The 57,671-nt window shown below is 43.3% G+C and carries 50 protein-coding genes, 4 tRNA genes and 1 pseudogene (2 of these 55 cut by a window edge); 26 read left to right on the top strand and 29 right to left on the bottom strand.

Annotation, left to right across the window (positions count from 1 at the left end):
- Together MD535_RS06020 and MD535_RS06025 are read left to right on the top strand one after the other, a co-directional pair.
- Nucleotides 1–1,537 carry the 3' portion of a VolA/Pla-1 family phospholipase gene (locus tag MD535_RS06020; protein ID WP_265673977.1) on the top strand. It extends 914 nt beyond the left edge of the window, so the window shows 1,537 of its 2,451 coding nt (coding positions 915–2,451); the start codon falls outside the window, past its left edge; it ends in the stop codon at nucleotides 1,535–1,537.
- Nucleotides 1,538–1,718: 181 nt separating this feature from the next.
- Complete coding sequence (locus tag MD535_RS06025) at nucleotides 1,719–2,285, top strand: alkylphosphonate utilization protein (RefSeq protein ID WP_265673978.1); 567 nt, start codon at nucleotides 1,719–1,721, stop codon at nucleotides 2,283–2,285.
- An 89-nt stretch (nucleotides 2,286–2,374) separates the two neighbouring features.
- Here the strand turns inward: MD535_RS06025 and MD535_RS06030 are convergent, their stop codons facing one another.
- The gene (locus MD535_RS06030; RefSeq protein WP_265673979.1) at nucleotides 2,375–3,298 is read right to left on the bottom strand and encodes an endonuclease/exonuclease/phosphatase family protein; all 924 of its coding nucleotides are present in this window, start codon (nucleotides 3,296–3,298) and stop codon (nucleotides 2,375–2,377) included.
- Between the two features lie 604 nt (nucleotides 3,299–3,902).
- Here MD535_RS06030 and MD535_RS06035 point away from each other — a divergent pair.
- Together MD535_RS06035 and MD535_RS06040 are read left to right on the top strand one after the other, a co-directional pair.
- A complete protein-coding gene (locus MD535_RS06035) occupies nucleotides 3,903–5,174 on the top strand; it encodes an aromatic amino acid transport family protein (RefSeq protein WP_265673980.1) in 1,272 nt (423 codons plus the stop codon).
- Between the two features lie 154 nt (nucleotides 5,175–5,328).
- Nucleotides 5,329–6,756 carry a methyl-accepting chemotaxis protein gene (locus MD535_RS06040; protein WP_265673981.1) on the top strand — a complete coding sequence of 476 codons (1,428 nt, stop codon included), beginning with the start codon at nucleotides 5,329–5,331 and terminating at the stop codon, nucleotides 6,754–6,756.
- Nucleotides 6,757–6,872: 116 nt separating this feature from the next.
- Here the strand turns inward: MD535_RS06040 and MD535_RS06045 are convergent, their stop codons facing one another.
- Entirely contained in the window at nucleotides 6,873–7,220 is a 348-nt protein-coding gene (locus tag MD535_RS06045) for a DUF3024 domain-containing protein (RefSeq protein ID WP_265673982.1), read from the bottom strand.
- 182 nt (nucleotides 7,221–7,402) lie between these two features.
- Between MD535_RS06045 and MD535_RS06050 the strand changes: the two genes are divergently transcribed.
- Nucleotides 7,403–8,218: a phosphate ABC transporter substrate-binding protein gene (locus tag MD535_RS06050; protein WP_265673983.1), complete on the top strand. Its 816-nt coding sequence runs from the start codon at nucleotides 7,403–7,405 to the stop codon at nucleotides 8,216–8,218.
- Nucleotides 8,219–8,367: 149 nt separating this feature from the next.
- Nucleotides 8,368–8,688, top strand: coding sequence for a heavy metal-binding domain-containing protein (locus MD535_RS06055; protein ID WP_265673984.1), 321 nt, complete (start codon nucleotides 8,368–8,370; stop codon nucleotides 8,686–8,688).
- 157 nt (nucleotides 8,689–8,845) lie between these two features.
- Here the strand turns inward: MD535_RS06055 and pulA are convergent, their stop codons facing one another.
- From pulA to MD535_RS06070, 3 genes are all read right to left on the bottom strand, one after another.
- The gene (gene pulA / locus MD535_RS06060) at nucleotides 8,846–12,499 is read right to left on the bottom strand and encodes a pullulanase-type alpha-1,6-glucosidase (protein WP_265673985.1); all 3,654 of its coding nucleotides are present in this window, start codon (nucleotides 12,497–12,499) and stop codon (nucleotides 8,846–8,848) included.
- Nucleotides 12,500–13,033: 534 nt separating this feature from the next.
- Nucleotides 13,034–13,107 (bottom strand) — tRNA-Cys (locus tag MD535_RS06065).
- Between the two features lie 69 nt (nucleotides 13,108–13,176).
- Nucleotides 13,177–13,263: transfer RNA gene (locus MD535_RS06070), tRNA-Leu, on the bottom strand.
- A 103-nt stretch (nucleotides 13,264–13,366) separates the two neighbouring features.
- Here MD535_RS06070 and MD535_RS06075 point away from each other — a divergent pair.
- The 5 genes from MD535_RS06075 to MD535_RS06095 all read left to right on the top strand — a co-directional run bounded on the left by MD535_RS06075 (nucleotide 13,367) and on the right by MD535_RS06095 (nucleotide 20,433).
- A complete protein-coding gene (locus MD535_RS06075; RefSeq protein ID WP_265673986.1) occupies nucleotides 13,367–13,540 on the top strand; it encodes a hypothetical protein in 174 nt (57 codons plus the stop codon).
- Nucleotides 13,541–13,858: 318 nt separating this feature from the next.
- Nucleotides 13,859–15,256 carry an aminotransferase class V-fold PLP-dependent enzyme gene (locus MD535_RS06080; RefSeq protein ID WP_265673987.1) on the top strand — a complete coding sequence of 466 codons (1,398 nt, stop codon included), beginning with the start codon at nucleotides 13,859–13,861 and terminating at the stop codon, nucleotides 15,254–15,256.
- Between the two features lie 90 nt (nucleotides 15,257–15,346).
- Nucleotides 15,347–16,282 (top strand): transporter substrate-binding domain-containing protein, encoded by a 936-nt coding sequence (locus tag MD535_RS06085; RefSeq protein WP_265673988.1) that lies wholly within the window; start codon nucleotides 15,347–15,349, stop codon nucleotides 16,280–16,282.
- Nucleotides 16,270–18,609, top strand: a complete 2,340-nt coding sequence (locus MD535_RS06090) for a putative bifunctional diguanylate cyclase/phosphodiesterase (RefSeq protein WP_390902900.1) — start codon at nucleotides 16,270–16,272, stop codon at nucleotides 18,607–18,609. Before MD535_RS06085 ends, MD535_RS06090 begins: the two co-directional genes overlap by 13 nt.
- Before the next feature lie 450 nt (nucleotides 18,610–19,059).
- The gene (locus tag MD535_RS06095) at nucleotides 19,060–20,433 is read left to right on the top strand and encodes an MATE family efflux transporter (protein WP_265673990.1); all 1,374 of its coding nucleotides are present in this window, start codon (nucleotides 19,060–19,062) and stop codon (nucleotides 20,431–20,433) included.
- Between the two features lie 202 nt (nucleotides 20,434–20,635).
- On the opposite strand, the gene MD535_RS06100 is transcribed toward MD535_RS06095, so the two are convergent.
- The 8 genes from MD535_RS06100 to MD535_RS06135 all read right to left on the bottom strand — a co-directional run bounded on the left by MD535_RS06100 (nucleotide 20,636) and on the right by MD535_RS06135 (nucleotide 26,599).
- A complete protein-coding gene (locus tag MD535_RS06100) occupies nucleotides 20,636–21,547 on the bottom strand; it encodes a galactosyltransferase-related protein (RefSeq protein ID WP_265673991.1) in 912 nt (303 codons plus the stop codon).
- A 17-nt stretch (nucleotides 21,548–21,564) separates the two neighbouring features.
- A complete protein-coding gene (locus MD535_RS06105; RefSeq protein ID WP_265673992.1) occupies nucleotides 21,565–22,767 on the bottom strand; it encodes a type III PLP-dependent enzyme in 1,203 nt (400 codons plus the stop codon).
- 23 nt (nucleotides 22,768–22,790) lie between these two features.
- Nucleotides 22,791–24,092 carry a DUF6271 family protein gene (locus tag MD535_RS06110; RefSeq protein WP_265673993.1) on the bottom strand — a complete coding sequence of 434 codons (1,302 nt, stop codon included), beginning with the start codon at nucleotides 24,090–24,092 and terminating at the stop codon, nucleotides 22,791–22,793.
- Nucleotides 24,093–24,557: 465 nt separating this feature from the next.
- A tRNA-Cys gene (locus tag MD535_RS06115) sits at nucleotides 24,558–24,631 on the bottom strand.
- A 67-nt stretch (nucleotides 24,632–24,698) separates the two neighbouring features.
- Nucleotides 24,699–24,785 (bottom strand) — tRNA-Leu (locus MD535_RS06120).
- A 306-nt stretch (nucleotides 24,786–25,091) separates the two neighbouring features.
- On the bottom strand, nucleotides 25,092–25,661 hold the full coding sequence (locus tag MD535_RS06125; protein WP_265673994.1) for a YceI family protein: 570 nt from the start codon (nucleotides 25,659–25,661) through the stop codon (nucleotides 25,092–25,094).
- The gene (locus tag MD535_RS06130) at nucleotides 25,658–26,200 is read right to left on the bottom strand and encodes a cytochrome b (RefSeq protein ID WP_265673995.1); all 543 of its coding nucleotides are present in this window, start codon (nucleotides 26,198–26,200) and stop codon (nucleotides 25,658–25,660) included. Before MD535_RS06130 ends, MD535_RS06125 begins: the two co-directional genes overlap by 4 nt.
- Before the next feature lie 165 nt (nucleotides 26,201–26,365).
- Nucleotides 26,366–26,599, bottom strand: a complete 234-nt coding sequence (locus MD535_RS06135; RefSeq protein WP_265673996.1) for a DUF2164 domain-containing protein — start codon at nucleotides 26,597–26,599, stop codon at nucleotides 26,366–26,368.
- Between the two features lie 203 nt (nucleotides 26,600–26,802).
- On the opposite strand from MD535_RS06135, the gene MD535_RS06140 reads away from it, so the two are divergent.
- The 4 genes from MD535_RS06140 to MD535_RS06155 all read left to right on the top strand — a co-directional run bounded on the left by MD535_RS06140 (nucleotide 26,803) and on the right by MD535_RS06155 (nucleotide 30,146).
- Complete coding sequence (locus MD535_RS06140) at nucleotides 26,803–27,447, top strand: helix-turn-helix domain-containing protein (protein ID WP_265673997.1); 645 nt, start codon at nucleotides 26,803–26,805, stop codon at nucleotides 27,445–27,447.
- Between the two features lie 48 nt (nucleotides 27,448–27,495).
- Nucleotides 27,496–28,128, top strand: coding sequence for a hypothetical protein (locus tag MD535_RS06145; protein WP_265673998.1), 633 nt, complete (start codon nucleotides 27,496–27,498; stop codon nucleotides 28,126–28,128).
- A gap of 127 nt (nucleotides 28,129–28,255) precedes the next feature.
- Nucleotides 28,256–29,044, top strand: a complete 789-nt coding sequence (locus tag MD535_RS06150) for a lipase family protein (protein WP_265673999.1) — start codon at nucleotides 28,256–28,258, stop codon at nucleotides 29,042–29,044.
- 310 nt (nucleotides 29,045–29,354) lie between these two features.
- Complete coding sequence (locus tag MD535_RS06155) at nucleotides 29,355–30,146, top strand: EAL domain-containing protein (protein ID WP_265674000.1); 792 nt, start codon at nucleotides 29,355–29,357, stop codon at nucleotides 30,144–30,146.
- Between the two features lie 19 nt (nucleotides 30,147–30,165).
- Here the strand turns inward: MD535_RS06155 and MD535_RS06160 are convergent, their stop codons facing one another.
- The gene (locus MD535_RS06160) at nucleotides 30,166–30,945 is read right to left on the bottom strand and encodes a hypothetical protein (protein ID WP_265674001.1); all 780 of its coding nucleotides are present in this window, start codon (nucleotides 30,943–30,945) and stop codon (nucleotides 30,166–30,168) included.
- Nucleotides 30,946–31,225: 280 nt separating this feature from the next.
- Here MD535_RS06160 and MD535_RS06165 point away from each other — a divergent pair, with 280 nt between their 5' ends.
- The gene (locus tag MD535_RS06165) at nucleotides 31,226–31,951 is read left to right on the top strand and encodes an AzlC family ABC transporter permease (RefSeq protein WP_265674002.1); all 726 of its coding nucleotides are present in this window, start codon (nucleotides 31,226–31,228) and stop codon (nucleotides 31,949–31,951) included.
- Nucleotides 31,948–32,262: an AzlD domain-containing protein gene (locus MD535_RS06170; RefSeq protein ID WP_265674003.1), complete on the top strand. Its 315-nt coding sequence runs from the start codon at nucleotides 31,948–31,950 to the stop codon at nucleotides 32,260–32,262. Before MD535_RS06165 ends, MD535_RS06170 begins: the two co-directional genes overlap by 4 nt.
- A 23-nt stretch (nucleotides 32,263–32,285) precedes the next feature.
- On the opposite strand, the gene MD535_RS06175 is transcribed toward MD535_RS06170, so the two are convergent.
- From MD535_RS06175 to MD535_RS06190, 4 genes are all read right to left on the bottom strand, one after another.
- Nucleotides 32,286–32,690, bottom strand: a complete 405-nt coding sequence (locus MD535_RS06175) for a nitrous oxide-stimulated promoter family protein (protein ID WP_390902899.1) — start codon at nucleotides 32,688–32,690, stop codon at nucleotides 32,286–32,288.
- On the bottom strand, nucleotides 32,690–33,166 hold the full coding sequence (locus tag MD535_RS06180; RefSeq protein WP_265674004.1) for a LabA-like NYN domain-containing protein: 477 nt from the start codon (nucleotides 33,164–33,166) through the stop codon (nucleotides 32,690–32,692). Before MD535_RS06180 ends, MD535_RS06175 begins: the two co-directional genes overlap by 1 nt.
- A gap of 169 nt (nucleotides 33,167–33,335) precedes the next feature.
- On the bottom strand, nucleotides 33,336–33,992 hold the full coding sequence (locus tag MD535_RS06185) for a potassium channel family protein (protein WP_265674005.1): 657 nt from the start codon (nucleotides 33,990–33,992) through the stop codon (nucleotides 33,336–33,338).
- 16 nt (nucleotides 33,993–34,008) lie between these two features.
- Complete coding sequence (locus tag MD535_RS06190; protein ID WP_265674006.1) at nucleotides 34,009–34,527, bottom strand: NUDIX hydrolase; 519 nt, start codon at nucleotides 34,525–34,527, stop codon at nucleotides 34,009–34,011.
- A gap of 184 nt (nucleotides 34,528–34,711) precedes the next feature.
- On the opposite strand from MD535_RS06190, the gene MD535_RS06195 reads away from it, so the two are divergent.
- On the top strand, nucleotides 34,712–36,250 hold the full coding sequence (locus MD535_RS06195) for a DUF3943 domain-containing protein (protein WP_265674007.1): 1,539 nt from the start codon (nucleotides 34,712–34,714) through the stop codon (nucleotides 36,248–36,250).
- Between the two features lie 229 nt (nucleotides 36,251–36,479).
- Nucleotides 36,480–36,737 (top strand): putative hemolysin, encoded by a 258-nt coding sequence (locus MD535_RS06200; protein WP_265674008.1) that lies wholly within the window; start codon nucleotides 36,480–36,482, stop codon nucleotides 36,735–36,737.
- 110 nt (nucleotides 36,738–36,847) lie between these two features.
- On the opposite strand, the gene MD535_RS06205 is transcribed toward MD535_RS06200, so the two are convergent.
- Together MD535_RS06205 and MD535_RS06210 are read right to left on the bottom strand one after the other, a co-directional pair.
- The gene (locus MD535_RS06205; protein ID WP_265674009.1) at nucleotides 36,848–37,231 is read right to left on the bottom strand and encodes a nuclear transport factor 2 family protein; all 384 of its coding nucleotides are present in this window, start codon (nucleotides 37,229–37,231) and stop codon (nucleotides 36,848–36,850) included.
- 127 nt (nucleotides 37,232–37,358) lie between these two features.
- On the bottom strand, nucleotides 37,359–38,069 hold the full coding sequence (locus MD535_RS06210; protein WP_265674010.1) for a pseudouridine synthase: 711 nt from the start codon (nucleotides 38,067–38,069) through the stop codon (nucleotides 37,359–37,361).
- Between the two features lie 213 nt (nucleotides 38,070–38,282).
- Between MD535_RS06210 and MD535_RS06215 the strand changes: the two genes are divergently transcribed.
- Nucleotides 38,283–39,518: a leucine-rich repeat-containing protein kinase family protein gene (locus MD535_RS06215; RefSeq protein WP_265674011.1), complete on the top strand. Its 1,236-nt coding sequence runs from the start codon at nucleotides 38,283–38,285 to the stop codon at nucleotides 39,516–39,518.
- A gap of 136 nt (nucleotides 39,519–39,654) precedes the next feature.
- On the opposite strand, the gene MD535_RS06220 is transcribed toward MD535_RS06215, so the two are convergent.
- Nucleotides 39,655–39,936 (bottom strand): hypothetical protein, encoded by a 282-nt coding sequence (locus MD535_RS06220; RefSeq protein ID WP_265674012.1) that lies wholly within the window; start codon nucleotides 39,934–39,936, stop codon nucleotides 39,655–39,657.
- Nucleotides 39,937–40,088: 152 nt separating this feature from the next.
- Here MD535_RS06220 and MD535_RS06225 point away from each other — a divergent pair, with 152 nt between their 5' ends.
- Entirely contained in the window at nucleotides 40,089–40,796 is a 708-nt protein-coding gene (locus MD535_RS06225) for a tRNA (adenine(22)-N(1))-methyltransferase (RefSeq protein ID WP_265674013.1), read from the top strand.
- 538 nt (nucleotides 40,797–41,334) lie between these two features.
- Here the strand turns inward: MD535_RS06225 and MD535_RS06230 are convergent.
- On the bottom strand, nucleotides 41,335–43,032 hold the full coding sequence (locus tag MD535_RS06230; RefSeq protein ID WP_265674014.1) for a bifunctional metallophosphatase/5'-nucleotidase: 1,698 nt from the start codon (nucleotides 43,030–43,032) through the stop codon (nucleotides 41,335–41,337).
- 253 nt (nucleotides 43,033–43,285) lie between these two features.
- Between MD535_RS06230 and MD535_RS06235 the strand changes: the two genes are divergently transcribed.
- Nucleotides 43,286–44,917 carry an ATP-dependent endonuclease gene (locus tag MD535_RS06235; RefSeq protein WP_265674015.1) on the top strand — a complete coding sequence of 544 codons (1,632 nt, stop codon included), beginning with the start codon at nucleotides 43,286–43,288 and terminating at the stop codon, nucleotides 44,915–44,917.
- A gap of 208 nt (nucleotides 44,918–45,125) precedes the next feature.
- Here MD535_RS06235 and MD535_RS06240 read toward each other — a convergent pair whose 3' ends face one another.
- Together MD535_RS06240 and MD535_RS06245 are read right to left on the bottom strand one after the other, a co-directional pair.
- Complete coding sequence (locus tag MD535_RS06240; protein ID WP_265674016.1) at nucleotides 45,126–45,602, bottom strand: DUF1097 domain-containing protein; 477 nt, start codon at nucleotides 45,600–45,602, stop codon at nucleotides 45,126–45,128.
- Between the two features lie 128 nt (nucleotides 45,603–45,730).
- Nucleotides 45,731–46,636, bottom strand: coding sequence for a LysR substrate-binding domain-containing protein (locus tag MD535_RS06245; protein ID WP_265674017.1), 906 nt, complete (start codon nucleotides 46,634–46,636; stop codon nucleotides 45,731–45,733).
- 387 nt (nucleotides 46,637–47,023) lie between these two features.
- On the opposite strand from MD535_RS06245, the gene focA reads away from it, so the two are divergent.
- Nucleotides 47,024–48,472 (top strand): formate transporter FocA, encoded by a 1,449-nt coding sequence (focA, locus tag MD535_RS06250; RefSeq protein WP_265674018.1) that lies wholly within the window; start codon nucleotides 47,024–47,026, stop codon nucleotides 48,470–48,472.
- A gap of 893 nt (nucleotides 48,473–49,365) precedes the next feature.
- Nucleotides 49,366–49,935, top strand: a pseudogene (locus MD535_RS06255) (CBS domain-containing protein); the annotation flags it as partial.
- Nucleotides 49,936–50,031: 96 nt separating this feature from the next.
- Here the strand turns inward: MD535_RS06255 and MD535_RS06260 are convergent.
- Nucleotides 50,032–52,053: an alkyl/aryl-sulfatase gene (locus MD535_RS06260; protein WP_265674019.1), complete on the bottom strand. Its 2,022-nt coding sequence runs from the start codon at nucleotides 52,051–52,053 to the stop codon at nucleotides 50,032–50,034.
- A 117-nt stretch (nucleotides 52,054–52,170) separates the two neighbouring features.
- On the opposite strand from MD535_RS06260, the gene MD535_RS06265 reads away from it, so the two are divergent.
- On the top strand, nucleotides 52,171–53,091 hold the full coding sequence (locus MD535_RS06265) for a LysR family transcriptional regulator (RefSeq protein WP_265674020.1): 921 nt from the start codon (nucleotides 52,171–52,173) through the stop codon (nucleotides 53,089–53,091).
- Nucleotides 53,092–53,208: 117 nt separating this feature from the next.
- On the opposite strand, the gene hflX is transcribed toward MD535_RS06265, so the two are convergent.
- Together hflX and MD535_RS06275 are read right to left on the bottom strand one after the other, a co-directional pair.
- Nucleotides 53,209–54,546, bottom strand: a complete 1,338-nt coding sequence (hflX, locus tag MD535_RS06270; RefSeq protein ID WP_265674021.1) for a GTPase HflX — start codon at nucleotides 54,544–54,546, stop codon at nucleotides 53,209–53,211.
- Nucleotides 54,547–54,710: 164 nt separating this feature from the next.
- Complete coding sequence (locus MD535_RS06275) at nucleotides 54,711–55,010, bottom strand: hypothetical protein (RefSeq protein ID WP_265674022.1); 300 nt, start codon at nucleotides 55,008–55,010, stop codon at nucleotides 54,711–54,713.
- A gap of 349 nt (nucleotides 55,011–55,359) precedes the next feature.
- On the opposite strand from MD535_RS06275, the gene MD535_RS06280 reads away from it, so the two are divergent.
- The gene (locus MD535_RS06280) at nucleotides 55,360–55,890 is read left to right on the top strand and encodes a DUF4823 domain-containing protein (RefSeq protein ID WP_265674023.1); all 531 of its coding nucleotides are present in this window, start codon (nucleotides 55,360–55,362) and stop codon (nucleotides 55,888–55,890) included.
- Nucleotides 55,891–56,032: 142 nt separating this feature from the next.
- Here the strand turns inward: MD535_RS06280 and MD535_RS06285 are convergent, their stop codons facing one another.
- Together MD535_RS06285 and MD535_RS06290 are read right to left on the bottom strand one after the other, a co-directional pair.
- Nucleotides 56,033–57,079, bottom strand: a complete 1,047-nt coding sequence (locus tag MD535_RS06285; protein WP_265674024.1) for a GMP reductase — start codon at nucleotides 57,077–57,079, stop codon at nucleotides 56,033–56,035.
- Between the two features lie 501 nt (nucleotides 57,080–57,580).
- A protein-coding gene (locus tag MD535_RS06290; protein ID WP_265674025.1) for an NAD(P)H-hydrate dehydratase crosses the window boundary here: on the bottom strand, nucleotides 57,581–57,671 show its final stretch. It continues 1,523 nt past the right edge of the window; 91 of the gene's 1,614 nt are visible here — the last part of the coding sequence; its start codon lies off the right edge, out of view; the stop codon is at nucleotides 57,581–57,583.

Consider the following 57,671-nt stretch of genomic DNA (forward strand, 5'->3'; position numbering starts at 1 on the left):
CACCTACTTAGGGCTTTCTAACGATACACGAAATGCTGTGATCGCCAATTACAATAGCGTCGCTGCAGGTACAGTATCGGTGACAAAAGGGACGATTACACTGCCCTATTATTTGGAAACGGGTGACAGCTGGAATACCCAACCATTTGAATCTGGCACGGATAGCCTCGCGATCACTAAAAGTATAATTAGTGATAGTGCTGAACAAGCGAATTTTGCCGCGCAACTTCAAGCGAACAATATTAACCCAAGCACATTTTTAACTGACCCAGAATCACTGTTAGCCGACTTAATGGGGCTATCTTTCACTAAACTCGATGGCAGTGTATTTGATTCAGAACGTATCGTGACACGATACTCACCAGTACCCGCCGTCAAATCACTACAAGACGTCAATTTTTTGCTTTACACCCCCACCAGCGCAACGATATCTGGCATTGTGGTGTATCAACACGGAATCACATCAGCGAAAGAGAACTCTTATTTATTTGCGACCAATCTAGTAAAAGCCGGTCAAGCCGTCATCGCCATTGATGCGCCTCTTCACGGAGATAGGCGTTTACCCAACGGCGCATCCGCGCAACGCGATGTCACTGATTACATGAATTTAACGGTACTACCCGTGGCGCGTGATAATATTCGTCAATCCATGTTGGATATCATGACGCTTAGAATGGCATTATCGACCAATCAAGCCATGTTGCGTTTTATCGATACCCCACTCGCCGCGCTACCTTCAACAATCACAACCCCTCCAACCTTCATTGGACACTCATTAGGGGGAGTATTGGGCGTACCTGCTATCACTCAAGCCAACGCGCCACTAAATGCGTCTGTTGATCCACTGTTCAGGTTTAATCGTGCTGCGTTTGTTAACTCAGGTGGGCAGATCGCCAATCTTTTGCTAGGCTCCGATTCTTTCGGCCCACTGGTCACTCATAATATCGCCTTGTCTGCTGGCATCGGCTACGACACGTTCGTCAATTCACGCGCATGCGATCAATTTGCCGCCGATCCTGATACCTATTTTGACTCATGTCTAAGCGCATTTAAGCTTATTTCACCTATAGAAAATACCGCAAAAATATTAACCACGAATACCGAGTTCAGTTACGCGGTTCAAACCGTGTTGGATACAGCTGATCCATACACACATGCTTCTACGTTAAAGGCGATTGCAACGCCAGTATATATGGCTCAGGTTAAAGGCGACGGAACCGTGCCTAACAACGTACCAGGGTATATTGATCAAGGCCAAGGCGTCAGTAAATATGTCCAACAGTCCATTTTCGCCGGCACCGAACCATTAGCCGCTAAATTGGGTTTAACGGTGGTCAGTAGTAGTCAAGGCGGGTCTGCCGAAACGACGCCGTTTGTGCGCTTTAGCGCCCTTGGGCAACACAGTAGTTATATTTCGGTTCAAGATACCAGAGCCTATTCCGATTTAGCTCATCATCAGGAGATGCAAAGCGAAGTGAGCTCTTTCATTGCAACGGGCACAGCGCTCATTTCTAATTCTGCCTCTGTTTTAGAATAACGTTGATGTAGCGCTGAAAGCAAAGCACGGCACCCTGCCGTGCTTTTCCGTTTCTATGTCACACTTTTCGCTAAAACCATGTATAATGCGCGGCTATCAATCCGGTGATACTAAAATTAAGTACCACAGAATAACCATCGGACGAGGCTTTCGCCCGATCTCACCAAAATAAGGGTTAAGTATGTCTACTGAAGCAACGATGCTAGAGCGCTGTGGAAACAAATGTGAACTTTGTGCGGCGGAAACGTCACTCTCTCCGTTTGTTGTCGCACCTCATTCGCACGTGACCGTTGATCACGCAATCATGCTTTGTGAAACATGTTCAAGCCAAATTGAAAATCCAGAGTCAATGGACGTTAACCACTGGCGCTGCCTAAATGACAGCATGTGGAGCCAAGTTGCTCCTGTTCAAGTTGTGGCATTTCGTCAACTGCATCGCCTTTCAGCTGAAGGCTGGGCGCAAGATCTTCTCGACATGATGTACATGGAAGAAGAAACAAAAACATGGGCTGAAACGGGCCTAGAAAACGATGGTCTAAAACACGTTGACTGCCACGGTGCACCATTACAAAAAGGTGACACGGTCACAATTATCAAAGATCTTCCAGTTAAGGGGTCTTCAATGGTGGTTAAAATTGGCACCATGGTACGAAACATCGGCCTTGCACAAGACGATCCAGAACTGTTCTCAGGCAAAGTTGAAGGTCAATCTATGTGGCTACGTTGTGAATATTGCCGTAAGAAGTAGTGTGTAAAAGTAGTTCGCAGATTAACACTGTCAAAAGCGCCTTAGGGCGCTTTTTCGTTTCTAACCCAACTCCCGTAATATCCATCGCATTATAAATTCAAGTAAGTACGAATTGCGAGATGATCAGATCCAGCTACGTGTGTAAGCGCCTCTCGCTGACAAATTAACAGCTCTTGATCCTCAGCCCTCACCCAGAGATGATCAATGGCAATAATAGGTTGAAATGGAACAAGCCAACGCTCAAGAAAAGAAGGCCAACTGACCACTGGTTCAGTCTGAAATTCTGGCATTAATGCAGTAAATCGAGCCGTTGTGCTCGCTAAATTGAAGTCCCCCACCACAAGTGTGGTATCCAAAGGCGAACGTTCCGCTTCACGCATCACATCTTGTAGTACCTCATTTCGTTCTACCCATAGTTGTTCCGTTCTTGGGGACGGCGGATGGGCTGTAATTAAGTACACATCTTTATCTGTAGTTGCGCGCCAAATTACTTTCAGGATTTTATGTCCAGAGCGTGATGCTATTGAGTTCATTCCATATAGTGGTTGTTGACTCAATATCATTTGACCACTCGGATACCCAACACGACGCTGTCCACCAAATTGATAAGGGTACAGTTCGGTGAGGCCTTTCAACTGCTCACCATGGCTGGGAGACACTTCTTGAAGAATAAGAATTTCGGGTCTATTTGTACGAACGTACTGAATAAAGGAATCCAGTTGAGGATTGCCATAATACACATTGTATTGCACCACCGACACCTTATTTCCCTCGCAAGTTTGCCCCCCATTAAAGACAATAGGACTAAGAGGAAGCAACCAACTCACCGCCAATAGCAGGCTCGTGCTGGCAAGGGTACGCCTCTTTCTTACAAACAACATCAATGCAATACAGAGATAAAACACTGGCAGTATTACGATAAAGGATGCGGCGTTCTCTAACATCCAACTATTCGGCAAATAGTAGGCACAAATACCAATTATGGTCGGTATCGCTACATAAACGATCCACATAATCCCTCATCCTCCATTATCGTATCAGATAATTTCAGTCTAGGTGTGGATAAGCAAGAGTGTTAACGAGGTTCGGCTAGACAGGGCAATAATAGCGAAGGATAGAGGATTTGTTTAAATAATGAGACGCTTAAGGCACCGCAACAGTGCCTCTATTTCAAGATAGACTTTCTTCTGGTTGGTCATTTTCTTGGTAGTCCGATAGGATGATCCCTACTTCCATTGCATCCATCCACTCTAATGCATCTTCGTGCGTTGCTGTTTCCATAATATCTTCCTTTTTTGCCCGACATTAACGGCGGTCACCGTGTGGGCACTCATCATTGAGTTGTAACTAACTTATATGACGTTCCAATTAAACCCAAGCCTTAATACACAATATTTGACACATCTCATTGTTAAACGATTGCTTCGCCTACTTATTGACCAATAAAGCCAGCCTGTAAATATATGTATACATGTAGTGATAAATAATCTTACATTTCGCTTGTTTTGACATTTAATTGTCTACATAATCACTACTCATCCAGATAAAAGCGCTCTAAACCTAGCAGACAACTAGTCGGTATCACTTTAGAAAGCCATAACGTAAAGAAATATTTACATGAAATCAAAAGTTATTGGAAGCACACTCATTATTGCGGGAACGACTATCGGTGCAGGTATGCTAGCCTTGCCTATCGCGTCTGCTGGTATTGGATTCGGCACCTCATTAATCATTATGATGGGCCTTTGGGCACTGATGGCGTATACCGCGCTGCTAATGGTTGAGCTTCACCAGCATGCCGATCATTCCGCAACGTTGCATACGCTCGCAAAACAAATTTTAGGTAAAAAAGGTCAATACATTGCGAGCATCGCTATGCTGGTGTTATTTTACGCCTTATGTGCTGCTTACATTGCCGGTGGCGGTGGTCAGTTTCGTGAACGTGTGGAAATGGTCTTAGGGGTTGAGCTGTCGAGCACCGTCGCGACGCTTATCTTTACTTTCCTCGTTGCGTTAACTGTTGCGCTGGGAACACACGCTGTCGACAAACTCAATCGAGTTCTGTTCACCATCAAGCTTCTCGCAATGGGTGGCGTGCTTTTTCTTCTGGCACCGAGTGTCACTCACTCATACCTGCTGAGCATGCCAGTACAGCAAGGGTTAATCCTTGCTGCAATCCCTGTTATCTTCACCTCATTTGGCTTCCACGGCAGTATCCCGGCGATAGTCAACTACCTTAAAGGTGATACTCGCTCACTGCGCAAAGCGGTCATGATTGGCTCAAGCCTTCCACTCGTCATTTATATCTTTTGGCAAGTTGTCACGCTTGGTGTCGTCAGTCAAAGCAACTTATTGGACAACACAGGTCTTAGCAACCTTATCGCATCCTTAGCCCAAACTGTACATATTGATAAGCTAGCAACCGTCATTGGTGTGTTTGCCGATCTTGCCTTGATGACGTCTTTCTTAGGGGTGAGTTTAGGGTTGTTTGAATATCTTCGTGACCTCGGTAGCCGCTACAATACATCAGTAAACACCACGAAAAACACGATAAATAGTAATAATGGTGAGGACCAGGACGTAGGGACACTTACTACCAAGCAACGTATTATCGCCGCGCTGGTTACTTTTATTCCGCCGCTTTGCTTTGCCCTTTTCTATCCACAGGGCTTTATCATGGCACTTGGCTACGCGGCTATCGCACTCGCTACCCTAGCGATCTTTTTACCAGTAGCAATGATAAAGAAAGTACGCAAAACGTCGGTAGACAACGACCAAGCTTATGTTGTTGCTGGTGGGCAAGTGGCGCTAAACCTATCTTTTGCGGCTGGGCTAATCATCGTCGTATCACAGGTATTAATTTCGATGAATGTCCTGCCTAGCTTGTAAATATCGACACTAGTCACATTAACAATGTAAAAGCTCTCAAGAAATTACATCTTCGCCGATATCAAAGATAGCATGTAGAACAGGAGGCCTTCATTCGAAGGCCTCCTGTTCATTTGTCTATTCAAACAAATTATAAGAAAGCAGCGGAGTCTCTATGAGAGAAGTTCAATTTAGAAAAATCGACTCAATATTTATTAAAATGTCGATAAGCGATAAGGTTTGGGTACTTTTTGCCCTCTTTTTACTTGCCCTATCCTTTACTGCGATAAATCGCTACCAAGATGCCATCATTCACGCGGAGCAGCTAGCGATCACGGCAGCGGAGTCACGCTTACAAGGTTACCTTGAAACAACGTCAAGTCCTGAGGAGCTTCGCGCTCTAGGTGTAACGTCGGCATCAGCCCAAGCGAGCTCCATCAATAACGGAACCGTACAGGCCGTTGCACAAGCAAATAATGGCAAACAGTACGGCTTACATCACTCTGCATCTATCAGCATCGAAACAGCCAAATCTAATGCGCTAACCTCTCTTGCTCTGACTTCTCTTTGGGTACTACCATTTGGTATTTTTGCGTATTGGCTAAGCACCTTCTTAGGTGGTGCACTGTGGACACTTTACGCCACCACCAAGAAAATTGCTGATGGCGATCTCACTTCAAGGTTGAACTTTGTTGCGGGTCGAGACGAGTTTGGCACAATTGGTGTCGCACTTGATGACGCCATGGACACGCTAACCGAACTTGTTGTCACCGTAAAGTCTTCTGCCACCAGCCTAGAACAAACTTCAACGCAATTTCATTCCGAGATCGCTCGTAGCAACAGCCAAATAAGCAGCCAGTATTCCTCGCTTGATTCTGTTGCGACCGCGATGGAAGAAATGACAGCATCTTCACAAGAAGTCTCTACTATCTCTCAGCAGTCTAACCGACAAGCGGAAGATGACGCAAAGCAAGTAGAACTAAGCGACCAAAGGGTTCAACAAGCAATTGGTGATATCAATCAACTGTCTAATTTCATCCAAGAAGCTTCTCACTCGGTTTCTGCTCTCACAGAAAATACCACGCAGATTAATGAAGTGATTACCACAATTAATGCCATCTCCGAACAAACCAATTTATTGGCACTCAACGCCGCTATCGAAGCTGCCCGAGCTGGAGAGCAAGGTCGTGGGTTTGCGGTTGTCGCCGATGAAGTGCGTACTCTCGCCAGTCGAACTCAAGCCGCGACCGTTGAAATACAAGCCATGATTGAAAAACTACAATCTGAGAGCCACAATATCGCCTCGATTACTCAACAAACCGTTGAACAAGCTCAATCAAGCAGCGCGCTAATTTCTGATATTGGTCATGATATCAATTCAATTTCTGATTCAGCCCAAGCGGTAATGGATATGAGCACCCAAATTTCCACCTCAGCGACGGAGCAAAGCTCCGTCGCATCAAGTATTGCAAGTGAACTCAGTGACATCCGCTCACAGTCAGGGACAATTAGAGAAATTGCACAGCGAAGTGAAGCCTCTATTGCGACGCTTTCGGAAGCCACACGCTCACTCAGCGAAGTTCTTATCAGATACCGTACTTAGTCGTTTTTTTGGCGACGCTGGATCAAAAAGGAGAGCACCTGCTCTCCTTTTCTATTTTTAGTTCTATTTTTAGTTCTGTTTCTGTTTCTGGCATTTTTTAACATGCTACTAAAAAATCACCAAAAGTAAGCTTTGGGATCTTTTTCAATTTCTCGCATAATCGCCGTAAGGTCATGGCTTTGAGATAAAAATGGATACGGAACCCATTGTGATTCGTCGTCTTCGGAAGGAATCGATAGATGCCACGTCTTATCCAGACTATCAAATTCAACTTTCGCAACTGGATTGGTATAATCAGAAAACGTTGAATCGAGCAAATAATGGGCATTAGAAAACAACACACCGTCAGGAATCGTTTCAAATAACGACTTGCCCAGCTCAACCGGGATACTTTTATTTCGGTTCATGCATACCATTTCAGCACAGCGTTCCAGCCGACATTGGGACATTTGAATTAGTGTCATACACGCTCACCCTTCTATCTCACTGTTAGTTAATATAACTGTTTTTCCGAGATTTTGTTACAAGCCCAATCTCGATGTCGCTAAATATAATGACCGAATGCTGAGTTCTTTACCTCAATCACAAAAGTGTCATACAAACGACATATGATGTGTCGAATCGTTACTTTATATGGAGTTATTCTATGCTACGCGTCGCTATGGCCGCCCTTATTTCAATTTCAGCCACTTCCTTTTCTTATGCTGAAGAAGTGAATATTTCCGGTTCTACCTCTGTCGCCCGAGTAATGGATGTGCTGGCTGAACAATACAATACCTCTCATAAAAACACGTTTATTGCCGTTCAAGGTATTGGCTCAACAGCAGGCATCACGCTCGTTGAAAAAGGCGTCGCCGACATTGGTATGAGCAGTCGCTACTTAACCGAGCGAGAAAGCAGTGAAGCATTAGACGTCTTCCCTATTGCTTATGATGGTTTAGCCATTGTGGTTAATATCACCAACCCGGTACCTAACCTTTCTCGTGAGCAAGTTTTTGATATCTATAAAGGCAAAATCACCAATTGGAAACAAGTTGGTGGTGAAGACAAAGCGATTGCTGTCGTCACTCGCGAAGCCTCTTCAGGGACTCGTTACAGTTTTGAAAGCCTGTTGGGCTTAACTCGAATTGTGAACGATAGATTGGTCTCTGATATCAATCCAACGAATTTAGTTGTGAACAGTAACAGCATGGTAAAAACCATCGTGAATCATAATCCGCATGCTATTGGCTTTGTTTCTGAAGGATCTGTCGACCGTTCCATCAAAGCGATTCAATTTGAGGGTGTCGAAGCGTCAACTGAAAATATCGCCCAAGGAAAGTACAAATTAGCGCGTCCATTCTTGTTACTACATAAAAAAGATGACATTGATGACGATGCGGATAAGTTCATTAAATATGTACTTTCAGATAACGGGCAGGCATTAATTGCGGAATACGGCTACACCCCTATCAAAAAGTAATCTCAGTCACTTGTGTATTCACGATAAAAGGAGAGCAACGCTCTCCTTTTTTATTGCTTCTAAAATAGGCAAAGTTAGTCATTTCACATCTCTACCTGACCTGCTATGTTGTAATTTGGTTTGCTATTACTCAACTCAGGAGAGTGTTTATGATTACTACAACGACTCAAAGCATTGAAGGCAAAAGAATTGTCGCCTATAAAGGCGTAATTGCAGGTGAAGCAATTTTAGGCGCAAATGTTTTTAAAGATATGTTTGCCGGCTTACGCGATATTGTTGGGGGTCGTTCGGGAACTTACGAAAGAGAATTACAGCGCGCTCGTGAAATCGCTTTGAAAGAACTGCAAGAGAAAGCTCATGATCTCGGTGCGAATGCGGTTGTTGGCGTGGATTTAGATTATGAAGTGCTGGGTTCTGGTAATGGTATGTTGATGGTCTCCGCAAGCGGCACCGCCGTCGTTATAGACTAGCCATAGACCAGTTATCAACTAATTACCGCCAGTTACTCATCCCCCGTCACTTTAGAAAATAGGCAGCAAAATCGTAATTTTGCTGCCTAAATAAGCGATAAACTATGAGTTATGAGCTATGAGCTATGAGCTATGAGCTATTCGAACTCTGTCAGTACTACTGCTTCGTCACGCTCACTGTCGGTTTTGCAATCTTGTCATCTTGCAGATAACGCGCATCAAACACAAAGTTATACTTACCCGCTTCTGCGACCGTAAGCTTACAATTCTCACCGTCACCCAGACTTAGAGAACCTTCACCTAGCGTCGCGGTACCACAACCGACATTCGGTGCACTCCAACTCGAATCCGCAAATTTAAATTCATGTGTCCCCGTTTCTAACGTTGCTGATAGCTGATACAAGCCATTGCCGACAAATCTCATCGCCCAGTCACTATTATCAGCCCAGCTATTCATACTCCCTTTAACGTACACAATGGTATCGCCAAATGGAGGAATCGAATCCACGTCTTTATCTGACATATCTACGGGCAGGCCTGCACCTTGAGCGCCCGATTGTGGTTGAACAAACACCGCCGTTGTTAATGCGGGTACCGAGAAGGTTCCATCACTAAACGAAGCCGATTGCACCGTCGCGTCCGCCGATGTTTTCTGTACGCTATGTAGTTCAAAACCTGTGACGCCCGATATGACCGCATCTTGCTGAGTGGATGTCGAGTTAATCACAACCACAATCGCGTCATAATTGTTATCGAGATCTACCCCTGCCGTTGTTCCATCATCAATGGTCATCACAATCAAACCTTGGGTTTGGTCCTTGCCCACATTTCGGAAATCGACACGGTTCATCACCTCTTCCGCGCTGTTTAACCTAAACAATGGACTCTCGCTGCGGATGGTTAATAATTCCAAAAACTGCGCTTTCGTCAAGGCGATATCGCTTTGATCAGGCTCTGCGGTCGTGTCAGCTATGATGGTTTTAATTAACCCCCAGTTTGCCCCGTCTTTATCTTCTCTTGGTAAACCCACATTCCAGTTGTTGTCAGAGCCGTCAAAACGAACTCGGTTATACCAATCACCTGAGTCATAAGAATCTCGCTGCATAGACTTAGAACGCAGTAATTCCGAACCCATATGGATGAATGGAATCCCTTGCCCTAACATAACCGTAGACAGAGAAACACTTTGCATGCGCGCTCTGTCGGCAGACGATGTGCCTGTCGCAATCTTATACGCGTTATTGTCCCACAGTGTTTGGTTATCGTGTTTTGACACATAAGAAATGTTTTCTGATGGGAACTTAGTATAACCAGCTGGTGCGCCGTTATAGTCCACATCTTTGCCTTTTTTAGTGCTCCCTGTGTAATCAATAAGAACGTAATCAGCTAGGTTTCCAGCCATACCTAAACGCACAATATCTTGGTTATGAAGCATAGCCTTGGTAGTTTCTGGCGAGCTTGTCACTTCTTCGTTGATATACGCCGCATTACCAAATCCTTGGTTGAAACGAAGAGGATGCTTGCCCTCAGTGTTTTGTCCGCCGTCAAACGGACTCCCGCCTCGAACTGCGTCGCGCAGTCTATCTGAGAAAGTACCGATCTGAGTACCCGCCATGTTTAACTGATTCGCTTGATCAAAACGTGCATTATTGGATACTTCACCAAAATCCCAACCTTCACCATAGAACAGTGTATTAGGGTCAATTTCACGTACGTCTTTCAGCGCTTGGATCATTACCGAAGCAGGTTGATGTCCCATCAAGTCAAAACGGAAACCATCTACTTTGTAGTCATCTGCCCAAACCTTTAGCGAATCCACCATCAACTTACCCATCATTAGGTTTTCTGTTGCCGTGTTATCACAACAGGTTGACGTTTCAACACCACCAGTATTCACATTGAGTCGGTGGTAATACCCCGGGACAATTTTATCCAGAACAGACTTTTCATTCACTCCTGAAGCGTTGGTATGGTTGTACACCACATCCATGACCAGCTTTAGTCCCATGTCGTGTGAGGCTTTCACCATTTCACGGAACTCTTTGATACGAGCCGCGCCTTTCGCATCCGTGGCATAGCTTCCTTCCGGTACCGTGTAATGATAAGGGTCGTAACCCCAGTTAAAGCTGTCGAGCATACGTAGATCATTCATCAATGCTTGCGCACTGTCTGTCGCCGGATCATAGCTTTCTAACAAATCTTCTATAACCTGGGAGGAATCCCCACTCGCACACACCGAAGCCGAAGGTGAAGCCGCGCACAAATCGCCGATGGTGTCGGTAATATCCACGGTTTTTTCTTCATCAATTGTCGCAATATCAAAAGCAGGAAGAATATGAAGTGTAGTTAAGCCTGCATCTTTAAGCGCTTGCAAATGGGTAACCGATTCACGAGTTGGCTCAGTTAATGCCATGTATTTTCCGTTCAGCGCCGCTGTGCCTAATGTGTCACTAAAACTGAAGTCCCTAATATGGGATTCATACAGAACATGATCTTCATCGTTCTTTACAGTCGGTCTTACATGTTCGGCACTACCCCAACCCTCTGGCATCAATGCAGGATCGTCTAAGTTAACGACATGAGAATAGCGAGAGTTAACTGAAAGGCTAACAGAGTATGGGTCGGTAACTAAACGCTCTTCAATGACTTTCGTCGTAGGATGATACACTTTGACATTGTAGCGATAGAACTTACCCACCGCGCCACTAACCACATCCGTAGACCAAACACCGGTATCGCTATTTTCAGTCATCGCAACGGTTTGCTCTAACTGTTTGTCAACGTCGTAGATTTCCAATTGAACACGCTGAGCCGTTGGTGCCCAAAGCTTAAAGTTCGCATCGTTACCTGTCACGATTGCACCCAGAGTTTCATTGATAGCATTGCCGGTATTTTCATCTACAAACACGGCGTCGAGCACGCCTGGCTTTTGTACCTCTGTCGCCGCCATCACTTCATCATTACTGTTGTAAGCCACTACGACAATTTGCGATTTTAAAATGGTTCGCAGTAGCTCGTCAGTCGTATTTAATGCGACTGACTTTACACTTCCTAGGTGTCTAAATCGTTTTTTTAACGCTTCCGACAAATCGCCTTGCACCGTCATGTCAACGGCAGTGCCACCTACTATGTTCCTGTCTTTATCCATCGTGATGGCGGCTGTTTCACTGTAAAACAATTTCACTTTCTGAGCACTGGCCGCCGCTTCCCACGCAAGCGTGTCCGCATCTAGCCAGTGCGCTTTTTGCCCATCGATAACAACGGGACGATCGGCAATAGGTTTGTAGTACAACTCACTGCTACCATGGAAGCCAAATAGACCCTTGCTTTCATCAAGATTATTAAGCAGCACTTTTGAGTTTGCACTACCAAAGGCTTTTTCATCACCTTTGTGCAAAATGAAGTTCATACAGTTGTGAGGATCAGATGCATCCGGATTAACATTCAATACATAGTACGCACCGTAAGTATCACTGACACCATCGGCTAGCTTAGGTGCCCCCCAAGCAGTCCCTCCATCGGCGATCCCCATTGCTTGTAGATCGGTACTGGTACAACCCTCACCGTTCCATAAATGTAAGCCCCAGCCGTCATAAGGTGACCCGGAAGCTGCAGCAATATCTTGTTTATAATAAACCACGACTTCGTTATCACCCGCTTGATAAAGGCCACTAATATTGCTGCCATTATTTCCGCCTGAGTTACCACCTGCGTTATCACCGCTGTCATTACACCCTGCGATTACGGCGACGGAAAGTATTGGAACTAAACTTTTGGCAATCATCGATAATTTGAATTTTTTATTGTCCACTTGGCAAACCTATTTGTTATTGATTATTTAAATTGATGTGCAGTACAGCCTCTATGTTAAATAACAGTGGCAACAACAAAATGAGAGGAAGGTTTGTTAACTTTTTGTATCTGAGAAAATTACCGCCGTCTTGGACAACTCTCACACTCTAAAAGCCTAAATAGATAGTTTAATGAGATCTCTGACACAGAGTTTTGGCCGTAAACCTTGGGGCGTAGTCAGCAAGGATGAGTCTCTTAGGCGTAGATTTCAGCCTTCAATGAGAGAGTTAGCTCACCTTTGGTGAGGCACTTTATTATTATCTAAAATTAAGATCCTAGCGTCAATGTGACCCACCTAAACAGGTGGCGCAATAACAAGAGTGATTGTTATAAATGAAATAATTGCGTCTAAAACTATGCACACTTAACGTAAAACTAAGCACTTAATGTAAGACTATAGGTAGAAATGAACGTGCCTGTGTAGCGTCTGAAGAAGGTTATCAGGGTTACGAATGTCGCGGAAGCTTAGCTTGAATAGGGAAGCATTAAGAAATGGAGGCGCCTCCCGGAGTCGAACCGAGGTCCACGGATTTGCAATCCGCTGCATAGCCACTCTGCCAAGGCGCCTTTTTATGTCGTATTTCTAAGTTCATTATGTAGTGAGAGCTAACGGTTGTTAATCACACAATAATGAGATGGTGCCCCGGGCCGGACTTGAACCGGCACAACGCGAACGTCGAGGGATTTTAAATCCCTTGTGTCTACCAATTCCACCACCAGGGCATACATATAATGCTTGGAAACACCATCGCTCCCGCATTGAAATGCGGCAACGTTGAGCACTATATTCGAATGAGAATTATCGTCAAGCAAAAATGTTAACTTTATGGATTACCTGACGAAAACTCCAGCAAGCTGGATGAATCCTCTTCATATTCAAAAAGAAAGAGATAAATCAATGCCTTTAAAGTCAGATATTAATCCAACCGCAATACCAACAAACAACCCTCTTTATAATTCTAATTCAGGGCAATCACCAGCACCGACTTTCACTCCCTAAGATCGCTTACCGTGCAACCAATGTAGATTAAGGTTTTCAAAATCCTAATCTATTACTCTGTGGAGGCCATCAACTAAGATAATGACAAAATTGAGGATAGTGACAATCGCGTTCAACGTGTACCTCTGCGCTAGTTCGCGAAATAGAACGCTATCATGTTGATTTTTAGAAAGCTTTTAACTTGTTTTGGAGTCAAGATCACCTTTGGCTAATTTATTTTTGGCCCTGTAGATACTAAGCTTTTGAAACAGTGAACTTTAATTAACATAACTGTAAATAAGCATTATCAACCTCACTCAATCATAAAGGACTGTGCAAATGAGCAAAGTGAACAAGGAAGTAGAATCACTTAATCGACGTAATTTCATGAAAGGTAGTGCGGGCGTAGCCATTGCTGGAGTTAGTAGCACCCTGTTTAGTTCAGTGTCGAACGCCGACGAGCTCGACTCCCAGTGGAACTCTCATCGCCACTCAACAGGCAAAGCATTTTGGACCAATATTAAATCCCAATTTATTCTCGACAATTCAACAACGTACATGAACATCGGCACTACAGGGTCTATGCCTAAACAAGTGTTAAAACACTATAACAACAACAACAAAACCGTTGCAAAATACCCTTGGGATATGGACGGAAAATTTGGTTCATGGCCCTATGTCTCAGACATGGTGTCGGATATTGCTGCAGGGTTTGGTGCAGACCCAAGTGAGATCATCTTAAGCCGAAACACGACCGATGGAATGTGCTCGATAATCAACGGTCTTAACCTGCAATCTGGTGATGTGATTCTTACTACACATCACGAACACATCGCTGCAATGTCACCACTGAATATGGTAAAACAAAGGTATGGCGTTGAAATCATCGAGATTCAGTTGCCAATTTATACGGGCAACGAGCCTGTCACAGAACAAGATTATGTAGAAGCGTTCCGCGAAGCGATTGAACAATACTCTAATATTAAGCTTATTACTTTCTCGCACATCACCTATAAAACGGGCACGCGCCTACCAGCGAAAGAAATTTGTCAGTTGGCGACACAAAGTCAGATACCTACCCTTGTTGATGGCGCGCATACAATAGGCATGCTCGACCTCGATTTCCATGATCTTGATTGTGATTTCTACGCAGGTTCTGGGCATAAATGGCAATGTGGCCCCGGGGCCACTGGTATTCTTTACGTCCGTGACAACATGAACCGAATCAAAGAATGGGCTAATGGAGAAAAGCCTTACTGGGCAATAAACTCGTCATTGGGCCATTTAGATTATTTGGGTATTCACTATCAACTCCAATATGTTGGCAATGATAATTACCCAGCAAAACAAGCTTTGGCTGACAGTTGTAAAATGTGGGACGATATCGGCCGCGCTCGTATTGAAAAAAGAGTGCTGGGACTTGGCTCACTGTGCAAAGAGCTTTTACAAAAGACTCTGCCAAATGTCTATATTTTTTCTCCCAACGTAACCGGCCTGACCAGCGGCCTCACTACATTTAACCCGTTTGAACTTAGTGTGCCCGAAAGCGTACTGACAGAGTTCAGGGATCGTTTACGAAAACAATATGGGTACATAATCCGTACAACAAGTTTTAAATTGGAAATCGGGGGGCCCGATACTTATTCATTAAGGATCTCTACTCACCTATTCCATGATGAAAACGATGTAATTGGTCTGATCAATGCTATTCAAGAGCTGTATTACGACATGGCATAGCTACGATATGGCCTAGTTACGATATGGCCTAGTTACCATACGCCCAATATTATATTGGGCGATTATCACCTGAGCTTTAAGAGGTTTACTATGAAAGTTACTCTATCGTATAGTCAAATATCGGCGGCTTTTGCCACGGTTGCTCTGACCTTTTTTAGTTCAGCACTCTTAGCTGATGATTTGGAAGAAATACAAAAACGTGGTGTTTTACGACACCTTGGGGTCTCATACGCCAACTTTGTTTCCTACATTGACCAAAATGACTTTCAATATTTAACCGGATTAGATGTCGAAATTGTACAAGGGTTCGCGGAGTCAATCGGAGTGGAGTATCAATATGTACCAGCACAATGGAATAATGTGTTCGGCAAACTAATAGGGCAAGATGCTCAATTTACCAACAATGCACTAACGCTAGGAAAACAAGTTCCAATTGAAGGCGACTTAATTGCCAACGGCGTGACAATCTTAGAATGGCGAACACAGATTGCTGACTTTTCCACAGATTACTTTCCATCAGCAGTATGGTTGATAGCAAAAACAGAATCCGACTTGAAACCCATTCAACCATCAGGTTCGAGCGCCAAAGACATCGTACAAGTTAAACAACTGATGCGGGGTAAAGATGTACTTGCAATGGAACATTCTTGTCTCGACCCCAATTTGTATCAACTTTATGATACAGGTGCCAATATCATTCTTCCGGAACAACAAAGAAAGCTCAGTGAAATGGTCCCTGCTGTACTAAACAGTAACGCAGAAAGTACATTACTCGATGTACCAGATACGCTAATTGCACTAGAAAAATGGCCTGGTGAAATTAAGGTTATTGGACCAGTGTCAGAAGAACAACGGATGGCTGCCGTTTTTCGCAAAGACTCTCCGAATCTCAGAATTGAATTTAATAAATACTTATCTAAAATTAAAAAAGATGGAAGCTACAATAAACTTGTCGAAAAATACTATCCATCCGTGTTCTATTTTTATGAAGGTTATTTTACAGAAGGTAGTAAATCAAAACTATGACTATAAATGTAAAAGCCAATCGATTGATATTATTAGCCTCTCTATTGCTGGCAGCTTACTTAATGTTAATTCTTGGCGTTACTAACTTAGGTCAGACTCGTTTAGAACAATCTCAACACCGCGAACTTGAGTTAAAAGTGGGAAATTACGCCAGTACTTTAGAGTATTTCTTTTACGTCACCAATGAAGATATGGATACGCTGGTCGAAGACAGAGTAATGCATGCCTTCTTCGCAAACTTAGCATCAGGGATGTCCATGCAGTATGGCTTAGGGTCGAGTATCCTAAGGCTAAAGAACAAACTTGTTGCAACGCAAAAAAACAAAACCATCAATCAAAAGAACATATATGACCGTTTTGCTCTTGTTGGGCTTGATGGTTCTATCATTGCCGATACCTACCCAAAATCAAAACTGCTATTTAATATTGCTCGCCTTAAGAACAACAAGTCAAGTGATGTGATAATTCGAACAGTCAATCGACTGGGTAACAATGAAGTTCAGCTTGTTAAAATGGTGACTCAATCTGGGCTTCCAACAGCCTACTTAGTCGCAATTCTCAACAAAGACGTTATTTTTGAACAGTTGACGGCTCAAGAAAGTAAGGACAGTCAAAGTAGGATTGAACTGGTTTCCGAAAATGGCCACTCTTTTGTATGGGACTCATTATCAGGAAAAAATCCAACATCTGAGCCTAATAGCAATGCGACGATTAACTTTTCTATTCCTATCAAAAATACGCCTTTCGTTTTAAATAATTGGTTTGAATCTGTCAACGGAAAAAGCATATTAACCTCTAGCTGGTTTATTATTAGCCTATCCTTCCTAGCGCTACCTGTTATGTTTGGTTTATTTTATATTTTTATAATTAATAACGCTAATATCATTTTAAGAACAAAAGTGACTGAATCAAAAAAACAGCACGCTATATTATCGGTAAAAAATCATCAACTCTTAGACGAGATAGAAAAACGGAAAATATCAGAAGAAAAGCTCTCCTATCAAGCCACTCACGATGCCCTAACCGGTTTGCCCAACCGCAGTTATGGTAACCAACAACTAGAAAGTGAGATAGAAAAGGCTGGCGTAAACAACTCAAGCTTACTGGTAATGTTTATCGATCTCGACAACTTCAAACAGATAAATGATACCTTGGGTCACTTAGCCGGTGATGAAGTGCTCAAGCAAAGCACTTCCCGCTTAATGGATTCTGTTGGCAGCTCAGAGCTATTGTCTCGTTTAGGTGGTGACGAATTTTTACTCATTGTCCCTAACCTCAATAACCAAGTATTGGCCAAAGACTATGCAACCCAAGTATTGGCCCTTTTCAATCAGCCATTCAACTGGAATAACCAAGATTTTTTCGTTTCCATCAGTATTGGAATGTCTGTTTACCCGCAAGATGGTCAAAATACAGAACAACTCCTCGCTAATGCTGATATGGCCATGTATAGCGTTAAACAAGATGGTAGAAATGCTTTTAGCTTTTATAGTTCAGATATGAGCAGTAATGTGCAACGGAGTTTAAGCTTAGACGGACGACTGCGCTATGCGATAGCCAACAACGAACTGGAAATTTATTATCAACCGATCCTAAATTTACGCACTAATGAAATCATTGGCGCAGAAGCGCTTATGCGTTGGAATGACAAGAAATTTGGTATGGTGCCGCCCGACGAATTTATACCTTTATCAGAGAAAAATGGCCTAATCCATCAAATTGGTGAGTTCGCTATCATGACGGCTTGTCAACAAGCAGCGCTTTGGCAAGCCATCGCTCCAATACACATGTCTATTAACTTTTCCAGTGTCCAATTTCGATTTTGCGATAAGTTGTTTACGCAAGTTCGCTATGGATTGATGAAATCGGGGTTGCCCGCAGATCGACTCGATATAGAAATCACCGAAAGCCTACTTTTCAACCACAACGAAGAAGTCATCAGCCTGCTGAATAAATTACAATCCATGGGCGTGAAATTAACCATCGATGACTTTGGCACCGGTTATTCAGCGTTAAGCTATCTTCAAAAATTTCCGTTTGATCAACTAAAAATTGATCGTTCATTTTTGAAAAATATCCGTAAAAATAAATCTGACCGCGAGCTTGTCAACGCGGTGATCGCCATGGCAAAAGCGCTAAACTTAAAAGTAATCGCAGAAGGTATTGAAAATCAATGGCATGTTGATTATCTCAATTCCATTGATTGTGAGTATGGTCAAGGGTTTCATTATAGTAAGCCAGTACCTGCTAAAGAGTTTGAGCGCCTACTTAGAGACAATGCCAACAAAGCATATAGAGAACCTCTCAAGCTTAACATCGTGGAATAGAGGGGAATCATTGGCCACCAGCCAAACTTTAGGCCAGTCAGACTGAACTCGAACCACACGAGCATCAAGGTGAGTTACTGCTATCACCTTTAGTTGATTACCTAATTACTATGCCACTACAAATAATTCCCTCCGACTCGCATTTTTTACTCAGTATCGTACTTAGCAAGCTGAGCTTGCGTAATAATATGGAAAACTTATCGATATACTCGTCTCAGCCCCCTTAAAAAATCTCCCTCGAACAGTACAAAAGTTCAAGTTTGCTAGGCAAATAATCATATTGAGTAAGCGACGTTTAGAATGAACTAGCGTTATTTTAGGGTGCGGTTACAGGTGAGTAAATGATTCGAGATTGTATCTTAGTCGTTTGAATACCAGTCACGCTAGGCAAACTTATTATGCTGCTGGGAATGATGGATTCATGCACACAAAACTTAAAGGGACATTAAGATGATAGCCATGTGGCGAACCGCAGATAGTAATTTTTGGCGTAAAGTATGCAGTATCGCTATTCCTGTTGCTACTCAGTCCATCCTATACTCCTTACTATCCTTAGTGGATGCGCTTATGGTGGCTCCTTTAGGTGATAGTGCCGTCGCTTCTGTAGGGCTAGGCGGTCGAATTGTGTTTTTCAACTTACTTGCCATTTATGGGTCGTGTGCAGGCGTGACTGTATTAGCAGCACAATACTTTGGCGCCAATGATATTTTAGGTGTGAAACGTTCTTTAGGACAATCGATAATTATGTCCGCTATCGTTTCATTACCTTTTGCTTTGCTATATACAGTCGCACCTAGCTGGGTCATTGGTCTAGCGAGTAACGATGTTGAATTTAATCAAATGGCGACGGACTATTTGCTATTTACTGGTTGGACTATCTTGCTCACGGCAATTGTTGTTCCTTTAGAGTCCATGTTTAGGGCGGTTGGCGAAGCTACTGTGCCCACGTACATCAGCATATTTGCCAGTCTATTAAATGTTGGGTTGAATGCACTATTAATCTTCGGACTATACGGGTTTCCTGAAATGGGGGTTGTTGGGGCTGCAATAGGTACTGCAATATCACGAGTAGTGCAAATGCTGATCTTAGGTTGGTACTTATATAGTCGCCGGCGCCAATATTGTCCGAATAAACACGATGTAAAGAGCGGTCTTACTCTAAAAGCTCGCCAACTCTATCTCAAAATTGCGTTTCCGGCATTGCTACAAAACGGCGGCTGGGCGGCGGGTATTTTAACTTATAGTATACTCATGGGGCACATTAGCGTGGGCGCGCTGGCTGTAGTGAGTATGCTAAGCCCCGTGGAAGCCGTGATACTCTCCCTCTTCTACGGAATAAGTGTCGCAGCATCGACTCTCATTGGCCAGGAGCTGGGAGCGGAACGGTATCAACGCGCATGGTATGTCGCTTGGCGACTGATTATCGTTGCGGTTATCTTAGCTTTCTTTATTGGCCCGCTGACTTACCTGTTAAGGGATGATATTCAGCAAGTCTTGAATTACATGAATACGCCACAACTGGATGTCGCGATTCAGATATTACTAATTATGGCCTTCGCTGTTCCATTGCGGGCTCTTAACATGCTTGGACTGTCGGGGGCATTGCGTAGTGGCGGGGACATGAAGTACGCACTCTTTATCGAGTTATTTGGCCTTTGGGGTATCGGTATTCCAGTTGCAGTATTCACGATTTTTGTTCTTGGGTGGCCGCTAAATTGGGTAATGGTCGCGATCCTACTAGAAGAAGTCGTCAAAGGATGCTTAGTTGTACACCGAATCTTTGCTAAACGTTGGCTAACCAACTTAGTTAATGAACCAGCTTAGTTAATGAACCAGCTTAGTTAATGAACCGGCTTAATTAATGAGCTAGCTTCAACGTAAACGTAAGGTTGATATCGGCGTCAGATACTAACAATAAGTGAGAGTTACTGTCGATAAGTGCCACTTCTACGTGAAATGGCACTGGCGCTCTCTAAAAAGCAGGGAAGCTTTTCTAACAATACTCACTGTTATACCCTTAGTTTGGCTAACTTAACTGTATTGTTGGATAATAGACAACCTTCCCATCTTCAATTAAGTCATCTAAATTGACTCTTTCATGTCGGATAATTAACTCTTTAGAAAGATCATGACGAATAGGATTTGATAATAGTTCGTTCACAGGGAACTTAACGAGTGCCTCCTTGCTTTTCATACAATAGTCTATTAATTGAGTATCGGTATAGCGAATTATCCGGTCCATAGCTTCACAATTAGCTAAATACTCAGGGTTCTCTGCAACCGTCTCGTAAGTTGTACGCTTATGGTAAAGGTGATAAACGGGATTTTTGAACGTTTTAAACTTCAAGAAGCGTTCAATTTTGTAAGCAAAAACGTCATCTTCTCCTCCCCACCCCCAGAACTCTTCAGGCCAGCCGCCAATTTGAACAAAGTTTGATTTTCGAATCAGTACCATACCGCCACTAAAATTAAGAAAATCTCTACACTCAGATTTATCTTTTTCAGCAATGGGATAATTTAACTTCATGTCGGGTGAGTTATGAATCATCTCACTTAAATCTGCAGGAAGATCAATAACGACATTAAAGGGATTCACTGCCTCAAATTCCTGTTGGCAACTGATGATACATCGGTTTAAATCTTCTGGGTCAATAATAATATCAGAGTCAAGAAATATAAGCACATCATGGCATGCTAGAATAGCGGCTTGATTCATGATTTTACTTTTATTAAATGGCTCAAGTTCATTTCCTACATAAATTTGGTTAATGGTTCCTGGTTTGAGTGAAAACTCGGTCTTAGAGCCATGTTCAGCCAGTATTATTTCACAATTTGGATAATTGGTAATTACCCATTTCAACGTAGAAAAACAGTTTTTTTCTCTTTCACTACTTGCGTTCCTAAATGGAATAATAAAAGACACCACACTTTCATTCATTTATTTACCCTCTATTTTCAACTCAAAGCAGGTTGTTCAATTAAGTTTGCTTGCATCGAACCATGCTCACTCCCGTTTTGCAAACTGTGCTTTAACGGAGAAAAACCATTAAAACCGACAGTAGCAAAACTCGCAGAATATGCGCCACATGAGAGTATTAATACAGGGTCCCCAGATTGTAGATCTTCAGGAACGAGAATTTGACTAGTCTCATCATTAATCACATCATACGAGTCACACGTTGGCCCAGCAACAATTGCCGGTACTAGCTTACTGTCCTTACGCTTGGGGAAGCGCATTTTATATCTGATTTTGTCAGTTTCAAATAAACCATTAAATACTCCACAAGACAGATATAACCACCTCTCTCTAGTACCACATGGTTGAATCCGCTCAGATAAACGCACCACATGCGCACGAATCATACCACTATCAGCAACAATATAGCGGCCCGGCTCAGCGATAAAACGTAAGGAGTACCCTATATCTTTTTGCAGCCGCGACATATTTTCACGAATTGTGCTAAATATTTTTTCTTCTGGTGGAGATAATTTATTTCCCTGCTTATCTAAATAGCCACTGCAAGGGAATCCGCCCCCTAAATTAATATACTCTAACTGTATTCCTTTAGATTTTAGGTTAAGCAAAACCTCTCTCCAGAGAGTAAATAACTGTTCCCATGCTGCAACTTCCATTTGTTGCGAACCAACATGTGCAGAAAGCCCCGCGGGCTTCAAACCGCTTCTCTTTGCTTCTATTAAAACTTGAACCGCTTCCTTTCCTGAGCAACCAAATTTTCGACTTAACTCCCACAATGCGCCTTTGCCTTCATTAGCAATACGACAGCAAATTCGGCTGCCACTCGCGAGACGTGCTATCGCTTGAACATCGCCTATGTTATCGGTCACAAAATCACGAATATTTAAATAATAGGCATGACTAATATCTTTGTCCGACTTAATGGTATTGCCATAGTGGATTTTACTAACATCGCATCCAGATTTAATTGCTTGTAAAATTTCATTCACTCCTGCAGCATCAAAACCAGAGCCTTTTTCAACAAGCGACCTCAATACGCCATCAACCGGGCATGCTTTGATAGCGAATCGTATATCTACACCAGGTAGTGCATGCGATAACCTATCATATTGACGCTCTATTCCTGCCAAATCGAACGTAATGGCATCGAAATTATCATCATTATCTTCTTGATACTTCATCGTAATTTATCTTCCGCTGATAATTAAATGCTAACTTGCTTCTTACTTGAATTTATTAGTGAAGACCAAACCCCCGTTAAAAATATAAAGTCCTCCATATCAGATTTGGCTTCGGACAATAACTCACTGAATCGATCACTAATTATACGTGAGAGTTTTTCATAACGACCGCCGAGTTTAGCATATTCTTTAATAATTATATTCAGCGTCTTTTTAGCTGTTTCCTGATCGAGTTTTAGACTTTCTTCTATCACCCCCAAAACAACTTCCGAATTAACTTGGTAATCATGGTCTAGTAGCTCTAATCCAAGTTCATCTAATCTGGAAAAAATAAAACCGAAATAATTAAGAGATACATAATACTTAACCAACCTAATTTGATAATCGAAGAAACCATCATCTGTTTTTCTTTCTGGGGTATGGTAGTTATCTATATGTCTATTGTGCTCTACACCTGGAAGTTTTGAGCTATTAATCATATGTATAAGAAAGTAGTCAGAAGCGATGGTAGACTTCGCCGGAGGAAGCGGTATTTTTTGGTGCACTTTATAGAAACTGACATTGCACATATCGACCGCATAGGGATCAACAGAGCATAGGATCGACTTATCACCGTTAAATCGTTCTATTCCATTACCTTTAAATGACTTCTCTACAAATTCTTTCCTCTGGGCCTCAGAGTAGCAGTCTGGAACATCAAGGCTAACAATTGTCTCATAAACGTCTGAGTTTATGCTTTGCATCTCTTGAACATCTACAGACATAGCGCCAATAAAGGCGCCTCCGACCAACGAAACAGGCATCTGCTCTTGCTCAGGTAACAAGGTCACATAATCAACCTTTCCAGATACATCATGAGCATTTTGAGATAGAGAGCGAAGCTCCTGGTAGATAGGAAAAATATATTCACCGTTGACTCTCTGTAATCGACTATCAGAATCTCTTCGGTGAATACTGTCACAACCAAAAGCGGTACTGATTAAAAAACCTCTATTCGTGCACGCCCCATAAGAACAGCCTTCAGGCAGCATTATCGCTAACAACCTCGCCATCACGTCATGCTGTTTTGCATCATATATAACATTGCGGATAAAACTTTTCTGTCTCTTATCATCAAAATATGAAACTGATACTTTATTTACTTGGTCATACTGCTTAACAGCTTCAAGGTTTGATTTATATTCATCCCCGCTTGAAGTATCCAAAATTAAAACATGAACAAGCACATCAAAATTATCAACCGCATATTTAGCTTCTTTGATCATCAAGCCAATCGCGTTGGCGCATTCTCGGTTGGTGGGTAAAAAAAGACAAATTTTCTTCACTAAAGCTCCTTATTATGCGAAGCCGCTGAACTAAAAATGTCATGCCTCACCGATTTGTACACATAGACTGAATTGCGCTAAGTTTCTATTGCATATGCATACTCTTCCAGTTGCATGGCAGAAGTTTGCGAGCAGTACAACAAAAGAAACTAAGCCAACAAAATAGTGGACATTGCCAAGTGTGATTGGGACAACGTGATACTGAAGTCTCTATTTAAACGCGGAGTGAGTATGTTGAATACGCGCTCACTGACAAGTTGAACCTGAGTCGAGATTGGAGATGGGTATTCGTACGTGAAGACAGCAATAGCATACTGCTATAAAAGCGCTGCATGTTCTTAGAATAGGAAAGCCCTCGCCAGCATGTACTGGCGAGGGCTTCAAATTTCAGGCATAAAAAAACCAGCCTGAGCTGGTGACTTTATCTCTCATCATCAAGCTATCATGCAATTTGATGATGAATATTGGAGGCGCCTCCCGGAGTCGAACCGAGGTCCACGGATTTGCAATCCGCTGCATAGCCACTCTGCCAAGGCGCCTTTATCTGGTACTGGTATCTGTAAATTCACTGGCAACTACGCTTAGTTACGTAACTGATCATTGAGATGGTGCCCCGGGCCGGACTTGAACCGGCACAACGCGAACGTCGAGGGATTTTAAATCCCTTGTGTCTACCAATTCCACCACCAGGGCACATGCAAACACCATCATCCTCTCGCTTCACCGTGAGGACGAGACGTACTTTACCCCAAATAGAATTTTGGTCAACCGTAAATTCTTACTTTATGAATCATATGGTTAAATTCCCAACTATCTGCACAAAGCCCCACCAAAATGCCGGTACTAACTGCACCGTCGTTGCTTTTATAAATGACGAGTTTTTTATTTTCGATGACTCCCAGACAGGATTAACCAAAATGTTAATCCTGAGCCATAAAAAAACCCTGATCATCTAAATCAGGGTTTACCTCTAAGAAGTTGCTAACTACAGATTCACGCTTATTTTTGCACACCTTCAATGTGCAGTTCCATATCTACGTAGCTTGATGCGCCCATGACAGGAATCTTAAAGTCCACTAACTCCAAACGAGTAGTTCCATAAAAACCAGCGCGCTCACCGCCCCACGGGTCTTGGCCAGCGCCAATAAACTCAGCGTTGATGGTAATCGGCTGGGTCACACCATGAAGGGTAAGATCCCCTGTAATGTCTAACTTGCCATCACCATTGTCTTTCACACCTGTACTTTTAAACACTGCCTCACCGTACTTACCTGCATCGATAAAATCAGAACTACGAATGTGCTTATCACGTTCGGCATGATTCGAGTCCAGACTTGTTGTGTCGACGGTGACTTCCACCGAAGAGGCAGCAACGTTTGCAGGATCATAGCTAAACTGACCAGAGAAGTCGTTAAAACGACCTTGAATAAAGCTGTAACCTAAATGGCTCACCTTAAAGTTCACTGAGGCGTGGGCGCCTTTAGTATCAATAGCGTAATCAGCGGCATTTGCACCTAGTGGCAACATCATTGCCACTGCCATTCCTGTAGCGATTAGTGTCTTTTTCATTTCGAAACTCCTAACATTTTTCGAAGAGTATTATCTTTATTGATAAAGTGATGCTTTAAGGCGGCTAACGCATGCCCTGCAGCGGCTAAAATAACAAACCAAGCGGCATAGAAATGAACCTCCCCTGCAATATCAGACTGATTTGCAAAGAGTTCACCTAATGCTGGAACTGTAAACCATTCAAAAACGTCTATACCTCGACCATCTGACGTTGATATCAAGTAACCACTGGTGAAAATGACCAGTAACGCAATGTACATCATCAGATGTCCTACTTTAGCCCCCATTTTTTCAAAGGCAGAACCTTCTATATCAGGACTAGGCGTTACATGCTTCCAAATTAATCTAACTATAGTAATCACAGCCAAGAGTATGCCCACTGATTTATGCCAATGCGGCGCTGTTTTATACCACTCGCTATAATACGTAAGATCAACCATCCAAAGTCCGACTGCAAACATACCAATGATCACCAAAGCGGATAACCAATGCAGTGCTCTTGAGACAGCGTTGTAATTTTGAACCGTGGTTGTTGCCATTTTCCTTTCCATTTATTGATACCAATTATCATTCGTCATATTAACGACTATTTAACGCTTGAGATACAGTATTTACTTAAATTGACATTACGACGATAGGGAAGGCTTGATAAAGTCATTCAATTTTTTCGAACTAACTCAACCACAACAATTTGCGACCCTACGCTAGTCCAACGGCATCTCTATTTCATACAGTTCATCCCCAATATCAAGCACTCTGCGTTCGAGTACCGCTTTGGCATCCTCTAATCCCTTGTTGTAAAAGGCTGGACCCAATTTTTTGATGAGAAAGTCCAATAAAAACTCGGCATCAAATTGCCCTAAATCTTGCTCCAATTCTTCAGAAAAGTACTGTTGCAATTGAATAATAATGTCATTTCGTTGCTTTGAATCAAACATCGCGCCCTTCCTTCATACTCAACGTGTATCACATAATGTTACATTTTATCTTCTATGGCGCATAGGGTTTTAAATCATTCAAGTTTTAACACACCATCCATACGCGTTATTCCAACCACCTCTCATTATTTCGATTATTTATGAATCTCTGTTTCATTTTTGAAACTAAACCACTATGCTGAGTGCAAATATACGGAGGAACCATGAACACAGGGTATCAAGAACGCATCACTCAATTATTGAAAGAACACGGAGTGACTAACCACGAACTGGCCGAAGCAATTGGAAAAGGTAAGGCAACCATTGGTCGCTATCTGACAAAAGGCGCGACAAGAACCTACCCTTCAATAGAAGATCTTGCCCTCATTGCTCAGTATTTTAAAGTTCAACCTCATTGGTTATGCTTCGGTATTGGTGATAAGCATACCCACGCGCAAACATTAACAAACGCGGTAAACGTCGGTGCATCTACTGTCAGTGTTTATACAAGAACCGAAGTCCCACGCCTGCTAAGCGGTGAGCAAGCTGACTCTGTGAGCTCCATTCCTGTTCCTAGCAAACATAACAACTGCTTCGGCGTGTTATACCCTGTGTCAGGGGCGCTATCATACAAATGGGACTGCGTAGCGCTTGTTGAACAAGGCCAAGAATGGGTAAATGATGATATTGTCCTAGCTCGCTTACCAGGTAATGATTACCCAGAATTTTTCACATTAGTCAAAATCGGTGCAGTCATTCATGTTTGGTATGGTGATGACACATCGAAAAATGCCATTCATCAAGTAATGGATGACGAGATTGATGTTATTGGTGTGGTGCGCTGGGGCACATGGTCCAAGCGTGGCTAATTAAAAAATGCTGCATTTACCAAATGCAGCTAGGTTAAGGAATAGACCGTGCTTCTTGATGTTGTTGTTCACAGCTTAAATCAATTTGAAGGTGACTGTTTAACGCTATGTGCTCATCACTACCCTGCTGTTCACAATAAGGGAATGACTGAGCACCACTTGGCTCTCGCATTTGTCAAACGATTAGTAGCAAATCAAACTGGCGCAAGTCAGCACTGCGAATATGCGCCGATTGAATTAAATAAACGTTCAGAAGCCCCCCAACATTATCGTGTGTCTTCCTCTCAAGGTACCGTTTGGGTGATCACGCATCACTTTGTTAACGCAAGTCCTTCGAGCCGAGAGCGTTTGCTTGAAAAGATTCAAGAATGGCAATCAGAATATCGATTTGCCATCCAACCCCATGATTTATTGGTGCTCATCGCCGACCACTGGATGAATCGTAATATCTTTAGCAGAGAGATTATCCACTGGTGGACGCATCAATTGCCAGAAGACCGTGACTTATACGCTCAACAAGGTGTCAAACTAGCCGAAAGCCCCAGCTATTTACGCCAACGTTTGCTGGCTCGCAACCAATTAACACCACGTTATATTTTATATTCCCACCCCATTAAGCGAGCCAAATACGGGGATTCACTTAAAAAGTACGTCCAACTTTACGCTATTGTTCAAAGCTAATACATGAATGGTAATCAATGAAGCGTTAAATGCTTCGTGTCGGTTTCTGTCATTAAAGGTTCACGCGAATTTTGCATAGTAAGGGATATGTTTACGTTAGCTGTATGAGTTCTGGCCTCGCCTATTCATGAAAAGTCTTAAACGATATCAATATGAACGTTACGCTGTGCTCTGTAACCTTGCTTATCCTCGCATATTTAAACAAACACGCTATGGGTTTGACCCGAACGGTCAGAGAACAATCGCTAACCGTTCGGGTAAAACCGTCGTTAGAGTTTTATGGAACAAACATCAAGAAGAAGCCATCATCGTTATCAAGGGATCTCATAGCGTCAGCGATTGGCTACTTAATTTTGCGCTATGGCAACGCTCATGCCAAGCATTCGGTCTCGATTACTCCATCCATGCTGGGTTTCATTTTATACTCAATCAAGAAAGCCAGCCGAGTCACAAGTTAGATACTCTCGGTTTATCACTGTTTGAACGTACCATGGTGATCGCCAGTGGACTCATTGAGAATGGCAAAAGAATTACGATTACTGGGCACTCATCAGGGGGAGCAATTGGCTGTGTGATAGCCGATGCATTAGAACAGAAGCACCCTAAATCCATTAAGCGAATCGTCACCTTCGGGCAGCCCGCTATCGGTGGGTGGCGCTTTAAAAAGCACTTTAATCTGGCTCATAAGACCTATCGAATCTGTTGTGACTTGGACATCGTCACTTTCCTCCCACCGCTACCGTTTGCTTATTGGCATGTTGGCAAAATGTTATGGCTCTATAATGGTCGTATTTTCGAGAATACCCCTTCAGTCGTGCGATTCAGTCGTTCCGTTGTTTCTTGGCTCATCCGACCTTTTTCATATCACTTAATGAGTAAATATATTCGCAATAAAGATTATTTCGATGAGAGATAAATGAGAGGTGTGTCGATATTTTAACTAAATATCAACTAATTTTCTTTCTGATTAAAAATCAACCAATAGCTTTGCATGTTATTGAGCTTCGTCAACTTTTGAATAAATATCGCTATTTATGAATTTGGTTATTTTGAAAACAATGAATTATATCACTAAAATTTCAAGGTTCATCAGCTGAGTACACTATCTTCTCAACGATAACATTGGACAATTAACCCAATTAGGCACCTTTCATAATCATGGTGAATTTGACTTATTTTTCACCCGTGACATTATTATATGAATATCTCGAATAAATGTTATCTTCATGCTACTCACAGACAAGCACCAATTTACACAACGAATTAAGATCGACCATACTGGAAGCTATGTCGCAAAATATAAAGACCTTATATTAAAAAGTGTTTTTCAGCCGATCTTCTGTCGTGCTGGTACGATTATTGGTATGGAAGCGCTAGTTCGACTTTATGACCAAGATAACAAACCTATTCCACCTAATCTTTTTTTCCAAAATGAAAGTATTCCTCTCTCTGACCAACTGAACGTTGACCGATTAAGTCGCGTAATTCACATTCGAAATTTCAGTATGTCTGAGTATCGAGAAAGGCTACTATTTCTGAACTTCCTACCGATTTCCAGTGAACGGTTAGCCGCAGAAGGACTTCAATCATCCTTATTGATGTCACGCTTAAAAGCACTTCAGATAGACTGCAAACGTGTCGTAGTAGAATTGGTTGAGCTAACCGCGTTTAGCCCAAGAACATTGGCTTCGGCAGCAAAACACTTAAGTGATGCGGATTTTCTTATAGCGATTGATGACTTCGGCTGTAAGGAGTCAAACCCAGAAAGAGTGGCATCCATTCGCCCCAATATTCTGAAATTTGATCGCCAACTATTGTTGGATTACATCGCTGGAAAGAAATCCCCACTTGTTGATGGCATCGCACTGGCTAAAGCAAATGGTGCAAAAACCGTGATAGAAGGAATAGAAACCGACGAACAACTGGCAATAATGAGATCGTTAGGCTTTGATTTCTATCAAGGCTTCCACTTAGCCGTCCCCATGGCACTTGAACCAAGACTCAAGCAAGTCGTCTAGTGCTTCCCCTTAACGGAATTTAAAAACGCTTACCAAGCATAAAAGTTACGCCTTCACGCGTTTTGCCACTTTGCGCCATTAAAGACGCTTCCCAATTTTCAGCAAAAGCCTTTTGCAGCCCCACCATTGTAGACCAACGACTCGAAGATTGTGTCGCACTAAACTTAATATCGCCAAGCTTGCCTTTTAACTGGCGTTGATAATCCTGATACTGACCTCCAATCACAATTCGCCAACCACTATCTCCAATATTAAGACCAACTAAAGGGGTAATGACCAGTGCGTCCAAACTGACACCCACACCAGAAACTGACGTTGATACGTACTGTGCGTCGATGGTTCCAAAAAAGTTCTTATGCCCATACGCAAGGGTAGTTCCGACAGCAGTGACGGTAGACGTTGTCGCCATGCCATTCACCTCCAAGCGAGCCAAATTGCCATTGGCAAAATCATTGACCCCAATTGAAATATTCGAAGACGTCACTGCTTTGCCTACCATGGCATTAAAGCCCCAAAATGGCAGTACCCATACGTCACCTCGAACCGCTACAATGCTGGTGGTATTAGTGGTTGAGCTTCCACCGCTTGGTAAAAGGTCGTCGACAGGCTCTCCATCAACTTTAAAGTCACCTAAATTCATCAGGTCTTCTTGCTGGTGAGTAAACAGTGAGATGCCGATCGGTTTAGGCAGCGTAATTCCCATATCACGCACTCGATCACCAAAGAATGGTAAGGTTCGACCATAATCCTCGTCTTTTGTTGGCAGTATATCTTTTGCCCAACACATTGATGTGGTCAACGTAAATACTAATACCAAATAAACCCGTATGTTAATTACCGAGTTCAATATTACTGGATTCAATAAACGATTAAGTAATGAAAAGTCACGTCGTATATTCAAGCGAAAAAGCCTAACTAAAATTGGGTTGGTGATTCTAGCAAGGTTATGAAAACAAAAATAATTCACATTTAGTATGCGTACACACTTGAAGATACACAACGCCGATGCAATATACTCCTTATCAGCAGTGAAGCACTCGCCAGTAGTAACTGGCCAAACACAACTAAGCAAGGAATGCATGCCAAACCATACCATTAAGAAAAAATGTCTAAATGACGCCCCCGCGACTAGGTTGCCTTTATTTCTCAAAGGGTCTCTTTCTATGATGCCTTTAAGTCTCGCTGTCGTTCCTTGGGGATTCTTAGCGGGCTCCTTTGCCATTGAGTCCGGATTAACCTTCTTTGAAGGTCAAGCCATGAGTGCCATTTTATTTGCCGGTGCCGCGCAATTGGTTGCCATGGGGATGATCAAGTCTGGCGCGACTCTGCTGACGATGATGGTCACTATTTTCTTTATTACTTCTCGACATTTTCTTTACGGCCTATCTATGAGGGAGTCGATCTCCCCACTGCCGCTGAGGTGGCGCCTTGGACTCGGTTTTCTCTTAACCGACGAGTTGTTTGCGCTCTGCGGGCGTCAATCGCCGCAGCAATTTAACCGTTGGTATGCGCTCGGCGCAGGCCTGTCCTTTTATTTGATTTGGAATATCGCCACATTGATCGGTCTTATAGTTGGTAGCCAAATTCCAGACTTACAGCAATATGGATTGGAATTTGCTGTCGCTGCAACGTTCATTGCCATCGTCATTCCAACAATAAAATCGTTAGCAACGTTACTCGCTATCTGTTCCGCCCTCGTGACCTCCGTAATATTGGCGACTATGAACGTCGAAATGGGGTTGGTCATTGCCAGCATCGTTGGGATGAGTGTTGGCTATATAGCGGAAGGGAGAATCAAGTCATGACTTTTGCGGTAATTTTAATTCTCACTTCCATTGTTTTCGCGAGCCGCTATCTATTTCTGGAGCCTAAACTGCCGCTTAGAATCAGTGCCAGCGCAAAACGCTTTCTAAGTTACGCCAGTCCAGCCGTACTTACGGCTATTTGGGGGCCCATCGTGTTTCTTCCACATGGCGAGCTAAACTGGAGTGACAACTTGCCTTACTGTTTAGGCGCTATTTTTGCCATCATCTGCGCTAAAATTACCAACAATGTCTTGTTAACCACTATCGTCAGTATCGCGTTCTTTATATTATTAAAGCTCACCGTATTTTAAGCGGTGGGCCTTGATAGAAAAGATTACTCACCACGATTTTTTCGCTGCGAGCGATTAGATAGACCCGCTCCTGGTTTGGCAGGGACTGCCCTTCTCTCGTGTAAGAGGTGGCGAATAGATAAAATAGGATGAGGAAATAACATCCTTGGGCCAGCATAACGCATCACGGCTTGCATCTGTTCTTTAGGTTGCGGTTTATAGCAATGAATGGGACATTTATTACAGGTGGGCTTCTTCTGTCCATACGGGCATCGATCTAAGCGCATTTCGGCGTAGTCAATTAGCTCACGGCAAGACTTGCACAGGCTTTTACCTTGATGATCGTCTTGATGATGATCACGACAATATATCGCGACCATCGCTTGTACCGTTTTGAACTCTGTTGCCAACTCCCCAGATAACAAGCTTAATTCAAGTTTCATCGTCATTAGTAAATCAACAATGTATCATCAATGGGTTGATAGTCGTCAGCAACGTCAATCAAATTATTAGCGGTTAATGCACGTGCACTGATAACGGTCACTTTCTTACCAAAGCGTTGTTGGATACGCTCCACAAGAATTTGAAAGTCTCCATCTCCGGACAATAAGACAATCCGGTCCACATCGGCGGCCAACTCAATCGCATCTAACGCGATACCAACATCCCAATCCCCTTTTGCGCTGCCATCTGAGCGCTGAATAAAAGGCTTAAGATGGACCTTGAAGCCAATGCCTCGCAAAATATGATGGAATTGTCTTTGCTTAGGATCGGTTGAGGAAATGGCGTACGCATTCGCCGATGTAATTTGATACTGTTCTGAAAGCTGGCGCCATAACGCATTGTAGTCAAAGCGACTTTTAAAAGCTTGGCGGGTGGTGTAGTAAATATTTTGAACGTCAACAAGGACTGCGATGGTTTCCATAACTTCGACCTAAGCGGATTTTTTCACATCATAACAGATCTCTCTTGCTCGTGGATGCCTTCAGTACTGGCATATCGTCATACCATCAAAAAAGCCTCCAATTGTCATCATAAATTGGAGGCTTACTCTGTATAAAAGTTAACGAACACTAGGTTAAATCAATAACAGATTACTCATTTTTCTGTGCCAGGTGGCTGCTCACTAGGCTCGCAACCATGATCGCAAGATAAAAGCTGCCTGTGATTGACTCCAAAAAGACGAAAAATTTAGGAATCGCGAGCGTTGGAGAAATGTCACCATAACCGACTGTTGTGAGCGTAATAAAGCTAAAGTAAATCACTTCAAACAAATTATCCAACCATGGTTTATGACTTATCCCATTGAAAGGGTCAACAAATAACTCAAGTTGAATCAGGTAGATAAACGTAAAACTTAATCCAAATAGCAAGTAAACACAAATCGAGCCCACTATTTGATTCAACGTGACTTTTTTCGCCATCACCACCTGCTTTAGCGCTGAATACGTTTGTGCGAGTACAAAACACAGCATTGCTGACATCGTCACTAAAGACAGATCTTTGTTTTCAAATAAAGTAATCGTTCCCGAGGTCACAATGACCACCAGCATAACGGCATACCAAGAGCGATAGAACGTCTGCTTACGATGCACACCAACAATCGACGTCGACATGCAAAGTACAAGTAGCGCCAATACATACGACTGCGCATCGTCTTTAAATTGATGGACAACGGCACTCAGGAAAAATAGAACCAATAGCGAGCCCAGCAAAAAGAAAAAGTTATCGTCTTTCGTCACTAGTTTCAAAACCGTCTCTCCTCAATTACAGCATTTCTTTGGCGATTAAATGCAGCAGGTATGTTTCTCTTTCGATACTCATACCTTTTTTATCACTTTCAGCAATGGTCTTCTCATTGAAGGCTATCGCTTCATGTATATTGATCCAAACTGGCTTCATACCATTTTTGATTTCATAATCCTCGTAAGCGGTTTTACCCAGCTGTCGGTCAACCTTACAAGAATAACAGTAAGACACCATATGAACGACATCCGCATCCTGTTTATGCCAAGGGCGAAATTCTTCATAAATACCAAACGGCTTAATACCATGAATATTCTTAGCACCCGTTTCTTCTTCTAGCTCTCTGACCATACCTGCAATGACATCTTCCCCCTCATCTAACCCACCACCCGGTAGAGAGTAGTCATGATAACGCTCGGTATACAGTAATAGAATCTGTTCGCCATCTATCGCTATCGCTCGGGTCGCCTTTCGGTGGTAAATTTTTTTGTCGTCCAAATGATCAATATCTGGATGAATCGCGGTAGTAATCTTTCTCATGTTTTGCTCGACAACGTGGTAATACTGCGAGAAGTCTATCACATAAATGAACATTTACACTTTGACACAGTTTTATTGTTATTTCAGAAGGGACTATCATAAATGAACGCTGTATTATTACTCCCTCGCTTAAAGGGATGTTAAGCAACTAAACACTACACTGTGAGCTAAGTCCCTTTATATTATGAATGTTTATCCATTGCCAATCTCCACTTCCCCTAGAGCGACAACACCCAAGTCCGGAGTGAGACTATCAGTCATCGCTCTAACACTCATGGGCGTATTTGCCCCTTTGGCAAATGCAACTGAGCAAATCGACGTCAATACTGACACGTCTGCGCTCACTCAAGAAGACTTGCTAAAACAAGCTGTGGCGGCTGAAGAGCCCTTGAGCCACCAAGCACTGACCGCACAACAATATCGAACTTGGAATGAACTCGGCTATCGCTCTATTTCCACCAATAGTAGTTTTGAAGAGTTGCGTCAAAACGAAACCACTGTTGAGCAAGTCAGTTTTTATGACTCACCTTATCAAGTCTCTCTATTTAACCCTCAAAATGGTGAAGATAGCGAGCGCCTTTGGTCGCAAACTAAGTCTATCTTTGCTTATGGTGTGGGTGTTGCGGGTGTGTTGGCACTTATGCCTGAATCCATTACAAACTGGGAAAAAGACGACGTTCAACTCATGAACAAGTGGTGGGACAACGTACAATCTGGTCCGGTATGGGATCGAGATGACCACGTCATCAACTATATTGGACATCCTTATTTTGGTGGCGTCTATTACCAAGCGGCGCGAAAATCAGGCTATCGCCAATGGGATGCCTTTATGTATTCCACGTTAATGTCGACATTTTACTGGGAATACGGCATAGAAGCCTTTGCAGAAGTCCCCTCCATTCAAGATCTTGTCGTCACCCCTACTCTTGGTTGGGTATACGGTGAATGGGCATTTAACAAAGAAAAAGAGATTCGCCTCGGCGGCGGAACAGTTTGGGGATCCGACGCACTCGGCTCGACAGCACTGTTCTTCTTAGACCCTGTCGACAGCCTTGGTCGCGGCGTCAACAACGTTGCGGGCAGAGAAATAGTAAAAGCCGGTACTGGCTTTGTCGGTGCGCATTCCAATGTCCTTAGAAATGGCGAAGTGGAAACCAAATATCAAGTTCAAGTACAATATGCCTTTGGCGCCGGTGAGACCGATGACAGCTTGAAACGTCGTCAGAAGAAAAACTACCATCAATACACGGATGATCCAGTCACATATGGTATCGTCGGTCTCAGCGCTGGGTTTGCTTACCCTCAGTTAGACAAAGAACGTAACCTCAAAAACGACTTTGCCCCAGCATTTACACTGGGACTTTATTTCACAGAGCAGTTCTCGACGCGTCTTGGCTATATGCAAGGCAACTACGAGTCAACCGTGAGCAACCAAAAGCATGTTTATGAAAACTACAGTTTAGATTTTCAATACTATTTACTCCCTGGTAGCCCTGTTAAGCCATACCTCAATGCGGGGGTTGGTGAAGCAATGCTTGATAAAGATCGGGATACTAAGAAATTACAGTGGAATATTGGTACGGGCGTGCATTACTCAATCAATGCCAATTGGTCACTGCAAGCCGACTGGAAATACGCCTACCACCGCAATTCCGGTGCGCGAGATCATATAATGGGCTCACGCTTGATTTACCGCTTTGGTGAAGGCAATAAATACATCTAATCAACCACGATGCCTTGGTATCGTGGTGAAGGCCACAATACCAAGGACGATAGTGCGTCGTTCGACTTAAAGATGGACGTCAACATACAAATTTGTAGGAATTGTAGACACAAACACAATATCTCAACTATTTGTCGATTAAATGTAAATATTTTGACCGAATCAAAACACTTTTTCTCTGAGATCTCCTACACTTAACCAAAAGCCAGATTTCCAACTAGGAGAAAGAATGAAAACAGCAAAATGGATGATTGGTGCGATTGCAGTAGGTATTATGGCAGGTTGTGCAAGTGAACCTGACGAATATGATGTCGATGAAATCACAACCATTAGCGACCCAGCTTATGTTTATTGTGTTGAGCAAGGCAATAAATTGGCACGTGTAACAGAAAATGGTAAGCGTGTACCTTACTGTGTTATTTCAGACGAAGAAAAATACACCGTTTGGGACTATTACGAAAATAGAAATAAAAAAGAAGAAAACTAATACCTATATAAAGGGCGCTCGACAGCAGTGCCCTTTATTTAACCACTTTCATTTAAACACCTTAATTTTACCACTTTAGTATCCGTACCTACGCTTCTACATAAATGTCATTAGAACATTGAATGATCATTTAATGAACGATCTGGCACCTGCTGAATCACATCCCAGTGCTCGACGATTTTTCCATCATTATCGAACCGAAAAAAATCCATGGTGACGTACTCGTCGCCATCGGGCCACTGTTGGTGAGTATGCAATGCAACTAAATTTCCTTCACCAATCACACGCAAAAACTCGATATTCTTTTGAGGATATTCCGTCGCCATTTGTTGAAAGTAATCTATAAACCCTAGCTTGCCATCCATGACAACGGGGTTGTGCTGTATGTATTCATCACCAACATACAGCTCTACTGCTTTTTCCGGGCAGCCTAAGTACGCCATTTTGTAGAACTCGACAGCATGCTTTTTATTTTGCTCAACTTGACTGTTCATCGTCAACCTCCCACTCCGTATTTACGCTAAACCGTAGGCGTTGTTCGCAGGAAATACCAGTTCTCGTCCCACTGTAATTGGCAGGCCTTAGGTTCCCAAACCCAAACTGTAAATAATTAATAAGGTATTATTCACCCTCTTGGCGGTCTCTATCAAAGAAGCTTTCTACTTCTAACTGCGTTAAATAGCGCCATTCCCCAGGCTCAACGTCCAGCTGTATATCACCAATCCGTTCACGATGGAGTTTCACGACTTTATTGCCAATGCTTGCAAACATACGTTTCACTTGATGAAACTTGCCTTCAGTGATGGTTAAGCGTACATCCTTAGGGGTAATAATGGTTAAAATGGCTGGCTTAGTCAGTTGGCCTTCTCCTTGCAACTGAACCCCATCTTTAAACTTACCAACGGCACTGGTATCAATAGGTTTTGATAAACTGACTCGATAGACTTTGCTACATTGTTTCGAAGGCGTAATGATATTGAAAGACCAACGCCCATCATCGGTAATGAGTACCAATCCCGTCGTGTCAGCATCTAAGCGCCCCGCGATATGGAGTTCATCACGATGCTGGATATCAATACTGTTAAATAATGAGGGGTATACTTCATCGATATTTGAGCAAATCGTCCCTGCCTTCTTATTCAGTAGAAGATAACGAAACGGACGACACGATAGCTTCACTCCGTTCAATGTCACTTGGTTATTTTCATGTACCTGAGTACGTTCACTTGTCATCGTTTGTCCATTAACGCACACCTCGCCGCGTTCAATCACGGAGCAGGCTTGCGCTCGTGTTAGTTCGGTGCTTTTACAGACAAATCGATCTAAGCGCATTTCATGATTCTCCTAATAGTCTTCGCCGCCATTATGCGCACTCAGCAATATTTAGCAATGCTAAGCATTGCTTAGCAAGTCCACTGATACCGGAAAAATCGACAACTTTGAAAACGTATTGCGACTTTAATTGCGCCTAGCTCTACACAACCTACGAGTATTTCGCGTAAACTAGCCACGTTTAAAATCACTACCTAGTATGGACAAATCATTTTGCAGACGCTTTCACAGCTCCAATCCGGCGAACTTTTTGGCACAACTCATCTCAAATTATCCGAATCACTGACCACTTTCCCATTAGAGATTTTATCGCTTGCCGATAGCTTAGAAGTTCTCGATTTGTCGAATAACTTACTCACATCACTACCTGATGAATTAGAAACATTCAGCAAACTCAAAATCGTGTTTGCCTCAAACAATCTATTTGATACCTTACCTTCCGTGTTAGGTCGCTGCCCTAACTTAGAAATGGTCGGCTTTAAAGCCAATAACATCAAGCATGTCCCAGCAGAGTCATTACCAAAACGTTTACGTTGGCTTATCTTAACGGATAACCAGATTTCATTGTTGCCCGATTCGTTAGGCGAACGACCTCGATTGCAAAAGTTAGCCCTAGCTGGAAATCGCTTAACGGCACTACCAAGCACGATCGAGAACCTGCATAACCTTGAGCTGGTGCGGATTTCCGCTAACCAATTAACGGAATGTCCAGACTCATTACTATCATTACCTAAGCTGGCATGGCTTGCCTTTGCTGGCAATCCATTTTGTCAATCCGACATTAACATCCAATCTGTTCCTAAAATCAAAGCCACAAGTTTTACTTTGCAGGAAACATTGGGGCAAGGTGCATCGGGTGTGATTTCTAAAGCGATATGGAACCAAGCGCAAGCAACGCTACCGCAAGAAATCGCGGTCAAGGTGTTTAAAGGCCAAGTGACGAGCGATGGTTACCCAGAAGATGAATTGCAAGCTTGCTTAAAAGTCGGTAATCACCCCAACCTCGTTCAATCTTTAGCGCAAGTGCATGAGGAAAACTACTTAGCTTTGATCATGAACTTAATCCCAGCTCACTATAAAAACTTAGGCTTGCCCCCTTGTTTAGACAGCTGCACACGAGATACTTTTGAGCCAGACTTTACCTTGCCCATTGAAAAGATTGAAAAAATTGTTACACAGATGGAAGACGTATTTGAGCATTTACACTCAAATCAAGTGTGTCATGGCGATCTGTATGCACACAACACGCTTGTTGATGAAGCGGGTAATATTATATTTGGTGATTTTGGTGCCGCCACCATGTATCACATGCTATCAAGCCAGCAACAAAACAAAGTAAAAGCCATAGAGCAGCGCGCGCTGAAACACTTCATCGATGACCTGCTAAATATTTGTGCAAAGCAGGATGTTAACACCAAGCAATACAAGGTGTTGCGCGAAAAAACATAACCGCCTTTTCTCAATATCAGGCTGCGATGATTTCCGCATATGCGAATCGTTATTTCCCTATTAGGTGTAGCATATCTAGTGCCCAGCCTAATGGGTGAAGTAACGTGAAGACTCCGCCAAACTCGGTAATCGGCGATTAAATTAACGACACGCCTTCCACTTCAATGACTGAACTGGCATTGGCACGCTCAATAATCTTAACTAACGCTGACTGAATCACTTCATCATTTCGTGCATCGGTCGTACTCGCAAACAACTCCTCTTGGGTTTGAGCGCCTTCAGCCAATACAAACTGAACCACGACCTCAGATGCCCTCTCTGCTGTTTCACCACGATATTCCAATGTGATTTGTGGGTAGCCTTTAAATCCCTTTTTCACTTGTTTAGCAATGCGCTTTTTTGCTTTATCTACGTTCATATCATTCCTTGTTCTCGTCGTAAGTTCTAGTAACGCGAAATTGCCCTAGCTAAAAACGATATAACCAGACTACTTCGCTAACGCTAAGAAAACCATTACAATGCGCGCAATTTCCTAAAATAGTTAACGGTCTAAACGTATAGGTACTTTCCTTGAAGTTAAGCAACAGACTCTCGCAAATCGATCACATGATCGCTTCAAACTACACCCATATTTGGGATTGCTGCTGTGATCACGGATTCCTAGGTGCCGCACTACTAGATCGTAATGCCGCGAAGCATATCCATTTTGTTGATATTGTACCTAAACTAATGACGGCACTTGAAGATAAGCTCGAACAGTTTTATGCAACGTGTCCGGCTACGTATTACGTCCATTGTATCGACGTCGCCACGCTGCCGTTATCCGAGTACAAAGGCAAGCATTTAGTTGTCATTGCTGGCGTAGGGGGAGATTTAATGATGAAATTTGTCAGCGGCCTTTGCCAACGCTATCCACAGTTAGACATCGATTTTCTATTGTGTCCTGTTCACCATCAGTATGCGCTTCGCCAAACCTTGATAAAAAATAATTTGCGTCTTCTTCGTGAGTCATTGGTTGAGGACAACCGTCGCTTTTACGAAGTCATGCTGGTGACAACCAATCCCGAACAAGGCGATATCATTAGTTCCGTTGGCAAGGAATTCTGGCAAACCACCAGCTCGGAGCAAACTGAAACAGCCACCAATTATCTCGACAACACTCTGCGTCACTATGAACGTATTCAACGTGGTGGTAGATCCGACGTCACCAATATCTTGCAAGATTACCGGCAAATTTCTGTTTGTGATAAGCAGGGAGCGCTCAAAGCAAACCGTTAGCTAGCGCAGGACCAAGCACCAAAAGTGTTAAGTGCACCGCACATCTTTAGGTAACCGTATGACATATCAATATTCAAAGCAAATGTGGTGCTTATTGGCTTGACTGAACGAGCGGTATTTCTTAACTTGGTAGCGAACGCCTTTGCTTGCGCGTCTGGAATGGCCGAGAGGAAGTTGTACTCGGCCACTTTCTTTCTTGTATCGAGCCTTTCTCTTTCTCTTTCTCTTTCTCTCAAAACATTGAACAATGTGAACCTAACGGTCTCTACATATGAAAAAAGCCGATGTCTCCATCAGCTTTTTATCATTAATTTTAGATTATGCCGCCACTTGGCATAAAGTACAGCATCACTAGCCATACCCCAATCCAGCTCGCCACAACGGCTACATCAAACCAATCTTTATTCCACATATCGCCTCCAAAGAGCGCGGTAAGCATCGCTGACTAAACAACATCAATGTCAGGTAAGCGACAACAGTATTCACCTAAAACACTGCAATAAAGATACCAATTTAGCGTTTGATAACCTTTTTCAGACTAAAGCTTTTGATATTGACACGCGGAAATTAACCTTTCCGGTTTATCTTTCAATAGCTTAATAAAACAGTCAGACATAGACCAATTCGTTACGATCCCCTCACCTTGCATATTCAAGATGGCGTCATAGCCTTCTTTGCCTTTCATGGTATATGCGCTTGAGGTGCCAGTATATAGTCGGGTAGCATCAAGTGGCCTTCCTGCAATAAAGACATCGCTTACCCTCTCACCCATAGGCGCATCTTTGTCATAATGAAACTCAAGTTGATAAGTGTAAGGATAACTGCCCGATCCGGTTCCAACCACACCGTTATCAGTGGCGTTATTAATCGCCCCCTCAATGATAAGAGGGATATAACAACCTTGTATGCCATAGACCCCGATAGGAACGGCAAACGGCAGCAGCTTTCCGGCAATATCGGCGACCGAAATATCCCCTGCATTTAGAGAATTTCTCACGCCCCCCGCGTTGTGTATGGCAAATTCAGGTGTATGACCTAATTGGCTCATCGCATAATGAAATGATTCCGCGACAGAAGGCGCGATCTGACTGCCTCCTTGGGTATCGGGTAGCCGTACATGACGAAGTGGACGACGTAGCGACGCAATGGTGCTTTGCTGCAATGCCCTAACTCGAGGTTGGTATTTGTCTCTTAGAATCGCCTTGATTCGCTCATCTTTACGACACTGAACAACATTAGAGTGGCCTTGTACCGTTGCTTTTACCGCATCATAGTCATCATCGGTTAAGGCATTATCGACGTCCATAAATATACGGCGCCCGACTAAGAGCTCATTTTTTCCACTAAACTGCGTAACCACGCCATTCGTATCAAATTCGATCTCACAGTGCCCCATTGTCATAGAGTGGTGCCCAGCCTGAACAACATGAGTATTGCCAACTTTTACGCCATATGGGTCTTTACTTACTAACCCCAAGCAAGAAAAATCACCTTGCAGCACGTGACTATGCCCGCCAATGATCAAACCTAAGCCGTCGACTTTACTCGCCAGATCAAGATCAGCATCATAACCAAGGTGACTAAGCAGAATGATCTTATTGATGCCCGAGTCATGAATGGCTTGAATGGTATTTTTTGCCGTTAATATCGCGTTTTCAAAAACCGTATCACTATCTGGGTTAGCGATATCTGCCATCTTGTCAATTGAGAGCCCGAAAATCGCTAACTTATCTCCCTTAATCGTTTTTTCTACCCATTTTGCTGTTTTTGTGGCGGGTTGATAATCATAAACATTGGGTTGCCCCTTAAGTGAAAAGGCCTTGCTACCTTCTTGTGATAAGTTCCAGTTACCGGCTAGAAATGGAAACTGAATGCTACGTACAAACTGCCCAACCGGGTCGTTGCCCATATCCAGCTCATGGTTACCAAGTGCCATGGCATCCAACTCTAGGGCATTAAGCAATTCAGCGTTCGCTTCACCTTTGAAGAGTGAAAAATACAAGGTGCCTTGAAAGCAATCGCCAGCATGAAGAAATAGGAAGTCATCACTATTATGCGCCGCTTTAATTTGTTCTACGCGGGTTTTGATGCGTGCAAATCCACCCGCACTAACAAAGGGATGAAATTCATGATTAGCGACCTGAACCTTGAGTTGTAAGGAAGTGGGTTCAAAGTAGGAGTGCGTATCGTTAATATGCGCGATGGTCAATTTGAGAGGTGTTGTTGTTTTTATCATAGTATTATCTCTTAATTCTCCCCTCTGATGGTAGCCAGCATTATGTGACATTCAAATGAATTTTTTGAAATCACACAAGCATTATACAGGTCTTAGTAAGATATACATCACACTAAATATCTAAGGTTATTAGATAACTTTATGAGCTAACATCCAACAAAGTCACAAATAGTTTCTTATAATTTAGATAGATACTGCTCATCACTTTACGATTTTACTTAAATAACTTTTGCGAAGCACTCGGGAGAGTTGGATGAAATTAGACAGAATCGATATCTCTGGTTTCCGAGGCATTAAACGCCTCTCTCTTGCACTTGATGACTTAACCACGCTAATCGGTGAAAATACCTGGGGCAAGTCGTCGCTACTGGATGCAATTTGCGTGGTATTACCTTCAGATGGAGAACTCTATCAGTTTGAAATGACCGATTTCCATGTCGACCACTCTGTCTCACATCCACAAACTCGCCACCTACAAATTGTTCTCTCTTTTGTCTCTACTGAAAAAAATGAAACTCTTACTGGTCGATACCGAAAATTAAAACCCGTATGGCAAGTCGACGAAAACGGAACATATCGGTTTTATTACCGCATTAGTGCCACACTCGAAGCATACAACGTGACACAACATTACGCCTTTCTAGATAGACAAGGACAGACTTTACGCCTTCACCATTCAGAAAAAATTGCCCAAGAATTAATGACATTACACCCTGTGATTAGACTTAGGGATTCACGTCGCTTCCGTCATCCTATGGAATTAGAGCGCTTGCACAATTCACGAGCAGAGAAACGCATTAACAACACATGCCGCCGCCTTCTCGCCGTGCCGGGGCACGTTAATAAAGGTGAAATAAAAAGCAGCTTGAATACCATGCGCGATTTGGTTGAGCATTACTTTTCATTTAAAAGTCATTCTCGTGAGTCTGTCACCAAAAACCGTGACGGCGTATTTTTTAGCCGCCCTCACTCTGAACAAAATCTCGTCAACATTATCGACGAAACCAAAAACCATCAAACTCGTTTACTTCTGCTCGGATTACTTAATGCGTATTTGCAAGCCAAAGGGCCCAATGACCTTCGCCGCTGTGCTAGACCTATACTGATATTAGAAGATCCAGAAGGTCGCTTACACCCTACCCACTTGTCTCGCGCATGGAGCTTATTACAAATGCTCCCCATGCAGAAAATCCTAACGACCAACAGTAGTGATTTATTAGGCACGGTGCCCATACAGTCCATACGTCGCTTGGTTCGGCAGTCAGACCGCACGGTTGCGACCAGTCTAAGCACCAAACACTTGTCGAAAGACGAACTGCGACGAGTCGGCTTTCATATTCGCTTTCATCGTTCTCGAGCACTATTTGCTCGCTGCTGGCTACTGGTCGAAGGTGAAACTGAGGTTTGGCTGTTCAATGAACTGGCCAATTTGAGCGGTTATAATTTAGCGGCAGAAGGCGTGCAAATCATAGAGTTTGCACAGTCCGGATTAAAATCTCTGATCAAAGTGGCCAAAACCTTTGGTATCGATTGGCATGTCGTCACCGATGGCGATGCGGCAGGGAAAAAATACGCAGCGGCAGTGATGAATCAGCTCGACGGAGAGCACCCTCGCCATCACTTAACCGAATTACCCGAGCGTGATATTGAACATTACTTGTATATCAACGGGTTTGAAGACTTTTTTAAGGGGTTAATCAAGATTCCTAATGACCACCCGATTCCGCCTCATAAAGTGGTTGTGCGAGTGCTGAAAAAGTTCGCCAAACCCGACCTCGCATTGGCGATTGTTGGGGAATGTGAGCAACGAGGCGTCGATAGTATTCCTCTTCTCATCCGTTGGATTCTCAAACGAGTCATTACCATGGCAAATGGAAATACATAAGTTTTTCAATGCATTAAATAACAAACATCACAAAACCCCAAGGACAGGCGCAATCGCTAGTATTTCTCGTATCGCTGCTGTTCATGAGAATATAACCGAACTAAAAAGGGCTCATCACTAATCTTGATGAACCCTTACAGTATGAATTTACTTTCCTTTTCGGCGAGTATTGTCCGTTCGAGTATTGTCCGTTCGAGTATTTCAGATTCTATTGCTTTAATAGCTGAGCATCTCGTTGCCCAAGATTGGCATGTAGCCATAGTCCGCTGGATTTCATTGCGTAGCCAAACAAGCCACCTAATACCAATGAAGGAACGACTAATTGCCAATTTCCATCCGCAGCAAACGTTGCACACGCTCCAATAAAGGTACCGGGAATGTAACCAAGCCACGCACGCTTAGCTTGTATACACATGCAAAATGAGACCAATGCCGTCATGATGTAACCTGCGATTTCCATGTTAATCAGTGAGGAGCCATGGATAATAACCAATGCCCACACCACGCCAGATAAATTGGTTAGCAAGCTTTTAGCCAATCCTTTAGCACCATCCGTAGGAGAGGCAAAATAACTAGTGCAACCCAAAAATCCAGCCCATGAAAGCAAACCAAACGAAATGGCAATCCATCCCCAAATTCCCGAAAGAATACCTGTCGTTAGCGAAATTGCGATCAATTGACTCATTACTTTGCACCAGTATTTGTAAACACAGGCACTACAATAGCCAAAAGATCGCCAACATTAAGTGATCAAAATCCCACCGATCAATGTACGAATAAGTAAGTTGCAACATTAATGAGATATAAATCACACTACAATATTGATGGGCGACCTTTCATCATTCGCATGCCTTCACGCTTAGCACATTCCGCAAGTGGGTTTTCTGCCATATCTGCACGCCAAATAAACGACAATGTTCGCTCCATTTCTAATTCAGGGACATTTAGAGCCACCAGCTGTCCTGCCTCAATGAAACGCTCTACATCTAAATACGGTAAACACGTTAAATACTGGCTATTGGCAACCATGCTTCGCAGTACCGGAACATGCTCATACTCACGCCAAACATCGAGATCGCCAATAAGATGGTGGATGGAGCTATCAAATATTTTACGTGTACCTGAACCATGCTCTCTTAACACCCAGCGAGCTTGTTCAAGTTGAGAAAGGCTAACTCGGTCGCGTCTTGCAAACGGATGATGCGCAGCAGCAACCACGGTCAAGTGATCTCGACACCACGTCTCTTGGTGAATTCGGTTGTCATCGCAACGCCCTTCAATAATGCCCAAGTCGTATTGATACTCCAACACCCCTTCAATAACAGAGTCGGTACTTTGCACACCTAACGTGATGCGCATTTCTGGAAAATCATTATCGATGGCACTAATGAGATCCGGAACCAAGTGTTCCGCGGGCGTTTGGCTCGCACCCAGTTTGAGTTCTCCACTCAATAAGTGTTGCTCGTAAAAACCCATCTCAATTTGCTGCGCATCTTGCAATAAGCGTTTTGCTTTAGGCCTAAGCCAAACTCCCCAGTGTGTGAGGGCCATTTGCTTACCTTGTCTTTCAAAAAGTGGGCGACCAAGCATTTTTTCTAGCTGAGCCAGAGACATGCTGGTTGCAGATTGAGTTAAAGACAATTTATCTGCAGCTTGACTGACACTGCCGCTATCAGCCACGGCATCGAATACGGCGAGTTGTTTTAATGAGTACCGCATAGTTGTTCCTTACTACAGGTCAAAATAATGAAATTGATACAAATAAACGCTCTTCACTGTGCGTTTATGTCATTCGGGGACATCAAGTTTTCTTATTCATTATTGCCAGTGTCTTCTAGTGGTCAATTAACCGCCAACTCACGTTATAGAGCCACCATGCAAAATAACAAGAAAACAATGCGTTACCCCTTGAAACCCTTATTCTACCTAGTGCACAGCACTTATCAATAAATTTGATGTGGTTTTTAAAAATTATCAATTTTACCTCTAGTCATAAACTCCCTTAATCTAGTTTCGAACACGGCAATCAGCCTTGTTTTCGCAAATAGATTAAGGAGTTATGAAATGAGCGAACGACTACACACACTAATTGAAAAGGAGTAACCCATGGCAACTTCCAACTCCGATAATCACCTCTTATTTTCTCCTGTCGAAATGATGGCTGAAGCAGAGAAGTTTGCATTAAGTAAGGCTAAGAAAACCAGCGGCATGACAATGAGCCTAGCCATTATGGCTGGTGCCTTTATCGGTCTCGCATTTTTATTCTATATCACTGTGACGACGGGTAGCGCCGACGCAGGATGGGGCATGAGCCGCTTCGCTGGCGGTTTGGCTTTCAGTATGGGCCTAATTCTTATTGTGATCTGTGGAGGTGAGCTATTTACCAGCTCAGTGCTTTCTAGTATTTCCTGGGCAAACAAACAAATCACCTTCGGCAAAATGCTGTCGGTTTGGGGGAAAGTCTACGTCGGTAACTTTATTGGCGCGATGTTCTTATTACTTATTGTCTCTGCCGCTGGTTTGTACCAAATGGACAACGGTCAGTGGGGTCTTAATGCCCTCAATATCGCACAACATAAGTTGCATCATTCATGGGTACAGGCATTTGCACTGGGCGTACTTTGTAACCTCTTAGTGTGCCTAGCTATTTGGCTTACCTTTAGCTCCGCTAATGCGATGACAAAGGCGGCAATGACTATCTTACCCGTGGCTATGTTCGTTAGCAGTGGCTTTGAGCACTGTGTGGCCAATATGTTTATGGTTCCCCTTGGCATTGTTATCCAAAATTTTGCGCCAGCGGAATTCTGGGCATCGGTTGGCGTCAGCGCTAGCGCGTATGCCGATTTAACACCCTTCCACTTTGTTGCTAATAATTTAGTTCCAGTGACACTCGGTAATATCGTCGGAGGCGCCGTATTAGTCGGGCTTGCTAACTGGAGCATCTACCGTAGACCGCAATTAAAAGCGGCGAATGTCACTGCAATCACGCAAACCACCACTCTAATGTCAGTTAAGGAAAGCACTATGAATAATACCATCGTCGTAAAAGAAATCATGACTCACCAACCCGTAACGCTAAGTGCTGAAACACTGACAGCTGTTGCGCTAGACACACTTCTTGACCACAACCTAACCAGCGCGCCTGTTGTAGATGTTGAAGGACGATTGGTAGGTTTCTTCTCGGTTCATGACGTAATGGTTGATTTGTGGTGTGAGAACTACAACCCGAAAACAGGTCAAAAAGTGGTAGACCTAATGAACCGTGATGTTGTCGCTATTCACTGCAATGAAAAGCTGGTCGACGTAGCTGAATTCCTTTGTATTGATAAAGAGCAACTGTTCCCTGTCACTTCAATGGGTATCGCGACTAACTACACGACATTGTCTTTAGAAGAGCGTGCTAAATCGATGAAAGTGAATAAGCCGCATGTTCTGCCAGTACTAGACGATGGAAGATTAGTTGGCGTGCTATCTCGTGGAGACGTCATGAAAGCGATTCGTCCAGTATACGGTGAGCGACTCAATGTAGTCGAGCGCAGTTTAGAAACCGCTTAATACTCACATCGCAGTAAAAGTTAAAAAGTTTTTGGTTGGAAAATAAGTCGTTTGGCCAAAAAAGCCCCAGTGTAAAAGCTGGGGCTACCCTATTTCTAGTCCTTCAAAAAACCTTTACCTCGTTCCAACCACCCTCATAACCCTACTACTCGCGCTGGCTGTATTTCTGCTGGATTCGACATCGGATATTCGACCACGAATACATCGCTACGTTCATTAGGCGCCACTTAACTGTCCTATAGCCCTTCCGTATAACAGGTAAATTAACCAACGTCCCTCACTACACATATAGCCAATAACAAACCACTCGCAGTCGCTTACCGCTAGCCACGTTTTCATACCGCTCAACGGCTTTGTTAACCAGCTAATTACCATTCGCCCCAAGGTACAAAGGTACAAAGGTACAAAGGTACAAAGGCGCACCATATTAAAGACGACAATAACCATCACATCCCTTTAAGGACATATAGACCGTCGCACAACGACTCACACCTATAGCCAACAAAAGACTTAGAAACGAACACGCTCACTAAAACCTAATCGACACGCGCCAGAAATTGGAATAGCGAGAGATGACATTGCCAGTAACGATTAAATAATCGTCAACATCAAAGATTCTTACTGCGTATATTCATCTTTGTTATTGATTAAAAAACCGCCCCAAAAGGCGACGGCGCGAACATCAAAATATTAATAAACTCCAGGCCATCATATGGCGTAGAGCCCCGTCATAGCTAACTCCACTGCGACATCAATAGTTTTGAATACCCTAGTCAATATTACCCATTTTACGCCATGACCATTTTTGCCTTAATCTAGTTTCGAACACAGCAACTGCCGACATTATCACGTTTATATTTAGTCTTATCGGCAAGCGAATAACCCAATGCGATGTATGTAAATCGCGACCTATAAAAAGAGTAAGGGAACCAGATATGAACAACATCATTGTAAAAGACATTATGAACAACCAACCTATTGCGCTTAGTGCCGAAACACTCACGTCCGTCGCACTGGATGCCCTATTAGACAACAATCAAACCAGTGCTTCTGTCGTGGATGCTCATGGACGTTTAATCGGTTTCTTTTCTGTGCACGATGCAATGGTGGATCTATGGTGCGAGAATTACCTTCCGCAACAGGATCAAAAAGTCGTCGACATTATGAATCGTGATGTTGTCGCGATTAACGCGAAAGAGACGTTAGTTAACGTTATCGAAGCACTGTGTATCGATAAAGAGCAGCTGTACCCAACATCATCTATGGGCTATGCCACAAACTTAACTACCGCTTCTGTAGAAGAGCGTGCAAAAGCAATGAAAGTGAACAAGCCACAAGTGCTGCCCGTGCTTGAAGACGGAAGACTTGTCGGCTGTATCTCTCGTTTAGAAGTCATGCAGGCGATTCGCCCTACTTACGGTAAGCGTTTGAATATCGTCGAACCAGAACGTGCGACGGCATGATGAACTCATTTTAAAAGTTTTTGGTTAGGAAATAAGTCGTTTGGCCAAAAAAAGCCCCGGTGTAAAAACCGGGGCACCTTTGTTAAAGATAATAAATTACTTTGTCGGCATGGGTAAAATTTCAAACATGCCATCGAACTTATCAAGCGTACCTGCTAGCTGCTTAAGTAGTGAAGCATCACCCTTAACGCCTGCTTGACCGGATTTAAATAACTCGTCCAATGTCGTCTCACCTAATACGACTTTGGTGAAGTCTGTTTTGTTGATAATCAGTTCAAAATCAACCGCAGGAATAGCGTCTACTTCAATGTTCGACATATTGGCATTCGATACTTCACCGTAGTAACGCTCTTCAAGATCTGGGTGGTAAACACCGAAGTTAAAGTCCAGTCCCGCCGCCTCAGCTTTTGGTGCGTTCATGCTTACCGCAATGAAATCTAAGAACATGCCAGTTGGCGTGTTAGCAATCACATCCGATGACGCCAGTTTAATTGATGGCTGAATATCACCAGTACGCAGCTCTACCGCACCTTGCAAATAACTGTTACGCCATGCCATAGTTTCTGATTGGTAGCCTTGTTGTTCAAAGCTGTCGGCCAATGCAAAACGGTAATCGATATTATTTGGGTCGCACTGCACTAAGTCATTAAACAATTGAGACGCTTCTTGATACTCACCCGCTTTAAAATGCGTCATACCTGCTTTGTAGAGCGTATCTGCACCTGCGGCATTCACGTAGACACAAGACTGGTCTTGAGTCTGCAGCGGATTGGTATTTACCGGGTTCATGTCGTGGTAACCCAAATAAAGGTTAACAACGGCACGAGCATTATGACTGTATGAGCCGTGGTAGCCGTTAGTATGCCAAGTATCAATTTGAGATTGAGGTACTATACCCTCAATTTCGCGGCCTACGTCGTGGATCGTCACGCCATGATTGGCTAAACGCATCGCTTGGTTATGAATAAAGCCATAGTTATCACGTTGTAGCGTCATATATTGTGAGATTTCGTTCACGTCAGTATCGGCGTTATTCCACACTGGCGCGGAGTGAGCCGCATGGATATTGTCGACTAAACCGCTATCAACAAAGCGCAGCTTCAATTCTGTTAGGTATTTCGTCCATACCAATGAATCACGCACTTTAGCGCCACGGAAAGTGTAGATATTGTGCATACCATCATAGGTAAGCTCTGCGGTATTCAACGAACGATACTGCGGAACATACAAAACAATCTCTGCCGGCGCTTCTGCACCAGGCATATTAATCGCATGGAACTCTAGCCCATCAATAGTCACGGTTTTTTCGCGCTCTTGAATCTCAGTCGTTGGCGCTACTAACGTCACTTCACCGCGAGAAGTCCCTAACCCTAATGCGTTATCCACTATGCCTTTGGTATTGTTATCTAGCGTCGTGCCATATTGATAGTTTGCGCGGCGCCCCATCGCAGTCCCTGCGATCACATTTTCATCGGCCAGCTCTTTAATGAAGTCTTTAGGTGCGTATATTTTCGCACCGTCAGCAAAGTCTCCAGACTCTACGATGCCACGTGAACCACCAAAGTGATCCGCGTGCATATGAGAGTAAATCATGCCAGTGATTTTGTGTTCACCATTAATCGCTGGAAGATGCTGCTTGGCAAAATCCCAAGAAGCCGCTGCTGCTTGGCGTGAAAGTAGTGGATCGTGAATGACATAACCGTTGTCAGTACGATAGATGGTCATATTTGATAAATCTGCACCACGGATTTGGTATACACCGTCCGTGACTTCATAGAGACCACCAGCCGCATAATTGAGCATGCCTTGACGCCAGATAGACGGGTTAACCGAAGGGGGTAAGTCATCAACTGACATATCCGTCATATAATTAAAGCGCTGTTTAAGTTCCCCGGCTTCGTGAGTGCCAAATTCAGCAATGAGTCCACGTTTGGTACGCTCAAATGCGGATGTATCTTCCCACGGTAGAATCTTCGCAACTGCCGCATTAGCTTTCGTAGTATGCTCGGATGCTGGTTTGCCTTCATATGTGTCGATAGAAGCGTAATCATTGGCCGCAGCGCCAAACGACACAAGAACCGCTAATGATAGGACTGAAGGAGCAAAACAAGTTTTCATAGGGAACCTCTTTATCATTCGATATTGGATATGAGGCTAATTTAAAGGTTTGACACATAACAATACATGCATGACACTGTATTTATCACATCACAAATCGTTATGTATGAGGCCGTAATGTTTCATGACTTTGATCTCAATCTGCTAAAAGTGTTTGTCGCTGTTTATCGTCATCAATCAATAACTCGCGCCGCCGATGATATGGGACTCACACAGCCAGGTGTCAGTGGTTTACTAAAGCGATTACAAAAACAAGTCGGTAGCCCTTTGTTTGTTCGCTCGGGGCGAGGCATTGCCCCCACACAACACGCTCAGGAACTCATTAAGCAAGTAGAGCCTGCACTCATTCAAATTAATAACGCGCTAGAAAGCTTAGAAGGCTTTTCTGTTCAGCATCCTAGAAAATTTGTTGTTTATACTTCCGAACCGATTATGCTGATGCTGCTACCAAAAATTGAAGCCGATACGCAGTTAGGTAATGTGTCAATTGAGCTGCAACCGGCGCATGCTAACGAAGAACACCTATTTCAAGGTTTAAATCAACATCAAGCCGATCTCGCGATTGATTTTACCAACTACTCTTCTGCGTCTTATTTTACCGAAGCATTATTTACCGATGATGTTTGCGTCATTGCGCGCAATGCACACCCACGAATTAAAGGCACCATTAGCAAAGAACAGTATTACCAAGAAAAGCACATTACATTAAAGTTACGCAGGGAGGATGCGTATTTAGCGGATTATTTCACCGAAGAAGAGTTACACGAACGTATGGTAGCCGCAGAATGTACCTCACTGGTATCGCAAATGTCGATGGTATCGGCCAGTGACTGTGTCGCCACCATCGCTAGAAGTATCGCTCACATGTTTGCCGATAAATTTGATGCCCAAGTGCTTGATACCCCGTTTACTGGTATTCCTGTTCACTATCAGTTAGTTGCCCACAATAGAGAACGGCACAGCCCTGCGAATATGTGGTTACGCAATAAGATTCAAACGTATTTCTCTATATCGTCCGATAATTCCCTCTTGCGATAATCCTTCGTCCAAAAACACGTCGACCTATAAAACGTAGCACCATAAATACAAACAACTACGGGTAGAAAAAGTGACCTCTACCTACCCGTGACTCTATTTCACCACTGCCAATCGCGCTTATAAATTCCGCATGCGCTTTTTCAGCCTTGCCAGTTCAATTTCGCTGGTGCGTACGGTCAATTTAATATGCTCATAATCGTACTCTTCTTTCGTCACGCTCATACTAGAGCGGATCTCTCCTACCACGCCATTAGCGGTATAAGGCACGATAATTTCTTCTTCGATCATCCCCTGCTCTGCCACACCAACAATGTATTTATGCAGTTTTTTAATATCAAGGGGATCACGAGTGGACGTGAACATCGCATCAGGGAACTCTTCCAATAACGCTTGCTGTTGCTCTGCACTCAAACGGTCGGACTTATTCAATACCAACAGCTTTTCGCTGTCTTCTACGCCAACTTGACCCAACACTTCGTGGACCACATCAAGTTGCGCACGGAACGAAGCATCAGAGGCATCGACAACATACAGCAACAATGACGCATCATGGGCTTCCGCTAGTGTTGAGTGAAATGAAGCGACTAAATCGTGAGGAAGCTTTTTGATAAAGCCAACCGTATCTGATACCAAGATCCTAGGTTGAGTAATGGGTTGCAGCGCACGAACTGTCGTATCAAGTGTCGCAAACAGTTTATCCTCACCCACGACATCCGTCGCCGTCAGAGCGCGCATCATTGAAGATTTTCCGGCATTGGTATAGCCAACTAAAGCAACACAAAATAGCTCAGAACGTTGTGAACGTCGGTTCTTCAATTCATTCTGTACGCTTACAAGCTCACGTTTTAAGTCTGCTAGTTGGTCTCGCACTTTTCGGCGGTCGAGCTCTAATGATGTTTCACCAGCACCCTGACCCATCTGACGTTCTTTATCACCATTTTCAGTTTCGCGAAGCCTTGGAACTAGGTAATTAAGGCGCGCAATTTCAACTTGTAAACGTGCGGTACGGGTACGAGCGTGACGGCTAAATATCTCAATAATTATGCCAGTACGATCAAATACTTCCACGCCCAGCTGGCTTTCTACGTTACGTAGTTGAGATGGACTTAAATCACAATCAAATACCACTACGTCTGCAGTTTGAGAAGGCAAGGTTTCAGCATCAAGATCAGAAAAATCCGTTTCATCAAAAAGATCGTCATATTCCGCTTCTTCTATGGAACCTTGATACCCCGTCAACTGAGCAATTTCAGCCAACTTACCCACACCAAGTACGCTGGCTTTTTGTGTCGAGCTTTGCTTTTGCGACTGGGAGCCAACCACTTTAAACCCTAAGGTTGTTACTAAACGAGCAAGTTCCGCGAGAGACTCTTTCGCTTCATCACCTTTAAATTCCGGCGTGGTAATGGAAATAAGTAACGCGTTATTGCGTGCTGCTTTTGCTGTTAGTTTCATTATCTAATGCATCTATGCACCTAAGTGCAAACCTAGTAGTTGGTCTAAAGTGGCGTGATCCTACGCTGTTATTGACAAGCTTGATAGAGCAATAACAGGCTAAATACAAAATGATTACGCTAGACTGATTGCCCAAGGAGGGAGTGTCCTCTAAATCTAATGCTTTAATAACCCATCTTACTCAGCGCACCTGATATGAGTGCATTGAACTTAGGCAAGCTTGGGTACACGTCCAATCGCTTGCCATTAGGAACGGAATAACTGAATGAAACCGAGTCTTCCAACTCTTCAAATTCTATTCCCTTCTTCGATATAAACACTTTTTTCTCTTTGGATCCTAGCTTCTCCAGATTCAATAAATCATCTCGACTAAGTACTAAATCATAATTTTTGAAATCAAAATCCAAACGAAAAAGTGCATTTGTTTTATCGATTAACTCGTAATTTGAACTGTCACCATTCATAAGCCCTATCCTCCGAACAAACCATACCTGCCATCCCTACAAACCGCCTTATTTCCTCTACCGTGCCTGGGTCCAATTTTTCTTTTACTCTACAAAACACATTAGACAGACACCCCAACCCAAACACTGTCTAAATATACAGTATATTTTGTAGCTTGTGTATCCCCACGCTACTGAATCGGGTGAATTCTGCATATCCTATGCTTAACCCGTCTGTTGAATAGGCAAAATTCATACACAACTTCACACATGACTCACAGACTGTTTCATTAAGTCCTGATAACCTCAGCCCATTAACTCTCGAATAAATTCACCTCCACACATAGAGTTAGGGGAGAAAAATATCTACATGAAAAAACTCATCTTTCTGGTTTCAGCTATAGCACTTAGCGGATGTGCCGACACTCATAAATTGAACGTATCTGAACAAAGTAGTACGAATAAAATTGCGCCTTCTTCGTCCGTTTATATCGCACTTTCACATGATGGGAGCTACGGAGAAAAATATTATAACGGGTCAGGAAAAATGCTGAGTAACATCATTAGAGCTCGGGTTATTGCGCAAATACACGATGTATCGGTAGCCACTACCCCTGAATCATTAAGGGCAGCTCTGGCAACCGCATCAGAAAAACACTATGACTATTTGCTGTATCCAACCATTATGCACTGGGAAGACAGAGCAACGGAATGGTCAGGGAAACCAGATAAAGTCGAGGTTAAGATTAGTACCTGGGATGTGAGCGCTGACCAAGAAGTGAATTCTGTTATCATTGAAGGTAAAAGCGGCCTCGGTACATTTGGCGGCGACCACCCTCAAGATTTGCTACCGCAACCAATCTCTGAATACTTAGATACTTTGTTTGATAGCAACGTGTAGTTTCTTATTGCACGCGCACTGCTTTATAACGCTAACCGTGCACCGCTACTTCTCATTCATAAAACCGGATTTTCCGTTTTTCAGGCAAAAAAAGAGCCGCTTTTTAGCGGCCCTCATTCAACAAATTTTGCTCAGCTTTCGCTTATGCGTCTTTGCCGTAAACGTTGTTCTCTTGCTCTTGTACACGGATGAACGTGGTACGCTTCGTTAGCTCTTTAAGCTTTGCTGCGCCTACGTAGGTACAAGTTGAACGTACACCACCAAGGATGTCTGAAATCGTATCGTTCACGTCGCCACGGTAAGGAAGAAGCACTGTTTTGCCTTCTGCTGCGCGGTATTTAGCAACGCCACCTGAGTGCTTCGCCATTGCGCTTTCTGAAGACATACCGTAGAACTTCATGAACGTCTTACCGTCTTTCTCGATAAGCTCACCACCAGACTGTTCGTGACCCGCTAGCATTCCGCCAAGCATCACGAAATCTGCGCCGCCGCCAAATGCTTTTGCAACATCACCGGCACAAGCACAACCGCCATCACCGATGATCATGCCGCCAAGGCCGTGTGCTGCGTCTGCACACTCGATGATTGCAGAAAGCTGAGGGTAACCTACACCAGTTTTAACACGAGTCGTACAAACAGAACCAGGGCCAATGCCCACTTTAACAATGTCTGCGCCTGCTAGAATAAGCTCTTCACACATGTCGCCTGTTACTACGTTACCCGCAGAAATTGTTTTCGTTGGGAACTCAGCGCGTACACGTTGAACGTAGTCAACGAGGTGCTCAGAGTAGCCGTTAGCAATATCGATACAGATGAATTCTAGGTCTTCGCTCAATGCCAAGATTTCTTTCGTTTTTTCGAACTCTCTGTCAGAAGTACCTGTAGAAACGAACACTTTGTTCAACGTCTCTTTATCCGCACCTTTTACGAATTCAGCCCACTGCTCTACTGTGTAGTGCTTGTGCATTGCCGTCATTACGCCATGCTTCGCGAGCTCAGTTGCCATTTCGAAGCTACCAACAGAATCCATGTTCGCTGCAATTACTGGTGTACCAGACCATTGACGACCGCTGTGCTTGAATGTAAACTCGCGGGTTAAATTTACTTGAGAACGACTTTTAAGAGTTGAACGCTTAGGGCGAAACAGTACATCTTTAAAGCCTAACTTAAGTTCTTGTTCGATACGCATTGTGTAAATTCCTTAATTTAGTAGTACATGTTCCAGTGGGCATCTATCTTGTCTAACTGTCACAAATGACATCTAAGCATAGTGCGTTGATAACTCGTTGGCAGACGATTTACCTTTCTTCGGACACAAAAAAACCGGAGCGTTGGCAGACGCTCCGGTTTTCAGCATTATAGGTCGGGATATTTTTCTTACAAGACTGCATTTTTATTTTTTTTTGTGATACCATTTCGAACATCTGCAAATCTGCTCATTACGCCCCGAATAAACCTCGCCCCGAACAACCAGTAACTTACTAATTTAAAACACAATAATCCAAATATCGCCCATTTGGCACTGTCGCTACAAACGACCTCGCCCTGTTCAAAAAATCAGCAAGCAAACGATTAGCTCACTTCCTAGCCGCACCAATTGGCTTATTTGCTGTTTAATAAGTGCACAGCACACCAATTTTTGATGACCGTTTTCGTGAAAAAACACAAAACAACATATTTATTTACAACATTAACTCGTTAAAGAATGGGCGGTATTCACCGTTTTACGCAAATACGGCAGTAGATCACTGGCCATCATGCCAATACTTCCACATTCGTTC

It is taken from the genome of Vibrio qingdaonensis (genome assembly GCF_026191675.1).
In the GTDB taxonomy this organism is placed as follows: Bacteria; Pseudomonadota; Gammaproteobacteria; order Enterobacterales; family Vibrionaceae; genus Vibrio; species Vibrio qingdaonensis.

Excerpts from the sequence above, each read along its gene's own strand:
- MD535_RS06175 (WP_390902899.1), bottom strand. The coding sequence starts at position 32,690 with ATGACGATGAAACTTGAATTAAGCTTGTTATCTGGGGAGTTGGCAACA.
- MD535_RS06200 (WP_265674008.1), top strand. The coding sequence starts at position 36,480 with ATGAAAACAGCAAAATGGATGATTGGTGCGATTGCAGTAGGTATTATG.
- MD535_RS06130 (WP_265673995.1), bottom strand. The coding sequence starts at position 26,200 with ATGGCAACAACCACGGTTCAAAATTACAACGCTGTCTCAAGAGCACTG.
- MD535_RS06285 (WP_265674024.1), bottom strand. The coding sequence starts at position 57,079 with ATGCGTATCGAACAAGAACTTAAGTTAGGCTTTAAAGATGTACTGTTT.
- MD535_RS06245 (WP_265674017.1), bottom strand. The coding sequence starts at position 46,636 with ATGCGGTACTCATTAAAACAACTCGCCGTATTCGATGCCGTGGCTGAT.
- MD535_RS06040 (WP_265673981.1), top strand. The coding sequence starts at position 5,329 with ATGAGAGAAGTTCAATTTAGAAAAATCGACTCAATATTTATTAAAATG.
- MD535_RS06095 (WP_265673990.1), top strand. The coding sequence starts at position 19,060 with ATGATAGCCATGTGGCGAACCGCAGATAGTAATTTTTGGCGTAAAGTA.
- MD535_RS06045 (WP_265673982.1), bottom strand. The coding sequence starts at position 7,220 with ATGACACTAATTCAAATGTCCCAATGTCGGCTGGAACGCTGTGCTGAA.
- MD535_RS06050 (WP_265673983.1), top strand. The coding sequence starts at position 7,403 with ATGCTACGCGTCGCTATGGCCGCCCTTATTTCAATTTCAGCCACTTCC.
- MD535_RS06165 (WP_265674002.1), top strand. The coding sequence starts at position 31,226 with ATGCCAAACCATACCATTAAGAAAAAATGTCTAAATGACGCCCCCGCG.
- MD535_RS06080 (WP_265673987.1), top strand. The coding sequence starts at position 13,859 with ATGAGCAAAGTGAACAAGGAAGTAGAATCACTTAATCGACGTAATTTC.
- hflX (WP_265674021.1), bottom strand. The coding sequence starts at position 54,546 with ATGAAACTAACAGCAAAAGCAGCACGCAATAACGCGTTACTTATTTCC.
- MD535_RS06155 (WP_265674000.1), top strand. The coding sequence starts at position 29,355 with ATGCTACTCACAGACAAGCACCAATTTACACAACGAATTAAGATCGAC.
- MD535_RS06100 (WP_265673991.1), bottom strand. The coding sequence starts at position 21,547 with ATGAATGAAAGTGTGGTGTCTTTTATTATTCCATTTAGGAACGCAAGT.
- MD535_RS06195 (WP_265674007.1), top strand. The coding sequence starts at position 34,712 with ATGAATGTTTATCCATTGCCAATCTCCACTTCCCCTAGAGCGACAACA.
- MD535_RS06105 (WP_265673992.1), bottom strand. The coding sequence starts at position 22,767 with ATGAAGTATCAAGAAGATAATGATGATAATTTCGATGCCATTACGTTC.
- MD535_RS06230 (WP_265674014.1), bottom strand. The coding sequence starts at position 43,032 with ATGATAAAAACAACAACACCTCTCAAATTGACCATCGCGCATATTAAC.
- MD535_RS06210 (WP_265674010.1), bottom strand. The coding sequence starts at position 38,069 with ATGCGCTTAGATCGATTTGTCTGTAAAAGCACCGAACTAACACGAGCG.
- MD535_RS06170 (WP_265674003.1), top strand. The coding sequence starts at position 31,948 with ATGACTTTTGCGGTAATTTTAATTCTCACTTCCATTGTTTTCGCGAGC.
- MD535_RS06035 (WP_265673980.1), top strand. The coding sequence starts at position 3,903 with ATGAAATCAAAAGTTATTGGAAGCACACTCATTATTGCGGGAACGACT.
- MD535_RS06075 (WP_265673986.1), top strand. The coding sequence starts at position 13,367 with ATGGATTACCTGACGAAAACTCCAGCAAGCTGGATGAATCCTCTTCAT.
- MD535_RS06135 (WP_265673996.1), bottom strand. The coding sequence starts at position 26,599 with ATGTTTGATTCAAAGCAACGAAATGACATTATTATTCAATTGCAACAG.
- MD535_RS06275 (WP_265674022.1), bottom strand. The coding sequence starts at position 55,010 with ATGAATGGTGACAGTTCAAATTACGAGTTAATCGATAAAACAAATGCA.
- MD535_RS06205 (WP_265674009.1), bottom strand. The coding sequence starts at position 37,231 with ATGAACAGTCAAGTTGAGCAAAATAAAAAGCATGCTGTCGAGTTCTAC.
- MD535_RS06125 (WP_265673994.1), bottom strand. The coding sequence starts at position 25,661 with ATGAAAAAGACACTAATCGCTACAGGAATGGCAGTGGCAATGATGTTG.
- MD535_RS06140 (WP_265673997.1), top strand. The coding sequence starts at position 26,803 with ATGAACACAGGGTATCAAGAACGCATCACTCAATTATTGAAAGAACAC.
- MD535_RS06085 (WP_265673988.1), top strand. The coding sequence starts at position 15,347 with ATGAAAGTTACTCTATCGTATAGTCAAATATCGGCGGCTTTTGCCACG.
- focA (WP_265674018.1), top strand. The coding sequence starts at position 47,024 with ATGGCAACTTCCAACTCCGATAATCACCTCTTATTTTCTCCTGTCGAA.
- MD535_RS06235 (WP_265674015.1), top strand. The coding sequence starts at position 43,286 with ATGAAATTAGACAGAATCGATATCTCTGGTTTCCGAGGCATTAAACGC.
- MD535_RS06025 (WP_265673978.1), top strand. The coding sequence starts at position 1,719 with ATGTCTACTGAAGCAACGATGCTAGAGCGCTGTGGAAACAAATGTGAA.
- MD535_RS06180 (WP_265674004.1), bottom strand. The coding sequence starts at position 33,166 with ATGGAAACCATCGCAGTCCTTGTTGACGTTCAAAATATTTACTACACC.
- MD535_RS06280 (WP_265674023.1), top strand. The coding sequence starts at position 55,360 with ATGAAAAAACTCATCTTTCTGGTTTCAGCTATAGCACTTAGCGGATGT.
- MD535_RS06240 (WP_265674016.1), bottom strand. The coding sequence starts at position 45,602 with ATGAGTCAATTGATCGCAATTTCGCTAACGACAGGTATTCTTTCGGGA.
- MD535_RS06260 (WP_265674019.1), bottom strand. The coding sequence starts at position 52,053 with ATGAAAACTTGTTTTGCTCCTTCAGTCCTATCATTAGCGGTTCTTGTG.
- MD535_RS06220 (WP_265674012.1), bottom strand. The coding sequence starts at position 39,936 with ATGAACGTAGATAAAGCAAAAAAGCGCATTGCTAAACAAGTGAAAAAG.
- MD535_RS06150 (WP_265673999.1), top strand. The coding sequence starts at position 28,256 with ATGAAAAGTCTTAAACGATATCAATATGAACGTTACGCTGTGCTCTGT.
- MD535_RS06030 (WP_265673979.1), bottom strand. The coding sequence starts at position 3,298 with ATGTGGATCGTTTATGTAGCGATACCGACCATAATTGGTATTTGTGCC.
- MD535_RS06055 (WP_265673984.1), top strand. The coding sequence starts at position 8,368 with ATGATTACTACAACGACTCAAAGCATTGAAGGCAAAAGAATTGTCGCC.
- MD535_RS06265 (WP_265674020.1), top strand. The coding sequence starts at position 52,171 with ATGTTTCATGACTTTGATCTCAATCTGCTAAAAGTGTTTGTCGCTGTT.
- MD535_RS06190 (WP_265674006.1), bottom strand. The coding sequence starts at position 34,527 with ATGAGAAAGATTACTACCGCGATTCATCCAGATATTGATCATTTGGAC.